Annotated in this window: 51 protein-coding genes and 1 tRNA gene (2 of these 52 only partly in view); 17 read left to right on the plus strand and 35 right to left on the minus strand. The window is 53.1% G+C overall.

Annotated elements, in window-relative coordinates; genetic code table 11:
* The 3 genes from KOE80_RS04810 to KOE80_RS04820 form a co-directional block, all read right to left on the minus strand.
* On the minus strand, window positions 1-497 hold the beginning of the coding sequence (locus tag KOE80_RS04810; RefSeq protein WP_226348522.1) for an aldehyde dehydrogenase family protein. 931 nt of this gene lie to the left of the window's left edge; 497 of the gene's 1,428 nt are visible here — the first part of the coding sequence; it begins with the start codon at window positions 495-497; the stop codon falls past the left edge of the window.
* Window positions 494-1,360 (minus strand): VOC family protein, encoded by an 867-nt coding sequence (locus KOE80_RS04815; RefSeq protein ID WP_226348523.1) that lies wholly within the window; start codon window positions 1,358-1,360, stop codon window positions 494-496. Before KOE80_RS04815 ends, KOE80_RS04810 begins: the two co-directional genes overlap by 4 nt.
* A gap of 127 nt (window positions 1,361-1,487) precedes the next feature.
* Entirely contained in the window at window positions 1,488-2,510 is a 1,023-nt protein-coding gene (locus KOE80_RS04820; RefSeq protein WP_226348524.1) for a Bug family tripartite tricarboxylate transporter substrate binding protein, read from the minus strand.
* A gap of 79 nt (window positions 2,511-2,589) precedes the next feature.
* Here KOE80_RS04820 and KOE80_RS04825 point away from each other — a divergent pair, with 79 nt between their 5' ends.
* Window positions 2,590-3,471 (plus strand): IclR family transcriptional regulator C-terminal domain-containing protein, encoded by an 882-nt coding sequence (locus KOE80_RS04825; protein ID WP_226348525.1) that lies wholly within the window; start codon window positions 2,590-2,592, stop codon window positions 3,469-3,471.
* A gap of 318 nt (window positions 3,472-3,789) precedes the next feature.
* Here KOE80_RS04825 and KOE80_RS04830 read toward each other — a convergent pair whose 3' ends face one another.
* Entirely contained in the window at window positions 3,790-4,074 is a 285-nt protein-coding gene (locus tag KOE80_RS04830) for a transcriptional regulator (RefSeq protein ID WP_226348526.1), read from the minus strand.
* A 481-nt stretch (window positions 4,075-4,555) separates the two neighbouring features.
* Between KOE80_RS04830 and KOE80_RS04835 the strand changes: the two genes are divergently transcribed.
* The gene (locus KOE80_RS04835; RefSeq protein ID WP_226348527.1) at window positions 4,556-5,824 is read left to right on the plus strand and encodes an Arm DNA-binding domain-containing protein; all 1,269 of its coding nucleotides are present in this window, start codon (window positions 4,556-4,558) and stop codon (window positions 5,822-5,824) included.
* A gap of 43 nt (window positions 5,825-5,867) precedes the next feature.
* Here the strand turns inward: KOE80_RS04835 and KOE80_RS04840 are convergent.
* From KOE80_RS04840 to tyrS, 6 genes are all read right to left on the minus strand, one after another.
* Window positions 5,868-5,958, minus strand: a tRNA-Ser gene (locus tag KOE80_RS04840).
* Window positions 5,959-6,098: 140 nt separating this feature from the next.
* A complete protein-coding gene (gene ribD, locus KOE80_RS04845; RefSeq protein WP_009460683.1) occupies window positions 6,099-7,247 on the minus strand; it encodes a bifunctional diaminohydroxyphosphoribosylaminopyrimidine deaminase/5-amino-6-(5-phosphoribosylamino)uracil reductase RibD in 1,149 nt (382 codons plus the stop codon).
* A gap of 4 nt (window positions 7,248-7,251) precedes the next feature.
* Window positions 7,252-7,713: a transcriptional regulator NrdR gene (nrdR, locus tag KOE80_RS04850; protein ID WP_003801815.1), complete on the minus strand. Its 462-nt coding sequence runs from the start codon at window positions 7,711-7,713 to the stop codon at window positions 7,252-7,254.
* 36 nt (window positions 7,714-7,749) lie between these two features.
* Window positions 7,750-9,000: a serine hydroxymethyltransferase gene (gene glyA, locus KOE80_RS04855; RefSeq protein WP_009460681.1), complete on the minus strand. Its 1,251-nt coding sequence runs from the start codon at window positions 8,998-9,000 to the stop codon at window positions 7,750-7,752.
* Between the two features lie 183 nt (window positions 9,001-9,183).
* Window positions 9,184-9,819, minus strand: a complete 636-nt coding sequence (locus KOE80_RS04860) for a YbhB/YbcL family Raf kinase inhibitor-like protein (protein ID WP_226348528.1) — start codon at window positions 9,817-9,819, stop codon at window positions 9,184-9,186.
* Window positions 9,820-9,838: 19 nt separating this feature from the next.
* On the minus strand, window positions 9,839-11,065 hold the full coding sequence (gene tyrS, locus KOE80_RS04865) for a tyrosine--tRNA ligase (protein ID WP_009460677.1): 1,227 nt from the start codon (window positions 11,063-11,065) through the stop codon (window positions 9,839-9,841).
* A 326-nt stretch (window positions 11,066-11,391) separates the two neighbouring features.
* Here tyrS and KOE80_RS04870 point away from each other — a divergent pair, with 326 nt between their 5' ends.
* Together KOE80_RS04870 and KOE80_RS04875 are read left to right on the plus strand one after the other, a co-directional pair.
* On the plus strand, window positions 11,392-12,675 hold the full coding sequence (locus KOE80_RS04870; RefSeq protein ID WP_413228919.1) for a peptidoglycan DD-metalloendopeptidase family protein: 1,284 nt from the start codon (window positions 11,392-11,394) through the stop codon (window positions 12,673-12,675).
* A 3-nt stretch (window positions 12,676-12,678) separates the two neighbouring features.
* The gene (locus tag KOE80_RS04875; protein WP_226348530.1) at window positions 12,679-13,776 is read left to right on the plus strand and encodes an anhydro-N-acetylmuramic acid kinase; all 1,098 of its coding nucleotides are present in this window, start codon (window positions 12,679-12,681) and stop codon (window positions 13,774-13,776) included.
* A 387-nt stretch (window positions 13,777-14,163) separates the two neighbouring features.
* Here the strand turns inward: KOE80_RS04875 and erpA are convergent, their stop codons facing one another.
* The 7 genes from erpA to pmbA form a co-directional block, all read right to left on the minus strand.
* The gene (gene erpA / locus KOE80_RS04880) at window positions 14,164-14,532 is read right to left on the minus strand and encodes an iron-sulfur cluster insertion protein ErpA (protein WP_003801826.1); all 369 of its coding nucleotides are present in this window, start codon (window positions 14,530-14,532) and stop codon (window positions 14,164-14,166) included.
* Window positions 14,533-14,612: 80 nt separating this feature from the next.
* The gene (locus KOE80_RS04885) at window positions 14,613-15,350 is read right to left on the minus strand and encodes a DUF6776 family protein (RefSeq protein ID WP_143241235.1); all 738 of its coding nucleotides are present in this window, start codon (window positions 15,348-15,350) and stop codon (window positions 14,613-14,615) included.
* 35 nt (window positions 15,351-15,385) lie between these two features.
* Window positions 15,386-16,450 carry an N-acetyl-gamma-glutamyl-phosphate reductase gene (gene argC / locus KOE80_RS04890; RefSeq protein WP_083054623.1) on the minus strand — a complete coding sequence of 355 codons (1,065 nt, stop codon included), beginning with the start codon at window positions 16,448-16,450 and terminating at the stop codon, window positions 15,386-15,388.
* 159 nt (window positions 16,451-16,609) lie between these two features.
* Entirely contained in the window at window positions 16,610-17,002 is a 393-nt protein-coding gene (gene rpsI / locus KOE80_RS04895; RefSeq protein ID WP_026484385.1) for a 30S ribosomal protein S9, read from the minus strand.
* 9 nt (window positions 17,003-17,011) lie between these two features.
* Window positions 17,012-17,440, minus strand: a complete 429-nt coding sequence (gene rplM / locus KOE80_RS04900) for a 50S ribosomal protein L13 (RefSeq protein WP_003801836.1) — start codon at window positions 17,438-17,440, stop codon at window positions 17,012-17,014.
* 330 nt (window positions 17,441-17,770) lie between these two features.
* Window positions 17,771-18,874: a TRAP transporter substrate-binding protein gene (locus KOE80_RS04905; RefSeq protein ID WP_026484386.1), complete on the minus strand. Its 1,104-nt coding sequence runs from the start codon at window positions 18,872-18,874 to the stop codon at window positions 17,771-17,773.
* A 280-nt stretch (window positions 18,875-19,154) separates the two neighbouring features.
* A complete protein-coding gene (gene pmbA, locus KOE80_RS04910; protein ID WP_026484387.1) occupies window positions 19,155-20,522 on the minus strand; it encodes a metalloprotease PmbA in 1,368 nt (455 codons plus the stop codon).
* Between the two features lie 67 nt (window positions 20,523-20,589).
* Between pmbA and yjgA the strand changes: the two genes are divergently transcribed.
* Complete coding sequence (yjgA, locus tag KOE80_RS04915) at window positions 20,590-21,144, plus strand: ribosome biogenesis factor YjgA (RefSeq protein WP_009460660.1); 555 nt, start codon at window positions 20,590-20,592, stop codon at window positions 21,142-21,144.
* Complete coding sequence (locus KOE80_RS04920) at window positions 21,141-21,809, plus strand: alpha/beta hydrolase (RefSeq protein WP_035270496.1); 669 nt, start codon at window positions 21,141-21,143, stop codon at window positions 21,807-21,809. The genes yjgA and KOE80_RS04920 overlap by 4 nt, the downstream gene beginning before the upstream one ends.
* A gap of 104 nt (window positions 21,810-21,913) precedes the next feature.
* Here the strand turns inward: KOE80_RS04920 and KOE80_RS04925 are convergent, their stop codons facing one another.
* The gene (locus tag KOE80_RS04925) at window positions 21,914-24,385 is read right to left on the minus strand and encodes a GNAT family N-acetyltransferase (RefSeq protein ID WP_226348531.1); all 2,472 of its coding nucleotides are present in this window, start codon (window positions 24,383-24,385) and stop codon (window positions 21,914-21,916) included.
* A gap of 392 nt (window positions 24,386-24,777) precedes the next feature.
* On the opposite strand from KOE80_RS04925, the gene KOE80_RS04930 reads away from it, so the two are divergent.
* The 5 genes from KOE80_RS04930 to gltX all read left to right on the plus strand — a co-directional run bounded on the left by KOE80_RS04930 (window position 24,778) and on the right by gltX (window position 31,194).
* Complete coding sequence (locus tag KOE80_RS04930) at window positions 24,778-24,996, plus strand: hypothetical protein (protein ID WP_009460652.1); 219 nt, start codon at window positions 24,778-24,780, stop codon at window positions 24,994-24,996.
* 134 nt (window positions 24,997-25,130) lie between these two features.
* Window positions 25,131-27,833 carry a magnesium-translocating P-type ATPase gene (gene mgtA / locus KOE80_RS04935; RefSeq protein WP_226348532.1) on the plus strand — a complete coding sequence of 901 codons (2,703 nt, stop codon included), beginning with the start codon at window positions 25,131-25,133 and terminating at the stop codon, window positions 27,831-27,833.
* A gap of 130 nt (window positions 27,834-27,963) precedes the next feature.
* Window positions 27,964-29,043 (plus strand): sensor histidine kinase, encoded by a 1,080-nt coding sequence (locus tag KOE80_RS04940; protein ID WP_035270490.1) that lies wholly within the window; start codon window positions 27,964-27,966, stop codon window positions 29,041-29,043.
* Window positions 29,040-29,681, plus strand: a complete 642-nt coding sequence (locus KOE80_RS04945) for a response regulator transcription factor (protein WP_009460643.1) — start codon at window positions 29,040-29,042, stop codon at window positions 29,679-29,681. Before KOE80_RS04940 ends, KOE80_RS04945 begins: the two co-directional genes overlap by 4 nt.
* Window positions 29,682-29,784: 103 nt before the next feature.
* Entirely contained in the window at window positions 29,785-31,194 is a 1,410-nt protein-coding gene (gene gltX / locus KOE80_RS04950) for a glutamate--tRNA ligase (RefSeq protein ID WP_226348533.1), read from the plus strand.
* Window positions 31,195-31,391: 197 nt separating this feature from the next.
* On the opposite strand, the gene KOE80_RS04955 is transcribed toward gltX, so the two are convergent.
* The 3 genes from KOE80_RS04955 to KOE80_RS04965 form a co-directional block, all read right to left on the minus strand.
* Window positions 31,392-31,940, minus strand: coding sequence for a YaeQ family protein (locus KOE80_RS04955; protein WP_009460639.1), 549 nt, complete (start codon window positions 31,938-31,940; stop codon window positions 31,392-31,394).
* Between the two features lie 76 nt (window positions 31,941-32,016).
* Window positions 32,017-32,526 (minus strand): hypothetical protein, encoded by a 510-nt coding sequence (locus KOE80_RS04960; RefSeq protein WP_226348534.1) that lies wholly within the window; start codon window positions 32,524-32,526, stop codon window positions 32,017-32,019.
* Window positions 32,527-32,625: 99 nt separating this feature from the next.
* Window positions 32,626-33,084: an Lrp/AsnC family transcriptional regulator gene (locus tag KOE80_RS04965; RefSeq protein ID WP_009460635.1), complete on the minus strand. Its 459-nt coding sequence runs from the start codon at window positions 33,082-33,084 to the stop codon at window positions 32,626-32,628.
* A gap of 112 nt (window positions 33,085-33,196) precedes the next feature.
* Here KOE80_RS04965 and KOE80_RS04970 point away from each other — a divergent pair, with 112 nt between their 5' ends.
* From KOE80_RS04970 to KOE80_RS04980, 3 genes are all read left to right on the plus strand, one after another.
* A complete protein-coding gene (locus KOE80_RS04970) occupies window positions 33,197-36,655 on the plus strand; it encodes an indolepyruvate ferredoxin oxidoreductase family protein (protein WP_226348535.1) in 3,459 nt (1,152 codons plus the stop codon).
* Window positions 36,656-37,114: 459 nt separating this feature from the next.
* Window positions 37,115-38,107 carry a histone H1-like repetitive region-containing protein gene (locus KOE80_RS04975; RefSeq protein WP_413228920.1) on the plus strand — a complete coding sequence of 331 codons (993 nt, stop codon included), beginning with the start codon at window positions 37,115-37,117 and terminating at the stop codon, window positions 38,105-38,107.
* A 109-nt stretch (window positions 38,108-38,216) separates the two neighbouring features.
* Window positions 38,217-38,780: a YggT family protein gene (locus KOE80_RS04980; protein WP_226348536.1), complete on the plus strand. Its 564-nt coding sequence runs from the start codon at window positions 38,217-38,219 to the stop codon at window positions 38,778-38,780.
* A gap of 740 nt (window positions 38,781-39,520) precedes the next feature.
* On the opposite strand, the gene KOE80_RS04985 is transcribed toward KOE80_RS04980, so the two are convergent.
* From KOE80_RS04985 to KOE80_RS05030, 10 genes are all read right to left on the minus strand, one after another.
* Window positions 39,521-40,669, minus strand: coding sequence for an acyl-CoA dehydrogenase family protein (locus KOE80_RS04985; protein ID WP_226348537.1), 1,149 nt, complete (start codon window positions 40,667-40,669; stop codon window positions 39,521-39,523).
* Window positions 40,670-40,713: 44 nt separating this feature from the next.
* On the minus strand, window positions 40,714-42,345 hold the full coding sequence (locus KOE80_RS04990) for an AMP-binding protein (RefSeq protein WP_226348538.1): 1,632 nt from the start codon (window positions 42,343-42,345) through the stop codon (window positions 40,714-40,716).
* Window positions 42,346-42,411: 66 nt separating this feature from the next.
* Window positions 42,412-43,722 carry a TRAP transporter large permease gene (locus KOE80_RS04995; protein ID WP_226348539.1) on the minus strand — a complete coding sequence of 437 codons (1,311 nt, stop codon included), beginning with the start codon at window positions 43,720-43,722 and terminating at the stop codon, window positions 42,412-42,414.
* A 38-nt stretch (window positions 43,723-43,760) separates the two neighbouring features.
* Window positions 43,761-44,267 (minus strand): TRAP transporter small permease, encoded by a 507-nt coding sequence (locus tag KOE80_RS05000; RefSeq protein ID WP_226348540.1) that lies wholly within the window; start codon window positions 44,265-44,267, stop codon window positions 43,761-43,763.
* A 45-nt stretch (window positions 44,268-44,312) separates the two neighbouring features.
* Window positions 44,313-45,416: a TRAP transporter substrate-binding protein DctP gene (dctP, locus tag KOE80_RS05005; protein ID WP_226348541.1), complete on the minus strand. Its 1,104-nt coding sequence runs from the start codon at window positions 45,414-45,416 to the stop codon at window positions 44,313-44,315.
* A 100-nt stretch (window positions 45,417-45,516) separates the two neighbouring features.
* On the minus strand, window positions 45,517-46,143 hold the full coding sequence (locus KOE80_RS05010; protein ID WP_226348542.1) for a carboxymuconolactone decarboxylase family protein: 627 nt from the start codon (window positions 46,141-46,143) through the stop codon (window positions 45,517-45,519).
* Between the two features lie 115 nt (window positions 46,144-46,258).
* The gene (gene mmsB / locus KOE80_RS05015) at window positions 46,259-47,167 is read right to left on the minus strand and encodes a 3-hydroxyisobutyrate dehydrogenase (protein ID WP_226348543.1); all 909 of its coding nucleotides are present in this window, start codon (window positions 47,165-47,167) and stop codon (window positions 46,259-46,261) included.
* A gap of 47 nt (window positions 47,168-47,214) precedes the next feature.
* Window positions 47,215-48,354 (minus strand): enoyl-CoA hydratase/isomerase family protein, encoded by a 1,140-nt coding sequence (locus KOE80_RS05020; RefSeq protein WP_226348544.1) that lies wholly within the window; start codon window positions 48,352-48,354, stop codon window positions 47,215-47,217.
* Window positions 48,355-48,375: 21 nt separating this feature from the next.
* Window positions 48,376-49,164: an enoyl-CoA hydratase gene (locus KOE80_RS05025; RefSeq protein ID WP_226348545.1), complete on the minus strand. Its 789-nt coding sequence runs from the start codon at window positions 49,162-49,164 to the stop codon at window positions 48,376-48,378.
* A gap of 257 nt (window positions 49,165-49,421) precedes the next feature.
* A complete protein-coding gene (locus KOE80_RS05030; RefSeq protein ID WP_226348546.1) occupies window positions 49,422-50,942 on the minus strand; it encodes a CoA-acylating methylmalonate-semialdehyde dehydrogenase in 1,521 nt (506 codons plus the stop codon).
* A gap of 153 nt (window positions 50,943-51,095) precedes the next feature.
* Here KOE80_RS05030 and KOE80_RS05035 point away from each other — a divergent pair, with 153 nt between their 5' ends.
* The 3 genes from KOE80_RS05035 (at window position 51,096) to ada (ending at window position 53,953) form a co-directional block, all read left to right on the plus strand.
* On the plus strand, window positions 51,096-51,986 hold the full coding sequence (locus KOE80_RS05035; RefSeq protein ID WP_226348547.1) for a LysR family transcriptional regulator: 891 nt from the start codon (window positions 51,096-51,098) through the stop codon (window positions 51,984-51,986).
* Between the two features lie 245 nt (window positions 51,987-52,231).
* Window positions 52,232-52,906 (plus strand): DNA-3-methyladenine glycosylase family protein, encoded by a 675-nt coding sequence (locus KOE80_RS05040; RefSeq protein WP_226348548.1) that lies wholly within the window; start codon window positions 52,232-52,234, stop codon window positions 52,904-52,906.
* A 9-nt stretch (window positions 52,907-52,915) separates the two neighbouring features.
* The gene (gene ada / locus KOE80_RS05045) at window positions 52,916-53,953 is read left to right on the plus strand and encodes a bifunctional DNA-binding transcriptional regulator/O6-methylguanine-DNA methyltransferase Ada (protein ID WP_319002370.1); all 1,038 of its coding nucleotides are present in this window, start codon (window positions 52,916-52,918) and stop codon (window positions 53,951-53,953) included.
* A gap of 77 nt (window positions 53,954-54,030) precedes the next feature.
* On the opposite strand, the gene KOE80_RS05050 is transcribed toward ada, so the two are convergent.
* The 4 genes in view from KOE80_RS05050 to prmA are tightly spaced (at most 57 nt apart) and all read right to left on the minus strand, a layout consistent with a single transcriptional unit that may run on beyond the window.
* Window positions 54,031-54,522 carry a glycine zipper 2TM domain-containing protein gene (locus KOE80_RS05050; RefSeq protein WP_226348549.1) on the minus strand — a complete coding sequence of 164 codons (492 nt, stop codon included), beginning with the start codon at window positions 54,520-54,522 and terminating at the stop codon, window positions 54,031-54,033.
* Between the two features lie 57 nt (window positions 54,523-54,579).
* The gene (locus KOE80_RS05055) at window positions 54,580-55,521 is read right to left on the minus strand and encodes a carbohydrate kinase family protein (RefSeq protein ID WP_226348550.1); all 942 of its coding nucleotides are present in this window, start codon (window positions 55,519-55,521) and stop codon (window positions 54,580-54,582) included.
* An 8-nt stretch (window positions 55,522-55,529) separates the two neighbouring features.
* Window positions 55,530-56,777, minus strand: coding sequence for a zinc-ribbon and DUF3426 domain-containing protein (locus tag KOE80_RS05060; protein ID WP_226348551.1), 1,248 nt, complete (start codon window positions 56,775-56,777; stop codon window positions 55,530-55,532).
* A 24-nt stretch (window positions 56,778-56,801) separates the two neighbouring features.
* On the minus strand, window positions 56,802-57,671 hold the 3' portion of the coding sequence (gene prmA, locus KOE80_RS05065) for a 50S ribosomal protein L11 methyltransferase (protein WP_009460614.1). 51 nt of this gene lie beyond the right edge of the window; the window shows 870 of its 921 coding nt (coding positions 52-921); the start codon falls outside the window, past its right edge — the gene reads right to left on this strand; its stop codon occupies window positions 56,802-56,804.

The following is a 57,671-nucleotide window of genomic DNA, read 5'->3' on the forward strand; positions in this document are numbered from 1 at the left end:
TTGCCGGTGAGCAAGGCGGGCACCAACTTGAGCACGATCTGGTGCAGCGGGAAATTCCAGGGTGTGATGCATGCCACTACGCCGAATGGATCCCGCACAACAAGAGAGTTCCCGATGCGCTTTTCCCATTCAAAGCTGCGCACGGTATCCACAAAATTCTCGATGTTGTGCAGTGGAGCCTCTACCTGCACCATCCGGGAAATCCTCAAGGGCGTTCCCACCTCAGCAGCGATCGCCCGCACCAGGGACTCTTTGCGCTCCTGCAACGCCGCCGCCCATTTCAGCACCAGTTGCACCCGGCCCTCCAGCGCCAGTGCGCTCCAGCGTGGAAATGCAGCCTGGGCGGCTTGCACCGCGGCCTGGGCATCCTGTGGATGGCCTGTCGTCACCTGCGCAGCCAGCTCGCCCGTGTTGGGGTTCTGAACTACGATCAATTCGTCGCCCTGGCTCGCGCACCAGTCACCGTTAATATATTGCCGGTCGTATACATACGTCATCTTTGCAACTCCTCCAGGGCCTCGACCCAATCGGGGCGACCTGACCACTGCCAAGCCAGGGAATGTCGCGATACTCCCATCAGCACTCCATTGAGCGCACTGGGATGTATCCATAAGCCGTCACGCTCTTGGGGTGTCTGCGTCCGACGCGTCCATTTCTTCCCGTGCGCCTCAAGCCGAGCAATCACGTCGGCCAGATCGTCCGTCTGTACATAGCACATGTAGAGCGCATCACCTCGTTTCGCGGAAAAACGGCCCATTGCAAACGCGGGGTCGTGGGCCTCGGACAATTCGATGCGATCGAGACGATCCCGCTGGAACATCATCAAGGTCCCGGTGTAACCGAAACGCTCGAACGTTATTCCCACCATCCGATCCTCCTGCAGGCCCAACCCTGCAGTGTATCGTTCGGCCACCTTCTGCCAGGGTGAACGCAACACCATGGTCAATTCATAGAGAAACTCCACCGGGCCGGACGCACGGCTCCGCTCCTGTGCCTCACTGACCACCAGCGGCAATCCATGGAGATCGTCCGTCTCCAGGTAGAGGCGATCATCCGCTCTGACCACGCTGACACCGCCATCGCGCAGCTGCTGCTCATAGCGAAGCAGGTCTTTTACACAGACGCCGCCATAGAACAATCCTTCGCCCCAGGCGTCCAGATAAGCCTTCACCGGCCCGTCGCCCTTAGGCTCGCACAACTCCACTTGGGTGCTGCCCAAATCCATGCGCCGGACTCGCGCACTCAGGAAAGAGCTGACGAAATCTTCTGCCTGCGTTGCTCCCAAAAGGTTCGCATAATTAGCCTCGGCATCATCCAAAGAGCGAACAGCCACGAGAATCCGATCAACAGAATGCAGCATGGTTAAAAACTCCGAAAAGCGTCCACAGCCCTTTTGAAAGCCGTGGCGAAAAACATGGTTCAATATTCTTGCGTTAACTACGGCAGCTTCGCGCCCAATCGCACCTGGCAAACAATCAGCCTTGCCATCATTCGATCTTGATGCCCAACTCCTTGATCAATGCGCCCCAGCGTTGATCTTCGGAGGCGACAAACTCACCATATTCCTCTGGAGTGGTTGGCGTGATATCAATGTTTTGAATTCGGAAGAAGTCAACGAACTCAGACTTGGCCTGCACCTTTCGAATGGCGGCATTCATCTGATTAACAATTTCTTCCGGTGTTCCCTTGGGCATATGCACGCCGAACCAGGACACGATCACGAAATCAGGCATGCCGCTTTCAACAAAAGTCGGGACATCCGGCAATGCGACGGAACGTTGCTCTTTGGTGACCGCCAGAGGTATCACCTTACCGGCCTTGATATGTGGCAAGGCTGTATTAATGCTGTCGAACATGTAGTCCAAGTTGCCGGCCAGCAGATCTATCATGGCGGGCGCACTGCCCTTATAAGGCACATGCGTCACCTCGATGTCCGCCTGCTCAGCGAAGAGCGCTCCGGATAAGTGTGAGGAAGAGCCCGTGCCAAAAGAGCCGTAGTTCAATTCACCCGGTTTTTTCTTGGCGACCTCGATCAGTTCAGCCAAGCTGGAGTAGGTCGATGCCATCGTTGCATTAACAACGAGCACATTAGCTCCATCAGCGACTTTCGCCACCGGCACCAAATCGTTCGGCTCGTAAGGCATTCTGGCTAGCAGGAACTGATTGACGCTGACTTGCCCGATAGCGCCAAACATCACGGTGTAACCGTCAGGACGCGACTTGGCCACATGATTTGCGGCAATTGAGCCATTGGCACCCGCGCGATTATCCACAATCACTGTTTGTTTAAGCTCAGTCTGCAATTCCTGCGCCAGCTTGCGCGCAATCACATCATTGATACCGCCCGGGGGATAACCAAGAACCAGTGTGATGGGGCGGCTTGGCCAGTCGACTGTCGGCCCTGCGCTCACGCTAATCGGATTTCCCAGAGCCCCTAGAGTTATCGCAGCCAAGAAAGCGTGAAGCAGCTGTCGACGATTCTTCTTTTGACTTTGACGCTTAAATAACATGTCTGTCTCCATTTTGTTTTAATCAGCGATATCATTTTGGAACAGACAACCAGGGCATGGCAGCCCGGTCACAGCGAATTTGTGCGAATATCGCACACTGATCTCCTTCCAAGGAGACGTACTCATCAATCAATATAAGTACGAGAAGGAGCCAGCAAAAATGGGGGAAGGCGGAAGACTTGACAAGCTGGACGAGATCACGAGCAAGCACCGGGGCGACCCCGATTTCATGCTTTCCCTGGCTCGGGGTCTGCAGGTGCTACTCGCTTTTTCGGACAAGAGCCTGCCCAGCTCCACGGCTGACATCGCTCGCCGCACAGGGTTGGATCGAGCTGTGGCGCGTCGTTGCATTCATACACTCGAATGTCTCGGCATGCTCAGCCGGGAAGGCAAGCGCTTTATCCTGGGCGTGAATGTACTCAATCTGGGGCATGCTTATTTCTCTTCGATCGATGTAGTGCAGCGCGCCCAGCCCTTACTCGATACTCTGGGGGATGCCGTCCACACCAACTGTGCACTGGCAATGCTCAACCGCGGCGACGTGGTATATCTGGTGCGCTCACAAAGCAGACGCCTGACGAAACAGTCGCTGGGCATGGGCAGCCGCCTGCCGGCACATTGCACCTCACTGGGGCGTGTGCTGCTTGCACAACTCGATCAGGCCGCACTCGACGCATACTTTCACGTCACGCACAGACCCCTAATCACGCCTTACACCGTCACTGACGAAGCCTTACTGCGTTCGCTGCTCAAGCAGGTCGAGGCAAGTGGCTTTGCGATCGTGAACCAAGAAGTCGGCATGGACCTGATCGGCATAGCCGTGCCTGTCAAAATCAAGAATTTCGAGCCGCAGCTAGCGCTCAGCGTGACCGTCAGCACACGATCCACAGCACCTGAGGACATGAAAAACCGCTACCTGGCAAAGATGCTCGACACTGCCTCCAAGCTCGGTGCGTTCTAAAAGAGCGCTGCGTGGCAGGTAGACAGGCCGTACGGGCAGCGGCGGCATAATCGGGGCACCGAACCTCCATCGCGACAAAGATGACCACAGGAGGTGGTTCGGTGTACACATAAATACCAGGTGGTCATCGAACAAAGAGTTTTGCCTTAGCCTCCTGGCTACCACTCTCCTTGGTTTCAGCGCCAAACCCATTCAGCGCGGAAGTAAACAAAAAAAACCGGCCAAAAGGCCGGGCTGGTTGCGCTTTTAACATATCCAATATACATAGGACACGATCGTTTCGCATTGTTTAGATTCCGAGTCAAAATTAGAACTGCGCTATGGTTGCGCGGCCTGGTCCCGTAGGTCCGGCCAGATTTGATACCAATCATCAGGCCGAAGCTGCTTGCGCGTAACCTGTTTACAGGTCAGCTCTTCTATTTCAACGCATCGGATAATCGGTACAGGACGTTTTCCAGACGCCCAGTCGCTGACGGTTACGCCTGAGACGCCTAATTTTTCCGCTAAAAGCGCTCCATTTCCTACTATTTTAATAGCACGCCGCACGTGATAGGGCGTATCGAAATTGAGGTTCGCAGAAGATGTGAGATGATCAAGATTCATAGGATAAATATAACGGGCTAGTAGCAGTTGACATTGTTAAGTCAGTGACTAATAATACAACCAATTGCTGAAAAATAGCACGCTCCTTAACAAACAGAAATCGATAAATACTGCGCCCTGCCTCTTGGCATGCGATTGCGCGGCTGCCCGTAAGACACGAGGGCAGGAGATAAACTCGTGAAAAACCAGTGCACCCTAGGTCTGTGAGTAGGCGTCAAGAGGGGCCAGCACTGGCGACCCAGAAGTCTTGGGCGCCGGATCTGTCGTGAGACAATCCCTTGTGAGGATGGCGGGTAATCCTCTGTCAATCAATGACTAATTTTATTTAGTCGAAATTATACTCAGTCCCCCTTAATTAGGGGGCATATCTTATATAAAGCGAGAGGGGCAGTGTTTCTCTGTAGCCTCTCACTTCGGGCGGTTCTCGCCCGTTTTGGGTAGTTCCTGCCCCTATGTTCGGGCTCTACCCAAAGCTCAAATAATGATGATCAGCGCCTTGGGGCCTATCTTAGGTTTACGGTCTTTGCATATGAGTAGGGATGGTAGCGGCGTCAAGCCCATATCAAAAAGCAGTATTCAAATCACTTTTCAATACCAAGGCGTTAGGTGCCGCGAGAATATTCAACTTAAACCCACTCCTGCGAATATCAAACGAGTGGAAAAGCAACGTGCCGCGATTATTTATGCTATCGAGCAGGGCACATTCGAATATGAAAATTACTTCCCTGAAAGCCCCAGAGCAAAGTTGTTTCTCACTACCAGCGGTCAAACTGAGCGCGTCGAAGACTATCTAACTGATTGGCTTCGATCACAGAAAGCTATTTTGAAAGCATCCAGTTATGAAGGCTATCGGAAGGTTATCGACAACCTGGTTATACCTAGGTTTGGTCGATTGCTTTTGCCTCAGTGGAAACGTAAAGATGTCAAGGACTGGCTGGAAGCCATGTCTTGCGGCAACAAGCGATTGGCCAACATACAAAGTGTGATTCGCAAAGCTCTTTCTGACGCCGTAGACGATGAATTGTTAGACACTAACTTCATGATCGACTACTGCTATCAGCGAAAAACGCAAATAAAGGAAGAAGATGATATTGACCCCTTCACCATAGAAGAGCAGCGGTCCATCTTGGCCAAATGCACTCCAGAGATGGCCAACCAAATCAAATTTTCTTTCTGGACAGGAGTGCGCCCTAGCGAGTTGATCGCTTTGAACTGGGGCGATATTGATTTTGTTCGTGGATACATAAAAATCCGTCGAGCGATGACTCAAGCATCAAAAGGTCAGGCGGAAACCACCAAGACCGCTTCCGGCTTGCGTGAAATCAAGATCCTCGCACCCACATTAGAAGCGCTGCAGGCGCAGAAGTCCCACTCGTTACTGAAGGGTGATCCGGTATTCTTGAACCCAGGTACTGGCCAGCGATGGACAGGAGACCAGCAAATTAGAGACGCCTGGATACGGATACTGAAAGCCGCAGGCGTTCGCTACCGCTGGCCCTATCAAACACGACACACCTACGCATCAATGATGGTCAGTGCTGGAGAACATCCAATGTGGGTGGCGAAGCAGATGGGACACCGTGACTGGACCATGATTGCGAAGATTTACGCAAAGTGGATGCCGGAGGCTGATGAGCACGCCGGAGAGAAAGCGGAGGCCATTTTCGGCTCAAGTAACGCTCCTGGCGGCAGAGCCAACGAATCTTGCCGTGGCCTATGCAAAAAGGCCAAAAAAGGAGTGTCTTTATAATGACACAAACAAAGATCTAAATCTTTGATTCATAACGAATTCTTGGCGGACAGAGGGGGATTCGAACCCCCGATACGCTATAAACGTATACACGCTTTCCAGGCGTGCGCCTTCAACCACTCGGCCACCTGTCCTAACTGTTCTTTTGGCCAAGCAATTTGAAGCTGCTAACGCCAAGTCCATAATAATAGCAGCACTTATCCTTGTAACGCAAGTGCTCAAATTCTTTCTTCGGCTAATTAGTAGCAACTAAACAGTAAAGCGTACAAACAGCTTATTCCGAGTCCGGCGGATAAGCTCCACCCACCGCTCGCAGCAAGGCTTCCCAATGATCGCGCTGGCGCGCCAGGACGCGCAGGTCGGCACCCAGCAAGCGCACATCGGTAAATTCAAACGGCTCTACATCGTCCAGCCCGGCCAGTTCGGTAATATCGGCCACGCCTCGTCCCTGCCCCAGGATCTTGGGGGCCAGGTACATCAGTAATTGATCCACTACACCCGCATCAATCAAGGCACCGGAAAGGCGAGCACCGGCTTCTGCATGGACTTCATTGATCTGTTGATCTGTCATCCAGTCCAGAACGGCACGGACATCCACCTGACCTTCGTGCAAGGGCATGGGAATAACCTGTGCATTTCGATCTGCCAGCTCCGCCTCCAGCTCGGGATCACGACGGTGACTGAATACCCAGCACGGCGTGCCGTCCAGCAAGGCAGCTTTCGGGTCCATGCGTAAATGCGTGTCCAGCACAGCCTTGATCGGGGGACGCGGCGTAGAAACCGCACGCACATTCATTAAGGGATTATCGGCATGCACGGTTCCGATGCCTGTCAGCACGACGCAACTGCGGGCGCGCCAGTGGTGACCGTCGTCACGAGCCTGCGGCCCGGTAATCCATTGAGAGCGACCGTCCGGCAAGGCACTGCGGCCATCCAGCGAAGCGGCCATCTTCATCCACAACCAGGGACGCCCACGTGTCATGCGGGCAAAGAAACCGGCGTTGATCGCCAGCGCCTGCTCTACGCACAAGGGACCATCTACGGTAATACCCGCCTGACGCAAGCGTGAAACGCCGTTACCAGCCACCAAGGGGTTGGGGTCGTACATGGAAAAGACAACACGCCCAGCGCCTGCTTTGATCAGCGCATCGGCACAAGGAGGGGTTCGCCCGTGGTGACTGCAAGGCTCCAGGGTGACGTAGAAGGTCGCGCCGGCCACACTGACGCCGCGCTCTTTGGCTTGGCGCAAGGCCATCACTTCGGCGTGAGGGCCACCCGCTTGCTGTGTTGAACCCGAAGCCAATAATTGGCCATCGCGCACGATCAGGCAGGCGACTCGCGGGTTGGGGGCACTGATATAAAGGGATTTCTCGGCCAGCTCCAGGGCTTGCCGCATCCAGATGACGTCTTCTTGCTCGACCATAGCCTTAGCCGCGGTCGGGATCGTTCATTTCGTCGATCGCCTCTACGAACTCGCGGATGTCTTTAAAGCTCTTGTAGACCGAGGCAAAGCGCACATAGGCCACCTGGTCCAACTGCTTGAGCTCGGCCATGACCAGCTCGCCTATGGTCTCGGAGGAGACTTCGCGCTCGCCAGTCAGTTGAAGTTTTTCTTCGATACGCTGCACAGCGGCATCGACCTGAGCCATGGGGATGGAACGCTTGCGCAGTGCAACGCCCATGCTCGCCCGCAAACGTGCGGGATCAAAATCCATACGAGTGCCATTGCGCTTGGCCACAACCGGCAGGCTCAGCTCGGCACGCTCGTAAGTCGTGAAGCGCCGTTCACAGGCCGAGCATTTACGACGTCGCCGTATGGCGTCGCCTTCTTCGGTGATTCGAGAGTCGATCACCTGGGTATCGGCATGGTGGCAGAACGGACACTTCATTCAAGATCGCGGGCCTCACGGCCCGCTCCGGCTGGATTACTTGGAGGAGTAAACGGGCAACTTGGCAGTCAGCTCGTGTACACGGCGACGAACGTCCGCCAAAACGGCTTCGTCGTGAGGGTTGTCCAGTACATCAGCAATCAGGTGCGCCGTCAATTCCGCTTCGGCTTCTTTAAAGCCGCGAGTGGTCATGGCAGGAGTACCCAAACGCACGCCGCTGGTGACAAATGGCTTCTCGGGGTCGTTAGGAATGGCGTTCTTGTTGACCGTGATGTGAGCCTTGCCCAGTGCTTCTTCAGCCACTTTACCGGTGATGCCCTTGGGACGCAGGTCTACCAGCATGACGTGGCTTTCGGTGCGACCGGACACGATACGCAGACCGCGCTCAACCAGAGTGCGGGCCAGAACGTCAGCGTTCTTCACAACTTGAGCAGCGTAGGTCTTGAACTCGGGAGCCAGAGCTTCCTTGAACGCAACAGCCTTACCAGCGATCACGTGGATCAGTGGACCACCTTGAATGCCGGGGAAAATAGCCGAGTTGATGGCTTTTTCGTGTTCGGCCTTCATCATGATGACGCCACCACGAGGACCACGCAGGGACTTGTGAGTCGTAGAAGTCACAAAGTCAGCGTGAGGCACGGGGTTGGGGTAAGCACCACCAGCAACCAGACCGGCGTAGTGGGCAATGTCGATCATCAGCAAGGCGCCGTTTTCATGAGCAATACGAGCCATGCGTTCGAAGTCGATGCGCAGGGCGTAAGCCGAAGCACCACCCACGATCAGCTTGGGCTTGTGCTCTTTGGCCAGGCGCTCCAGCTCGTCGTAGTCCAGCTCTTCGTTCTCGTCCAGACCGTAGGATACGAAGTTGTACAGCTTGCCCGATGCGTTCACGGGGGAACCGTGGGTCAAGTGACCACCTTCTGCCAGGCTCATGCCCAGAACGGTATCACCGGGCTTGAGGACAGCCATGTACACGCCCTGGTTGGCTTGCGAACCGGAGTTGGGCTGCACGTTGGCGGCTTCTGCACCGAACAGCTCTTTCAGACGGTCAATAGCCAGTTGCTCGACCACGTCCACGAACTCGCAACCGCCGTAGTAGCGCTTGCCAGGATAACCTTCCGCGTATTTGTTGGTCAGTTGTGTGCCCTGGGCCTGCATCACGGCGGGGCTGGTGTAGTTTTCCGAGGCGATCAGCTCGATGTGCTGCTCCTGGCGCACATCTTCGCTTTGAATCGCAGCCCAAAGATCGGGGTCAACTTTGTCAAGAGTCGCAGAACGGTCAAACATGAGGGTTCCTAAGGATAAAGTGGTAGCAAACTAAGAAAGCAACATTTTAGCGCGGAAGCGCGTCAAACCACCGAGACAAACGTCTCTGGTGGCAGAAACCCCAAAAAACATGGAAATAAGTAAGGCGGCGGCAGGCGGACTCAAGAGAATATGAAAAAAACTCAAACAGTCCGCCCTGGGGAATCAGGATTGCTGGATCAAACGGGGATTCAGGGTATACATACCGGTCAGGGATGCACGACCCAGAATATGACCTTCCATGGCGCGCAACACGTCCAGGCCATTGAAGCGACCTTCCAAAGGCAGCTCGGCAATATCCAGGGCATAAACCGTAAAGACATAACGGTGCGGCAAAGCATCGTTCCACGGAGGGCACGGGCCGTCGTAGCCGAAGTAATCACCGTTCATGTCGCGGTCGCTGGCAAACCAGTTGGTAAAGTCGTTCACGCCCTGGCGCGTATCGTCCAGAGCCAGTGGACCGGCTTTACCGCGTGGCGTGATGCCCTTGGAATAAGAGCCTTCTGCCAGGCTACGCAGTTCGGGCGAGATGTTGATCAAGACCCAATGAAAGAAATCCACCCGTGGCAAATCCGCCGGTACCTCGCGCCCATCCTGGTTCACATCGTCCGGTTTACTGGGGACATCGGGGTCGTGGCAAATAACCACAAAGGATTGGGTCTGCTCGGGAACATCGGACCATTCCAGATGCGGATTGGCGTTACCGGCCAAGGCGACTCTCGATTGCGCGTCGTAACGGCAAAACGCCAGACGCTCGGGAATCACGCTCTGATCTTGAAAAGAATCACTACGCAGTTTCATTGCAGACCTCCACAATCAATCAGCCGGTCAAAGTGACTCGCGCAAACTTGCGCTTGCCCACTTGCAGCACATAGCTGCCCGGCTCCAGTTGCAAACCTTTATCGTCCACACGTTCGCCATTGATGCGCACGCCGCCCTGCTCCACATTGCGCTGGGCTTCGCTGCCGGAAGCAACCAGACCTGCTTCGCGCAAGACACGCAGCAAAGCCAGTTCACCCGCCACGGTTACCTCGGGCATGTCCTCGGGCATTTCGCCACGACGGAAACGGGCATCGAAAGTTTCCAGCGCCTGCTCGGCGGCCTGGGCGCTGTGGAAACGTGTGACGATCTCCTGTGCCAGCTCCACTTTGACTTCACGTGGGTTACGGCCTTCTTCAATCTGCTTTTGCAGACCGGCGATGTCTTCCAGACTACGGAACGACAACAGCTCGAAGTAACGCCACATCAAGGTATCGGAGATGGACATCAACTTGCCGAACATGGAGTCCGGCGTTTCACTGATACCAATGTAATTGCCTTTGGATTTGGACATTTTTTCTACGCCGTCCAAACCCACCAGCAATGGCATGGTCAAAATACATTGCTGTTCCTGACCATATTCTTTTTGCAATTCACGACCCACCAGCAAATTGAATTTCTGGTCGGTACCGCCCAATTCCACGTCCGCTTTCAATTGAACCGAATCGTAGCCCTGCAGCAAAGGATACAAAAACTCGTGCACCGAAATAGGCTGATTCGCCTTGAAGCGCTTGGTGAAATCATCACGCTCCATCATGCGGGCCACGGTGTAACGCGAAGCCAGTTGAATCATGCCGCGCGAACCGAGCTTGTCGCACCACTCCGAGTTGTAGCGAACTTCGGTACGGGCCGGGTCCAGAACCAGCGCAGCCTGATCGTAGTAGGTCTTGGCGTTGGCAATGACCTGCTCGGGCGTCAGGGGCGGACGAGTCGTGTTGCGGCCGCTGGGATCACCAATGGTGGAGGTGAAGTCGCCAATCAAAAAGATGACGGTATGCCCCAAATCCTGCAGCTGGCGCATCTTGTTGAGCACCACTGTGTGCCCCAGGTGAATGTCGGGAGCCGTGGGGTCCAGACCCAGCTTGATCCGCAGCGGCTGTCCTGTTGCATGGCTGCGCGCCAGTTTGCGGGCAAACTCGGATTCGACGAGCAATTCGTCGCAGCCGCGTTTGACGATGGCTAAATCAGCCAGGACTTCTGGAGAAAGGGGCTCTGAGGGGGATGACATAACAAATCTGGTGACAAACTAATGAGTAAAAATGCTCGAAAAATTAAGCCTAATGCGCTAGGATAGCCTGCTATTGCGAGACGTGCTTAATAATTGAGCAAGGTTTCGTAAACCGAATTATTTTATCATTCCCGCGCAGGTCAGATCGCCAGGGCTGGAATGTTCTGTCCGCCCAGTACAACTGACCTCCGCCTGCCAGCCAGGTGGACGGTAAACCGTACGTCCAACAAGGTTCTGGTTTTATGTTCAGCAAAGGGAAACGCTCCTCCTCCCACCTCAACATCCACCAGCCTCGGTCCGCCCGAGCCCTTTTTATCCGTGCCGGTTTGATCACGCTTGCCCTTGGCTCTTTTGTAGCCGCCGGTGCACTTGCCGTGGTGATGCCCAGCAGTCCGGAACCCCAGATTTACCAAGCCCGCACCGCCTTGACCCTGCCCTCGGACCTGACCGTGCTGCAGGCCCAGGACCAGCAAGCCTACATTACTGAAACCCGCATCCGCCGCGGCGACACCTTGTCCGCCCTGCTCCAGCGCATGGAAGTCAGTGAAGAAGGCTTGTTGCAATTTCTGACGCACGACAAGAAAGCGCGCTCCATCTACAAGCTTTACCCTGGCCGTACCATCCAAGCCGCATTGGATGCCAATGGCAATTTGCAATGGCTGCGCTACCGTCATACCCCCTACTCCGATCAGTCCGGCCAAGGTCTGTCCAGCTGGCTGGAAGTACGCCCGGACGGTAACAATGGCTTTATCGCCCAGGAACAAACCGACCTGACCCAGACCCGAGTGCGCGTGGCCCAAGCCACCATCAACAGCTCGCTGTTTGGCGCCAGCGATCAGGCCGGCATCCCCGACAACATCACGCTGCAAATGGCGGATGTGATGGGCAGCAAGATCGACTTTCTGAAAGATCTGCGCAAAGGCGACAGTTTCCGCGTGGTCTACGAGTCCTACGGTCATGAAGGCCAGGACGTGGGTTCGGGCCGCTTGCTGGCAGTGGAATTCATCAATCAGGGCAAAACCCATGAGGCCGCCTGGTTCCAGCCTGAAAATGGCTCCGGTGGTTATTACGATTTCAGCGGCCAAAGCCTGAAAGGCGCTTTCCTGCGCACCGCACTGAAGTTCACCCGTATCAGTTCCACCTTTGGCGGTCGCCGCCATCCGGTACATGGTGGCTGGCGTGACCACAAGGGTGTGGACTATGCTGCCCCATCCGGCACCCCCATCCACGCTACCGCGGATGGCACGGTCGAGTTTATTGGCCGCCAAAATGGTTACGGCAATACGATCATCCTGAAGCATCATGGCCAGTTCACCACCTTGTACGCTCACCAGAGCCGCTTTGCCGCTGGACTGCGCAAAGGCGACCGCGTAGAACAAGGTCAGTTGATTGGCTATGTGGGCTCGACGGGCTGGGCAACAGGCCCACATCTGCATTACGAATTCCGTATCGCCCAGAAAGCCGTTGATCCCCTGTCGGTAGACCTGCCAGTAGCACGCGTTCTGGATGCCCCGCAGCGCAAGCAGTTCCAGCAAACCCTGGCTTCCTACCAGAACAGCTTTGCCTTGCTGCACACAGATGCTGAGCCCGTAAAGCTGGCCAGCCGCTAAACCATGAAAGCCCCCCTGTTTATCGGACTGATGTCTGGTACCAGCATGGACGGTGTGGATGCCGTGCTGGCATCCTTCGGCCCACAGGGGGCACAGATACACCAAACCCATAGCCTGCCCATGCCAGCCGCTCTGCGAGACGAGCTGCTGGCTTTGCAGCATCCGGGGCACAATGAACTGGCCCGCGCCAGTATCGCCGCCCAGCAACTGACCGAACTCTACGCCCAGGCTTGCCTGCCCTGGACTCAAGGCCCCGAAAAAGAGCTGATCCGTGCGATTGGCGTACACGGTCAGACTATCCGCCATGCACCTGACCAGGGCTATACCCTGCAATTGAATGCCCCTGCTCTTCTGGCCGAGCGCTGTGGAGTGGACGTGATTGCGGATTTCCGCAGCCGGGATATAGCGGCGGGCGGCCAAGGTGCACCTTTGGTGCCCATCGTCCATGAAGCCCTGTTCCGTCACGAACATGGCCGCGTCATTCTGAACCTGGGTGGAATTGCGAATATCTCCCTGCTGCTGCCTGGACGCGATGTTTTTGGCTTTGATACTGGCCCGGCAAACATGCTGCTGGATGCCTGGGTGAACAAACATGAAGGCCAGCCCTACGACAAGGACGGACAATGGGCTGATAGCGCCGCTTCTGATCCTGCCTTGCTTGCCAGCCTGTTGAGCGAAACCTGGTTTGCTCTGCCTGCTCCTAAATCTACAGGTCGTGATCTGTTCAATTTGGGGTGGCTGCAGGAGCATCTGGATCGTGTTGATCCGAAAGGCGAGCTTCAGCCTGCTACGGTGCAATCCACTCTGATGGATTTGACCGCACACAGCGTTGCACAGGCCATCCAGCCTTACGCAGATCAGATTCAAGAGCTGATTGTGTGTGGTGGTGGCGCTGCCAATCCTGCCATGCTGAAACGCCTGGGCGATCTGGTGACTATGCCTATCCGCTCCAGCGCCGAGCTGGGCATGGATCCGCAATCCATTGAAGCCCTGGCCTTTGCCTGGCTGGCTTACGCGCATATCGAACGTATTCCTGCGGGACTGCCCGCTGTGACAGGCGCACGGCGCGCTACGGTGCTGGGCGCTTGTTATCCGGCCTGAGAACTGCTTTTAACGTTTAGCTTCGCAAAACTTTAAAATACAGCGGCGGACTCATAATCCGTTAGCCAAGCACCTGCCAAAAAGCAGAACATGACAAGGCAGCGCCCCTCCTGTTCAAAACAAATAGAAGCAAGCCGTTCTTTTCTTTGGGCCGTGCCATTAACAGCATTGAGCTGCTTCGCCGCCCTACCTAGGCTACGAACGAGCACCCAAAGTTGAACCGCGAAGCGCCCTACAACGGATTAGCCCTGAAACCTGACGCTGCACGGCCTTCAACAAAACCCCGTAAACAAAACACCCCAGACTCTGGACTCAGAGTCTGGGGTGTACTTTGTAGCAACCTACCAAGGCCTGGAACGCTAAGCAATCAACGCCAGCCCTGCTTCCTTACATCGTGAAGGAAGAACCGCAGCCGCAGGTAGTCGTGGCATTCGGGTTACGAATCACGAACTGAGCGCCGTCCAGGTCGTCCTTGTAATCAATTTCAGCGCCCACCAGGTACTGGAAGCTCATGGCGTCAACCAGCAGTTGCACGCCATCCTTATCAATAATGGTGTCGTCGTCGTTAACCAGTTCGTCAAAGGTGAAGCCGTACTGGAAGCCGGAACAGCCGCCACCTTGCACGAAGACGCGCAGCTTCAGTTCGGGGCTGCCTTCTTCAATCAGGAGCTCACGGACCTTCTCAACCGCTGAATCAGTAAAGATCAGTGGGGAAGGAGGGGCTTGCAGATCAACGGATTCGGTAAGAGTGCTCATGTGGTTCTCCTGCCGGCCCCCGCCGGCATGAATAATTATCATGTGATCGCCTTGCACATGACCACCCGCGGGTAAGGTGATTAGTCTGGCTGGGCGATTTTTTCCTGGCGAGAGGCGCGGATAACGCTTCCTTCCAGGACGTTCAGCGTCAAGGCGGTGGGTTCAAAGCCTGGCGGCAAAGCCAGCCAACCCATGGCGCGCTGAAACTGGTTGAAGTTTAAAACCAAGGGATCGATCTGTTCTACAGACGACTCTGCCAGTACCGAGTCCGGCCCGGAACTGGGTGATAGATCGATTTTAACGTTTTTTCCGTCTTGCCGCCCAGTCAGCTGAAACTGGAGGCGCCCGGAAAAAGCCTTTCCTTCTGGGGCGTTACGTTGCAGCAGTACCTTGTACTCCAGCAAATCACCCCTTTTCGCAACGTCCAAGGCTCGGACAGTAACAGAACCACTGGGACCGGGTGGGAGCAACTGTTCATAAAAGGCCAACTGTTCGCGCGTCTGCGCCAGTTCGGCCTGGGTAGACGACAAGGACTTTTCCAAACCCTTGCGCGTGCTCTCTTCCAGAACCAGTTGCCCGCGCAGCCCTTCAAATTCACTTTGAATTTGCTGCAGGGATTGCTGGCTACGCGCCAGATTTTGCATGGCCAGCTGTATTTGTTCGGACTGATCGGCCGGTTGAGTCAGGCTGCGGTAAAGCCACAGGCCTCCACCGCCCAACAACACTCCCAGCAATACGGCCAGCCCAATCGTAGTCGCCCCGCCCCGCGAACGGGAAGGAGCGACAGTAGAAGAATTGGTTTGCGGTGATTCAGCCATAAACATTTGACCTGTTCACCAAGACCAAGTTCCCTTTAAGGCAAAATTGCAACGTGATTCAAGCCGGTTTGTTCTGGCAGACCGAACAAGATATTCATGTTCTGCACAGCCTGACCCGAAGCACCCTTAACCAGATTGTCCTGCACCACCAGAATGATCAGCTGATCGCCATTGCCAGGACGCTGCACGGAAATACGCAGCTGGTTGGAAGCGCGTACCGAGCGGGTTTCTGGCAAGGTACCGGCAGGCAGCACATCTACAAAGGTTTCCTGGGCGTAGCGCTGCTCGTACAAGGCCTGGAAGTCTGTATCCATGGCTTCGGGCGTGATACGTGCGTAGATCGTGGAGAACATGCCTCGAATCATGGGCACCAAATGGGGCACAAAGGTCAGACCCACCGGGCCACCAGCCAATCGCTGCAGCTGTTCCACAATTTCCGGATGGTGACGGTGACCCGACACGCCATATGCCTTGAAGTTGTCGCTGGCTTCAGCAAACAAATTGGGAACCGAAGCCCCTTTACCAGCACCGGACACACCGGATTTGCAGTCTGCAATCAGATGCTGGGTATCAACCAGCGCCTTGCCGCCTTCCAGCAAGGGAGCCAGGCCTAGCAAGACGGTGGTGGGGTAGCAACCCGGGTTACCAATAACCTTGGCTTGAGCAATCTTGTCGCGCAGCAGCTCTGGCAGGCCATAAGCCGACTGGCTCAGGATGTCCGGGCAACTGTGCTCCATCTTGTACCACTTCTGGAATACGTCCGTATCTTGCAGGCGGAAGTCTGCGGCCAGGTCAATAACGCGCACGCCCGCTTCCAGCAGACGTTCGACCTGGCTCATGGCCACGCCATGTGGAGTGGCAAAAAAGACCACGTCACACTGTTCCAGATTGGCATTTTCCGGCGTGGAGAACTTCAGGTCCACATGACCACGCAGGTTCGGATACATATCCGATACCGGCACACCGTCCTCTTTACGCGAGGTAATGGCAACCAGTTCTACCTGGGGGTGCTGACTTAACAGACGCAGCAACTCGACCCCGGTGTAACCTGTACCGCCAACAATCCCTACCTTGATCCGGGTATCGCTATGTGTAGCCATGAACTTTCCTGAAAGAGAGACGAGCAAAAATTCTATCTTAACGTAGTCCTGCCTGTTCTCAAGCACCAGACCGGGCAAAGCAGGACAAATGTAGCCAGCAAACAAAAACCCCGGACACGTCCGGGGTTTTTGAGCACCATAAACAGGTCGCGAGGCGAATTAACGCTTGCTGAACTGTTTGCGGCGACGTGCTTTGTGCAGACCGACTTTCTTACGCTCAACAGCACGAGCGTCACGAGTCACCAGGCCAGCTTGTTTCAGAGCTGTCTTCAGTGTTTCGTCGTAGTCGATCAGAGCGCGGGTGATGCCGTGACGGGCAGCACCGGCCTGGCCGCTTTCGCCGCCGCCATGCACGTTGATCTTGATGTCGAACGATTCAACATGGTTGGTCAGCACCAGAGGCTGACGCACAATCATGCGACCCGTTTCGCGAGCAAAGTATTCGTCAACAGGCTTGCCGTTGACTACGATTTGGCCCGAACCTTTTTTGATGAAGACACGAGCGACGGAGGTCTTGCGACGGCCCGTACCGTAATTCCAGTTACCGATCATGACCTATCCTTAGATGTCCAGAGTTTTAGGCTGTTGAGCACTATGAGGATGCTCGGCACCAGCGTAAACCTTCAGTTTCTTGGCCATGGCGTAGCCCAGAGGGCCTTTTGGCAACATACCCTTGACGGCCTTTTCGATGGCACGGCCTGGGAAGCGCTCTTGCATGGTTTGGAAGTTGGTTTCGTAAATACCGCCTGGGTAGTTCGAGTGACGATAGTACTTCTTATCCTGTGCCTTGTTACCGGTCACGGCAATGTCAGCAGCGTTGATGATAATGATGTAATCGCCGGTATCAACGTGAGGGGTATATTCGGGTTTGTGCTTACCACGCAAACGGCGTGCGACTTCGCTGGCCACACGACCAAGGACTTTGCCTTTAGCGTCAATCACAAACCAGTCACGTTTGACTTCAAGCGGCTTGGCCACGAAGGTCTTCATGATGGTTCCTAAATATTAAAATTCTGGGTCAAAGCAACATGCCTGGCCCATACAATCCACCCGCTTTTTCAAGCCGGGCAGTTCTACCTGACCCTGCCAAGGCGTTATATTCCGCCCGTGCATTTCTGCCAAATAGCTCGCCATAATAACATAAATAGTGGATAACACTAGGGTTTTGCACAAAAACACAGGTTTTTTGCCACAAACAGGAGCTCTCTCATAGAGGGGAAGCCCATAAAAAACCCCTGCTTTCCAAGTGGAAAACAGGGGTTAACAAGACTGGCCTGTGGAACCGGAGCAGACTGCCCTGCCCGGTCCCAACTACAGAGATCAGCCTTTTTTCTGGTTTGCCAGAGCAATGCCCAGGTAGTTGTCGTAAGAGCCTTCGGCCACACGGAACCAAGGCACAATCGCGTCACGGAAGCCCATGTAGTCGTCGTGAATCTTCTTGAACATGGGATCCTTGTCGCAGAATTCCTTGTACAGAATGTTGGAGGTCTTGAAGGACTCGTCCATCACGTCGCGCGGGAAGGATTTCAGAACAGCTCCGCTGGCGATCAGGCGACGCAGTGCGCCTGGGCTTTGGGCATCGTACTGACAAATCATGCGCTCGCCCGCAGCACGCGAAGCAATTTCAATCAGGGACTGATATTGCTTGGGCAGTGCATTGAAAGCAGCGTCGTTCACGTACAGCGAAACCTGGGCCGAACCTTCCCACCAACCGGGGTAGTAGTAGTACTTTGCCACTTTCTGGAAGCCCAGCTTTTCGTCGTCCACTGGACCCACAAACTCCACGGCGTCCAGCGTGCCTTTTTCCAGCGATGGGTAAATATCGCCTGGTGGCACTTGCTGAGGCACCACGCCCATGCGGGCCAGCACTTCGCCAGCAAAACCGGCCGTACGCATCTTCAGACCTTTCAGGTCTTCCAGAGAGTTGATTTCCTTGCGGTACCACCCCCCCATCTGGGTGCCCGTGTTACCGAAAGCGAAGTTGACGATGTTGCGAGTGGCAAACAACTCACGCAGCAGCTTGGTACCGTTGCCTTCCTGCATCCAGGCGTTCATTTGACGGGCATTCAGGCCAAAAGGCACGGCCGTGTCAAAGCTGAACGAGGGGTCTTTACCGTAGTAGTAATAAGAAGCTGTCTGACCGCACTCCACCGTGCCATTGCTGACTGCATCCATCACACCAAAACCGGGGACAATTTCACCGGCTGGGTACAGACGGATGTTGAAGTTGCCGTCCGAGGCCTCTTCCACCATCTTGCAAAACGACTGGGCTGTCGAAAACAGAGCCGGGGTAGCGGGACCGTAAGTCGATGTCAGCTTCCAATTAACCTTGGGATTGCTTTGGGCAATAGCAGGAGCAGCAATAGCGGCGGTACTGGCTACGGCGCCAAGACCTGCCTTTTTCAGAAACGAGCGACGCTGCATGAATAACCTCCTTGTGGGTATTCGGTAACTGGGAAATATTTTTATGCTATGGATAGTACACTGGCGCGCCCCGAATGGGGGGCTGGGAAAGCCCGGATTATCCCGCAAATCCGGCCCTATATTGTCGGGTCTTTGATCTGAAACACCTGAAGGGTGCTCCATAGAGAACGGCCTGAGTCGGAAGCAATGCCGAACTCAGGCCGTAAACATCTGTTTATTGAGCGCCCTCTTGCCCGTGGCAAGGCATAAGAGGCTAAACCGGTTTTCCAGACAGCAGAAATCAGGAACCGGCCACCGACATCTGCTCGATCAGGATGGAACCCGTACGCTTGGAGCCAGCCGCAAAGGTATCAGCACCCACGGCCACAATCTGCGCGAACATCTCGGCCAGATTGCCCGCAATCGTTACTTCTTCCACGGCGTGCTGAATGCGGCCATTTTCCACCCAGTAGCCGAAGGCACCACGCGAGTAGTCGCCAGTCAGGTAATTGATACCCTGGCCGATCAGCTCGGTTACCAGCAGACCACGGTCCATTTTCTTCAACATGGCATCCAGGTCGTCCTCGGGACGAGTCAGGCGCGAGCTCAGCAGCAAATTGTGCGAACCACCGGCATTCCCCGTAGAAGGCATGCCCAGTTTGCGGCCTGCGTAGGAAGACAGAAAATAGCCTTTCAGCTCGCCGCCACGCACCACATCACGGTCGCAGGTACGCACCCCTTCCGAGTCAAACGGTGCACTGCCCATGGCGGCAGCCAGATGCGGACGCTCCAGCACGTCAATGTGCTTGGCCATGACGGACTTGCCCAAAGAATCCAGCAGGAAGCTGGTTTTGCGATACAGGGCCGAGCCACTGGTGGCCTGCACCAGAGAACCGATCAAGCCCACGGCCAGCGGGGCTTCAAACAACACCGGATAGCGGCCGGTCGGGATACGGCGGGCCGACAGGCGCGACAAAGTGCGCTCGGCCGCATAACGCCCAACCGACTCGGGGCTGGCCAGGCGGGAAGGGTCACGCGAGCTGCTGTACCAGTAGTCGCGGTGCATATTGTCGCCCTTGCCGGCAATGGGGCTGACGCTGAGCGAGTGACGGCTATAGGGGTAGCCCCCCAGAAAGCCGCGGCTGTTACCCATCACAAAATGCCCTTCCAGCGTATCGACCGACGCGCCTTCGGAATTGCTGATCAGAGGACTCAACTCCAGCGCAGCCTGCTCGGCACGAATCGCCAGTTTGGCGGCCTGATCCGCGTCCAGCAGCCAGGGATGATGCAGGTGCAGATCGGGATAGCTTTGCGCCAGCATGTCTTTTTCAGGCAGCCCGGCAAAAGGATCTTCAGCGGTGTAGCGGGCAATATGCCAGGCGGCTTCTACCGTTTCACGCAGCGCCTTGATCGAAAAGTCCGACGTGGAGGCCGAGCCACTGCGCTGGCCTGCAAACACGGTCACACCCAAGGAGCGGTCCTGCGTCTGCTCTACCGTTTCCAGTTCCATCTGGCGCACAGAGACGGCCAGACCTTTGTTTTCTGAAATATCGACGGCAGCATCACTGGCGCCCAGTTTTTTGGCATGCCGCAGCGCTTCATCCACCAATTCACAAAACTGGAACTGATTGGCACTGATCGACAATTGGGAAATAGTTGGATGACTCATTGCTACTCTTTGAGGGTTAGGCGGTTATCATAGCCAATTGGCGACAATCTTTGCTATTTCACTTCTTATGGCCCGTCCACGCACTGAAATCGATGAAAACGGTTACGACCGCCCCAGCAAATCGCAGGTAAAACGCGAAATGCACGCTCTGCTCGACCTGGGCAAACGCCTGATTGAGCTCTCGGACGACCGACTCAAACAACTTGATCTGGGCGAGCCCTTGATGGCTGCCATCAAGGATGCCAAGCGCATCAGCCCGACGGCCCGCGAAGGACGCCGCCGTCAAATCCACTACGTGGGCAAGCTGATGCGCAATGTGGAACCCGAACCGATCCTGAAACAACTGGACGTCTGGGAAAACGGCTCCAAGGAAGACACCCGTGCCATGCACAGGCTGGAAGCGCTACGCGACCTGTTGTTGCGTGATGACGACGCTCTGACCGAATTCATGAATGAATTTTCCGGCGCCGATATCCAGCAATTGCGCACCCTGATTCGTGCCGCACGCAAAGAAGCCGAGAAAAATTCCACATTGGTACAAGGCCAGGACCCACAGCGCAAGCACTACCGCGCCCTGTACCAGTACATCAAGACCTTGGTAGATCTTTCGGAGTCCGCATGAACCCTCTGCTTGAGTCGATTGAGATTGAAACCGGTGCCAACCCTCAGCACGCCGTTATCTGGCTGCATGGCTTAGGCGCTGACGGCCACGATTTCGCCCCTATCGTGCCAGAGCTGGGCCTGCAAAACGCCCCCGCCATCCGTTTCATTTTCCCGCACGCCCCCATCCAGCCCGTCACCATTAACGGCGGCATGGCCATGCGTTCCTGGTACGACATTTATGTGGCGGACCTGGTGCGCCACGAGGACGAAAGCGGCCTGCGCCAATCGCAGATCGAAGTGCAGAACCTGATTGCCCGCGAAAACGCTCGCGGCATTCCCACGGAAAATATTGTTCTGGCCGGTTTCTCGCAAGGCTGTGCCATGACGCTGCAAACCGGCTTGCGCTTGCCAGAGCGTCTGGCTGGCATGCTGTGCCTGTCCGGTTACCTGCCTTTGGCGGCAGCGGTGGAAAAAGAACGTCATCAAGCCAATCAGAACACGCCTATTTTCATGGCGCATGGCAGCATGGATCCGGTCGTGCCTCTGACACGTGCCGAAGCCAGCCGTCAGCAACTGGAAGCCATGGGCTATCAGGTGCAATGGAATGTCTACCCCATGCCCCACGCTGTTTGCCCGGAAGAAATCAGCGCGATTGGCCAGTTTCTGAAGCAGGTACTGAAATAGGCTTCGCGTCTGCCTGAGCCAATTGCTGGCGGTCAGGCCACATGCAGGAAAAACGCCACTGGTATCCAGTGGCGTTTTTTTTATGGGCTAATACAAGCTGAGCATCAGTCCGAGCGACGGGTCTCACCCAGATCCAGCCAGACACGACGCATGCTGGGATCTTCCGGGTCCGCATCGTTCTGAAAGCCCAGACGTTTCATCAAAGCTTGCATAGGCGCATTGGAAGCCAGCACATAGCCATCGATATAGGTCAGCCCCTGCTCGGCGGCGGCCTGAATCAGCGCCTCCATCAAGGTGACTCCCAGACCGCGCCGCTGCCAAGCATCCCCAATAACCAAGGCATATTCTGCCCCCCGGCCATCACCATTACGAAGATAGTGGGCAAAACCAATAATCTCGTCACGGGGATGGTTACGGTTATCTGGATTGGGCGAACGCACGGTAGCGATCAGCGCCAGCTCCCGGTCGTAGTCAATGCGGGTGTAGCGCGACAACATGCGTGGAGTCAGCTCTCGCAGCATGGACACAAAGCGCATGTAGCGACTTTCATCCGACAAGCCACGCATAAAGGTCTGCAAGGCCTCGGCGTCCTCGGGACGTATAGGGCGCAAGGTCCAGCGCTGCCCATCCTTGAACTGACGCCGCTCAATCATGTGACGCGGATAGGGATGAATCGCCATGTGGCGATAGCCAGCCGTTTCAGGCAGTACCAGCATGGACTGCCTGCTCAGGGAAATGGAAATGCTCTTGATGTACAGGCTATTCTCGCCCGCCATGATGGGGTCCAGCACCACACGGCGCACGCCGGGCAACTCGCTCATCAAATCCGAAAGACGCTCCAGCACCTGCAACAGCTGCGTCAATACCAAAGGCGTCAATTGCGAGGACAGGCTCTTGCGCCACAAGGGACTACGCTCCACCAACTGGCGCGCCAGATAGCGGTTCAGCGGTGGCAGTTCTACCGCCGGATAGGATGAGGAAAGCCAATCCGCGTGATCGGCCCCACCAAAGACGGCGTAAGGGCCCAACTTGTCATCGGTCTCAAAACGCAGCCCCATGGGCGGGACATCAGGATCAGGCTCACCCTGATCGTGCGTCACACGCAAGTCGACAACAGGCACGTGGAAGTAGCGCAGCAGATCGCGGCACTCCTGTTCGCTAGCCTCGCGGCGCTCGCTTTGAATCTGGCGTACCAGTTCTCGGGCAGGCTCTACCTCTGGCAAGGTGCCCAGCGGCAAAGGCGGCAAGGTCTGCTGCGACAAATGCTGGTTGTAGTGATAGCGGGCCAGCAGATCAAAGGCGTTGGCAGCCGTATCCGGGGTACGGAAAGCCGGCGTCCCCACACCATCGAGCAAATGACGCAGGGGCCGCATATCCGCATCCCCAATCAAGCACGTAATAATGGGTTTGCGAGCACTGGCCGACAGCATGGCCAGCTCACGCGATACCGCCGGCATATCGGCCAAGGGGTCCGGTGTCAGCAAGACCAGCACCCCGTCAATTTCCTTGTCATCCAGCAAGGTGGAAATAACCGAGTCGATACGCATGGGCGTCAGTGGTACATAAGTGACCACCGGGTTCTGAACCTGGTCGCCAGGAGCCAGCAGATTATCCAGCGCCCGCTGGGTAGAGGGCGATAGCTCCGGGCAGGTCACCGCGGCATCCGAACCCAGTACATCCAAAGCCATCTGCGCGGCCCCATTCCCATTGGAGAACAAGGCAATACGCCGCCCTTTGGGACGGCGGGTGTAAACCAGCACTTTCAGGGCCGAGAACAGTTGCACAAAATAACGAATGCGCACCGCCCCCACACGCCGCATCAAGGCATTGAAGACCGCCTCGTGGGCCTCGCCCTGCTGACGCTGACCGCCTACTTTCAGGACCACCACAGGTTTGACGGCCGCCACGGCGTGCAAGGCACTGGTGAAACGACGAGAAGCAGGTGTGTGCTCCAGATACAGCGCAATACTGTCCGTGCGCGGGTCCATGGCCAGATATTCAAGCACCTCGGGCACGTCGATAACGGCCTCGTCCCCGACCGACACAATGGCGGAAAAACCCAGGCTGACATCTTCGGCCCAGTCCATCAAGGCCGAGGTAATGGAGCGCGACTGAGACACCAAGGCCACACGGCCCGCCAGTGCCATTTGCGGCTCGTGACTTAAATTGATGCCCAGATGCGGCCGTTGTATCCCGAAGGCACGCGGCCCCAGCACCAGACAATTATTGATACGGGCCCAGGAGCGCGCATACACCATGTCTTCCATAGGATCGCGGGAGGCCAGATTGGAGGGCAGCAACAGAACCACACGTGGCTTATGCACCCGGATGGCATCCAGGGCCTGTGGCAAACGCACCGGCTCGATACACACCAGCGCCAGATCCAGGCGCTGTGTATCGGTCAATCCTTCCAGACGATCGGGCACCAGCACTTGCGTGGCTGTAATCCGTGCCTGCGTGATCCGCCCAGCCAATCGGGCTGGCATCTCGTTGATCAGGGGCAAAGGCAAGGTGGACACGACCAACACCGAACGGGGCTCAAACAATGCTGTCAGACGATGCCTTAGGGCTGCCATGATTGTTCCGCCATAAGAAAACCACACACCAAAATAATGAATTCTCCCATCTTAAGCACAGCCGTCTACAAATAAAAGAGACTTGGCTGGCTATCTCTGTCTTGCATCATGCAGCCGGTTTTTATCCTGTGGCGGGCCATTCATATACTTTCGTATAGCAACCATACGCCAATGCCTGGGCAAAACGGGCGCAAAGCCAGTCGCAAAGCGGCTTGCAGGTCGTAAAATAACACCCGTTCGGAAAGCAGGACCTTTCGTTCTCTCTGACAGGAAAAAACACACTATGTCCAGCGACGACAGTCGAAGAAAGATGCTGCACAGGCCCCTCAGACGCTACTGACCCACCGGGTTGTCTGCTGATGTGGCTTGCGCAGCACGATCAGGAGTCAACCATGCACCGCATTATTCATACTGGACCGATCCGGGCCCTGACCTCGTCGGGTTCGCATCTTGCCACACCTTGCCCTCGCGAGCGCGCTGTTCCTGGCCGCCGCCCCGCTATTGCCTGGCGTATCAACACGGCCAGTCGCAAACCAGAAATTCACTGGATTGCAGACAGTGACAAACCACCCTCAGCGCGAGTGTGGCGCTGCACCTTGCCCAGCCACTAAACGCTGGCCTGACGCTTACTAAATCCGCTTGTTCTTATCTTTAGTTTACCGACCCTCACACCGGTCGGCAGGACCTGCTGTGTCCATCTCTTGGGATGGACAGCACCGTCACGCCTGTACACCAGGAGCATTACATGAGCATTCAACAACATCGTCCGCCACTGCGTTCAGTGGACTACGACGCCAAGCTGCGCACGGCCACCGAAACCGGGCTTAGCCTGGAGACGACCCTGGCCTCTGTACAAGCCAATCTGAATGGCCTGACCGACGCCGAAGCCTTGAGCCGCCTGACCGAATACGGCCCTAACGAGGTCGCCCGGGACAAGCCCGCCCACGCCCTGATTCAATTGGCGCTGGCCTTTAAAAATCCCTTTATTGCGGTCCTGATGGTGCTGGCCGCCGTCAGCGCTGTCACCGACATCATCTTGCCCATGCGCTCGGGCGAAGACGTGGACTACACCGGCGTGCTGATTATTGTGGTCATGGTCACCTTGAGCGGTCTGCTGCGTTTCTGGCAGGAGTACCGTTCCGGCAAAGCTGCCCAGGCTCTGAAAGCCATGGTACGTACCACCGCCAGCGTACAACGACGCTCTACCGTGTCCAGCGCTACGGTCATGCGCGAAATCCCCATGAGCCAGATCGTGCCCGGCGATATTGTGCGCCTGTCGGCTGGGGACATGATTCCGGCAGACTTGCGCTTGATAGAGTCCCGCGACTTGTTCGTCAGCCAGGCCGCCCTGACAGGTGAAGCCCTGCCTGTTGAAAAGTACGATGTCTTTAGCGCCGTCAGCAGCAAGAGTGCCTCTGCTTCCAGTTCCCAGGCTGGTGTGCTGGAACAGAACAATATGTGCTTTATGGGCACCAACGTGGTCAGCGGTACGGCCACGGCAGTGGTTGTGGCCACCGGTGCCAAGACCTATTTCGGCTCGCTGGCCAAAGCCATTGTCGGCTCGCGCGCCGAAACTTCTTTTGACCGGGGCGTTAACAGCGTCAGCTGGCTGCTGATTCGCTTCATGCTGGTCATGGTGCCCATCGTGCTGCTGATCAACGGTTTCTCCAAAGGCGACTGGACCGAAGCCTTCCTGTTCGCACTGGCCGTTGCCGTCGGTTTGACCCCTGAAATGCTGCCCATGATTGTGTCCTCCAACCTGGCCAAGGGCGCGGTGGCCATGGCCAAGAACAAGGTGGTGGTCAAACGTCTGAACGCGATCCAGAACTTTGGTGCCATGGACGTGCTGTGTACCGACAAGACCGGCACCCTGACACAAGATCGCATCATTCTGGAACACCATCTGGGTCTGGATGATCGCAACAGCCCCCGCATTCTGGAACTGGCTCTGCTCAACAGCCTGCACCAAAGCGGCGTGAAGAACCTGATGGATCAGGCGGTACTGCGCTTTGCAGAAAAGACACCCTCTGCCCTGCAAGCCATCGGCTCCTACCGCAAGATCGACGAACTGCCTTTTGATTTTGTGCGTCGTCGCCTATCAGTTGTCGTGCAAAATCCGCAAGGCGAGCAGCTCATGGTCTGCAAGGGGGCGGTGGAGGAAATGCTCAGCATTGCCACCCACGTACAAGACGGTGACCAGCGCTTGCCACTGGATACCGAGCAACGTGCCCGTTTGCTGAAAATGGCTTACCGCTATAACTCGGACGGCTTCCGTGTCTTGCTGATTGCCACTCGCCGTATTCCTGTCGAACAGGCCAAGAACCGTTACGAAGCCCAGGATGAACGCGAGATGACGGTACAAGGCTTGCTGACCTTCCTGGACCCACCCAAGGAAAGTGCTGCCCAAGCCATTGCCGCCCTGACCGAACACGGTGTAGCCGTGAAAGTGCTGACCGGCGATAACGAAATCATTACCGCAAAAATCTGCCGTGAAGTGGGCCTGGAGCCCGGCAAGCCTTTGCTCGGACCTGAAATCGAGCTGATGCAAGACCCCGATCTGCGTTGCGCTGTCGAGCGCCACTCGGTTTTTGCCAAGCTCACGCCCCTGCAAAAATCACGTGTGCTCAAAGCGCTGCAAGCCAATGGTCACACCGTCGGTTTTCTGGGGGATGGCATCAACGACGCCCCCGCCCTGCGCGATGCCGACGTGGGGATTTCAGTGGATAGCGGCACGGATATTGCCAAGGAATCGGCAGACATCATCCTGCTGGAAAAGAACCTGCTGGTTCTGGAAGAAGGCGTGATCAAAGGCCGCGAGACCTTTGGCAACATCATCAAGTACCTGAACATGACAGCCAGCTCCAACTTTGGCAATGTGTTCTCGGTGCTGGTGGCCAGTGCGTTCATCCCCTTTCTGCCCATGTTGGCGATCCACTTGCTGATTCAGAACCTGCTCTACGATATCTCCCAGCTGGCTTTGCCCTGGGACCGCATGGACAAGGACTTTCTACGCAAACCGCGTAAATGGGATGCCAAGAATATTGGCCGCTTCATGATCTGGATTGGCCCGACCTCATCCATCTTCGACATCACCACCTTTGTCCTGATGTGGTACGTGTTTGGCGCCAATACGCCCGAACTGCAATCGCTGTTCCAGTCCGGCTGGTTTATTGAAGGCTTGCTCTCGCAGACTCTGGTAGTTCACATGCTGCGTACGCAAAAAATCCCCTTCATCCAAAGCACCGCAGCCCTGCCTGTGATGCTGATGACCTTCCTGATTGCCGCTATTGGTATTTATCTGCCCTTCTCGGGCGTCGGTGCACTGGTTGGCCTGCAGCCTTTGCCTTGGGAATACTTCCCATGGCTGGTCGGCACCTTGCTGGCTTACTGCCTGGTCGCACAGGGTATGAAAATGCTGTACATCCGCCGCTTTGGCCAGTGGTTCTAAGTCTGACAGGCCTGGACTCCCGGAGCTCCTTTCGGGAGCCCAGGCCTTAACGCACATTCTGAAAGAACCTCGGGTATATGATGGCCACACGACAGACACCATCCTGCAGCCTGGCCCATACACGAAAGATATGACACCACCCCTTCGCTTCCTATCGAGCAAAACCTACCGAGCCTTGGCCCTGACCGGTATCTGTATTTTGATGGCGCTGGTCTTCATTGCCGATACCGTCACCAACTACGCGATCGCCGCTGCGGTCTTTCACACCCCGCTGCTGCTGATAGCGATTCGTTTTTTGTCGGCACGGCAAGTTGTTGCCCTGACTACCATCAGCATGGTGCTGACCGTGGTCAGTTTTCTGCTGACCCGCTCGGGCGACTACGACGTGGGCCTGGTCAATACCGGCATCAGTATTATTGCCATCGCGATCACCTCGTATCTGGGGCTGAAGCTCAAGTCTGTACAGGCAGCGGCTCATGAGACACGCGAGCATTTGCTGCGACTGTCCCGTTTGACTACCCTGGGCCAGCTCAGCACCTCGATTGCCCATGAAGTCAGCCAGCCTTTGGCCGCCATCAACAGCAGCGCGGGCGCCTGTCAGCGCTGGCTGGAAGCCTCGCCCCCTAATGTCGAGAAGGCACAGGCTGCCGCGCAGCGTATTGTGTACGACGCCCAGCGCGCCAAGGATGTGCTGGATCGGGTACGCAGCATTACCCGTAACGAAGCCCCCACCAGCAGCGCGTTTGATTTGAATCTGGCTCTGACCGAACTGCTTAGCCTGTCCGGTGGCGAGATGCGACGTCAGCATATTGATCTGCGTCTGGCCTTGCAGTCCGATCTGCCCCAGGTCTTTGCCGACCGGGTTCAGATTCAGCAGGTGATGGCCAATTTGCTGCTCAATGCCATCGAAGCCCTGTCCCCTCCCTCGGACTATCATGCGGCTCATATCACCATAGAAACCAGCGTCTTGCCCGGCGACAAGCCGCAAGCCAACAAGGTGCTGTTTTCCATCAAGGACAATGGTCCCGGCTTGTCGGGCACGCAACTGTCTCAATTGTTTGATACCTTCTGGACCACCAAGGCAAGCGGCCTGGGTCTGGGTCTGACCATCAGCCGCACCATTATTGATGCCAATAACGGCCATATCTGGGCCACTGACCAAGCCGATGGTGGTGCTGCCTTTCATTTCACCTTACCTTTGGCGCCATGACAGAAAATCTGGATTCCTCTCTGAACACGCCCACCGTCTACATCATTGATGATGACCCGTCCGTTCGCGCTGCCCTGGACGATTTGCTGGCCAGCGTAGGCTTGAACGCGCTGAGCTTTGCCTCTACACGAGACTTTCTGGCGCATCCTTTATCTGATGCCCCTGCCTGTCTGGTGCTGGATGTGCGCATGCCCGAGCAAAGCGGCACGGATTTTCATTTGCAGATGGAGTCGCGCGGGCTGCATATGCCGGTCATCTTTATTACTGGTCACGGCGATATTCATATGGCGGTCAAGGCCATCAAGCATGGTGCCTGGGATTTTCTGACCAAGCCTTTTGTAGATCAGGCCCTGATTGATGCCGTGCAGTCGGCTCTGGCTGCTGATGCGCAGCGCAAGGAAGAAGCCAGAACCCGGCTGACTTTGCAGCAACGCTGGGACAGCCTGAACGCCGGCGAGCGCGATGTCTTTGAGCGGGTAGTGCAAGGCCTGCTGAACAAACAGATCGCGGCCGAGCTGGATGTGAAGGAAGTGACGGTCAAAGTTCGCCGCGCCCGCGTGATGCAAAAAATGCAAGCCGGGTCGCTGGCGGAACTGGTGCGCCAGTTCGATCAACTCAATACAGAAAGCGGCCATTAGGACAGTTCTACGCGGCGGTTCTTTCCTAGTTGGCGTGCTGGGTTAAAATACGCAGATTCGGTCCCGTATGCGGGCTTCCCAAGGTCAAGGCCACACACAAGTTATGAGCACGTCTACTTCCAACGTCATCCGCACCCGTTTTGCCCCCTCGCCCACTGGTTATCTGCACCTGGGCGGCGCGCGCACTGCACTGTTCTCCTGGGCCTTTGCCCGTCATCATCAAGGCACTTTTGTGCTGCGTATTGAGGATACGGATCTGGAGCGTTCCACCCCCGAGGCGGTGCAAGGCATTCTGGATGGTATGCAATGGTTGGGCCTGGATGCGGACGAAGGTCCGTTCTACCAGATGCAGCGCATGGATCGTTACCGCGAGGTCATCGCCCAGTTGCTGAAAGACGGCCATGCCTATTACTGCTACAGCAGCCCCGAGGAAGTGGAAGCCATGCGCGAAAAAGCGCGTGTTCAGGGTTTGAAGCCTCGTTATGACGGTACATGGCGTCCTGAGGCTGGCAAGCAATTGCCTGCCATCCCGGCTGACCGCAAGCCTGTGGTTCGTTTCAAGAGCCCGCAGTCCGGCGCAACCAGTTGGGACGATATGGTGAAGGGCCGCATCAGCTTTGATAACAGCGAGCTGGACGATCTGGTCATTGCCCGCCCGGATGGCACGCCTACATACAACTTCTGCGTGGTGGTGGACGATTGGGACATGGCAATCACTCATGTGATTCGCGGTGACGATCACGTGAACAACACGCCACGTCAAATTGTGATTTTGCAGGCTTTAGGCGCGACTTTGCCTGAGTACGGTCACGTACCCATGATTCTGGGTCCTGATGGCGAGAAGCTGTCCAAGCGTCATGGTGCGGTCAGCATCATGGATTACGACAAGGACGGTTATCTGCCTGAAGCCATGATCAATTACCTGGCCCGTTTGGGCTGGAGTCATGGTGATGACGAGCTGTTCACCCGCGAGCAGTTGGTAGAGTGGTTTGATACGCGCAGTCTGAGCAAGTCGGCTTCGCAGTGGGACCCCAAGAAGTTGAACTGGGTAAATGCCCATTACATCAAGGCCAGCGACAATGCGGATCTGGCCGAGCGTGTGGCTCCCCGTATTGAGGCCTTGGGTGGCAAGACGGATGGTCAGGATTTGCCCGGCATCATGGGTTTGTTGAAAGACCGTGCCGAGACCTTGAATCAGCTGGCTGAAGGTGCTTTGTTATTCTGCCGTCCTTTCGAGCCCGCCAGCGATGAGCTGATGGCCGAGGTATTGACGCCGGAAGCGCGTGTTTTGCTGCGTGATTTTGCCAGCAAGGCGATTAGCTTGCCGCAGTGGAATACGGAGAATCTGGCTGCTTTGATCAAGCAGGTTCTGGCGGCTCACGAGGTGAAAATGCCCAAGCTGGCTATTCCTTTGCGCGTGGCAGTGACAGGACAGAAGCAGACGCCTGCGGTGGATGCGGTGCTGGCTTTGGTTGGACGCGACAAGGTGTTGGGACGTTTGGCTGGGCTGTAAGCGTTATAGCTAAGGCTTACATAAAGGGCATCTCATTCGAGATGCCCTTCTTTTTGCTTGGTACCCTGACATCGGCTCGATGGCTCGTCTATCGACGTTAAACCTGCATACCACCTAAGGCCGACTCCAACGCCACTTGCCCGATGCTCTTTGGCTCCGGCGAGCCAGGTTACTTCGTTGCAAGCAGTTGGCTCATATCAAACAGCCGCATTCAGGTGGCTGATTTCAATTGTCGCTTCGCCCTTATCGCTACTGGCCCAGACCGTGCCGTCCTGAACATTCAGATTGATGGTCATGCCACGCTCGGCCAGGGCGGCTAAGGCGTCAGTCCCGGCGGTATCCAGCGCATAGACCTGTATATTGCGGGCGCGGCTGATCTTGTCCTTGATGCCACTCCACCAGACGGAGACATTGCGGCCATAGGCCAGCACCGTCACCTTGTCAGCACGGCCGCTGGCTTTGATCAGACGTCTATCGTCCGGCAGGCCCACTTCCAGCCAATGCAGCAAATTGCCGCCCAGATCATGTTCCCACAAGGCGGGCTCGTCCGAGTCGCTTAGCCCGCGCGAAAAGCTCAAGGCTTCGTCCGCTTGCGCATACAAACCGTAAGCCAACAAACGCACCATCAGACGCTCTTCGGTCTCGGAGGGGTGACGGGCCAGCGTCAGGGTATGACTGCCGTAATAGGCCCGGTCGTTATCGGCCACATTAAGTTCAGCTTTATAAATCGTCGCGCGCAGAGCCATGGAGCGTCCAGCAAAAGAAACAGACAAAAAACTGGCCGCCCCCAGGACGGCCAGGAATCATTCAAGCAAGCAGAGATCAGAATGGCAGGCGGTAGCCAGGCGACATCCTGGTCAAGCGATAGGTGGTACCACTTTGGTCACGCAGCACCAGATTGCGGGCTGTCAGGTTGACGATGTTGTAGTGGTTTTCATAAATCGGGTCGCCCGGTTCGGTTGTGACCCCATTGGATTCTTGCGTGCTGATTTGCAAGTCGTTGCCCTTGCGCACCCAGCAACCGCTTTCGTTCAAGCCTTGCGAAGGCTTGTTGGGGCGCTTGACCTGTTCGGTGTACGCCATGGAGCCGTCAGTTTGCAAGGTGAACAAGGTACGCAGCTCACCAACCACGCCTTTCTGGCGGTGCTTGCTTAGCCAGTTACCAGCCAGTTGGTCCCCCGCCGCAGCAGGCTGACATGCAGGATGGACAGGCTTGGCAGCCGCTTGTGCAGCAGGCTCGGGAGCCGGCGCCTTGACCGCGCAGGCGCTTAAAAACACAGTAGCCAGCACAGCAACCCAGGAAGTGCGTCGCAAGATATTCGCCTTCGTCATAAAACCCCGTCCTTCATGCGTACATACCGACCCACCACAGGCCGGCGAATCCTGATTATTCTACCCGAAGGCGCTTGTATTACCCCATAACAAGATGCTTCAAAGTGGCAAAGGCAGTCGGGTCACGTTTTTGATTTCACGCATGGCCACAATCGTACGGGTTTGACGCACGCCCGGCATATTGAACAGAAAGCGATGCAGGAAATCGTCGTAGGACTCCGCGCTGGGCACCATGATCTTGAGCAGAAAATCCGCATCGCCAGTCACGGCGTGGCATTCCAGAATCTCGGGCGCATCGCGCACGGCACGAATGAAGTTATCGACTATTTCACCCGAGTGACGGTCCAGACTGATCTGGGTAAACATGCAACTTTGCAGTCCCACCTGACGGCGATCCACGCGCGCATAATAGCCTTGGATAACCTTGTTTTTTTCCAGATTTTTGATGCGCCGCCACACGGGCGCAGTGGACAAACCCACCTGCTCGGAGACCTGCTGAGCCGAGGCTCGGCCATCCAGCTGCAAGGCATCCAATATTTTTAAGTCAGTTTTATCCATATTTGAATATTTACGAAATGAACATTTCAAAGAATAGGGAATACACGCAACTATAACGCAAAAAAAAGCGAGGGCAGACTCTCTATCATGATCTCTATCTGGAGGTTTCATCATGACGCAGTCCGTCGACACTCAATACAAGCTAAGCGACAACCTGACCGCACAATCAGGACGCATCTTTTTAACTGGCACACAGGCCCTGGTGCGCATGTTGCTGACCCAGGCTCGCCTGGATAAAGAACACGGTTTGAACACCGCCGGTTTTGTCTCCGGCTACCGTGGTTCGCCGCTGGGTGGCGTGGACATGATCATGTGGAAGGCCCAGAAGTATCTGGACCAGGCCAAGGTCCGTTTCCAACCCGCTATTAACGAAGACCTGGCCGCCTCCATGATTATGGGCACCCAGCAAGCTGGCGAGCGTGCCGACCGTACCGTCGATGGCGTGTTCTCCATGTGGTATGGCAAGGGCCCCGGTGTAGACCGCGCGGGCGATGCCTTGCACCACGGCCATGCTGCCGGTGCCTCCCAACACGGTGGCGTCCTGATGATTGTGGGTGATGATCACGTGGCCTCGTCCTCGTCCATTCCCCACGCCAGCGAACAATCCCTGATCGCCTGGGGCATCCCGGTGGTCAACCCCAGCTCGGTTGAAGAATACGAACGCTTTGGTATCTGGGCCTGGGCCTTGTCGCGTTACTCCGGCTCCTGGGTGGCCTTCAAAGCCATTACCGAAACCGTGGAAAGCGGCCGCTCTTTCGAGATTGCCCCTCTGGATGATCTGGCCCCGGCCTTGGCCGACAAGCAAGGCGGCAAGCATCCCTACGACCCCAGCAAGTTCCTGACACCATCCATGGAAGGCACTCTGGATGCCCGCTTGGAGAGCGTGCGCGATTTCGCTCATAAATACAGCCTGGACCGTATCCTGGAAGCGGCACCTGATGCGCGTATCGGTATTGTGTCCACCGGCAAAGCCACACTGGACACGCTGGATGCGCTGCAACAGCTCAGCAGCCTGAAGGACCTGCCCGCCATCCGCCATCTGAAGATCGGTTTGAGCTGGCCTGTTAACCCGCAATCGCTGAACGATTTTATTGAAGGCCTGGACCACGTTCTGGTCATTGAAGAAAAGGGCCCGATCATTGAAGACCAGTTAAAGAATCTGCTCTTTAACCGTGCCCAACGCCCCACGGTGTCGGGCAAGCGCGATATCGAGAATGAAGTGCTGATCCCTGCCGATGGCCAGCTCAGCCCTGCCCGTGTGGCCGTGGGTCTGCGTCGCTGGCTGGGTCATCACGCCAATGTGCAGCTGCCTGCCTGTACGGTGCAAAACCTGGCACCGATTGACACCAATGGTCTGACCCGCCGCCCCTACTTCTGTTCGGGCTGTCCGCACAATACCTCCACCAAAGTGCCCGAAGGCAGCCAGGCCATGGCCGGTGTGGGTTGTCACTACATGGCAACCTGGATGGACCGCAAAACCCGTGGTCTGACTCAAATGGGTGGCGAAGGCACGGACTGGGTGGGCCTGTCACCCTTTATCCAAACGGGCCACATGTTCCAGAACATGGGTGAAGGCACGTACTTTCACTCCGGCTATCTGGCAATTCGTCAGGCGATTGCCGCGGGTGCCAACATTACCTACAAGATTCTGTTTAACGATGCGGTTGCCATGACGGGCGGTCAGCCGGTTGACGGCCCGATCTCCGTACCCCGCATTTGCCAGCAAACCATTGGTGAAGGTGCGCGTCGTGTGGTCATCACCACCGATGAGCCCGAGCGCTATCGCGGTGTCAGCCTGCCTGCCGGTGTGGACGTTCATCACCGTCGCGAGCTGGATCGCTTGCAGCGTGAATTGCGCGAGATCCCTGGCGTCACCATTCTGATTCACGACCAGACCTGTGCGGCTGAAAAGCGTCGTCGTCGTAAAAAGAACGAGTACCCCGATCCTGCCCGTCGCCTCTTTATTAATAAGGCTGTCTGCGAGGGCTGTGGGGATTGCGGTGTGCAATCGAACTGCCTGTCTCTGGTGCCTGCTGAAACTCCTGAAGGCCGCAAACGCCAGATCGACCAGTCCAGCTGTAATAAGGACTACTCCTGCGTGGACGGTTTCTGCCCCAGCTTTGTGTCGGTGATGGGCGGTGCCCTGCGCCGTGGTGATCAGAATGGTCAGGCTGATATGAAGGCCCAGTTGCTGGCCAAGCTGGACACGCTGCCACAACCCGCCATTCAAGCGCGCGACTGCAATGTGATTGTGGCCGGTGTGGGTGGTACGGGAGTGATCACTATTGGTGCGGTGCTCTCCATGGCGGTACACCTGGAAGGCCGCTCCAGCTCCGTGCTGGACATGACGGGCCTGGCACAAAAAGGCGGCACCGTCATCAGCCACATCCGTCTATCTGCCAATAAAGAGAACACGGGTGCGGTGCGTGTCGATCCCGGCCAAGCCGACCTGGCGATCTTGTGCGATGTGGTGGCAGCCGCTCACCCCAATGCCGTGTCTTGCCTGCGTCCTGGTCATACTCACGCCATCATCAACAAATACCTGGCCCCCACGGCGGAATTCACCCGTAACCCGGATGCACCTCTGGACGCACAGCATTTGTTGAGCCAACTGAAAACTGCGGCTGGTGAAAACCTGGTACGTTCCTTCAATGCCCATCAGGCCGCTACTGTCTTGTTTGGAGATAGCCTGCTATCGAATATGTTGTTGATGGGCATGGCCTGGCAACAAGGCTCCCTACCCGTCAGCAGCGCAGCCATTGAACGGGCTATTGGCCTGAATGGCGTTGCCATTCAGGCCAATCTGGATGCCTTCCATTTGGGCCGTGCTCTGGCTCACGACGAAAAAGCCCTGAGCCGCCTCATGGCTCCCGCCGCACAAGTAGTGAGCTTGCAGCGCCGCGAAACGCTGGAACAGATCATGCAGCGCTGCACCCGCAGCCTGGAGCAATACCAGAACGCTGGCTATGCCCAGCAGTTTTCCAACACCATCCATGCCCTGCATGACGCCGAACAAAAACTGCGTCCCGATCAACGCCCTGTCTTGGCAGAAAAAGCGGCACGCAGTTTGTACAAGTTAATGGCTTACAAAGATGAATACGAAGTCGCTCGTCTGTTCAGCTCGCCTGCCTTCCGCCAGGATCTGGAACAACAATTCGAAGGGGACTTCTCCTTGCGCTTTCACTTTGCACCACCGTTGTTGGCACGCCGTGACCCCGTGACGGGTCGCCCTCGCAAAATTACCCTGGGCCCTCGAACCGCCACCTTGCTGCGCTGGATGGCCAAAGGAAAAAGTCTACGCAACACACCGCTGGACCCATTTGGCTACACGCATGAACGTCGTATGGAACGACGCTTCTGGCGCGAATACCAGAACCTGCTCAAACGCTTGAGCAAGCATCTGGATCAAACCAACTATGCCACCGCCTTGGAACTGGCCGACTTACCTCAACAACTGCGCGGTTTCGGTCCCGTGAAAATGGAATCCGCCAAAAAGTACGAAGCCCGCTTTATCGAGCTGTCGCAGCAATTGAAAAATACAGATCCAACCATTCAGGCAGTTCCTGCCTAAGCCTTGCAGCCAGAACAATTGACCTGCCCTTTCAGCCCTGCCTACGCAGGGCTTTTTTTGTCGCCGGGCCGTCCCAAGGCTCGGCACCCCCAGCAACAAACATCCCTCAAGAGTCAACAAGCCAGAAGCGCCGTCTGAACTTTTTGGGTGGGGTCAACAAACAGTAAAAACAGCAAATCAGTCACGAATTGCAGCCCGCTTTCAACTCTCTTTTCCATTCTTGACACAGGCTTTGCAAACCCTGAACAGGGCATGCAAGCCACTCAGCAATGCGTCAAAAATCAGGGACTTGGATGTGGCTATTAACTGATTGTGCGTGTTCAGAACGCAACTTATTGGAGACAGCCAGCACCGATTAACAAAACCATCAGCCCCAAGCCATGATTAATGCTTGACTGTATAGGGGCTTGCGTTAGACTTCTATGCGTATAAGGTATTGACTTTAAACGCCTGCGTCATTTGAAAAAGGCCATTGCAGTTTTCCAGGCCAGGTCAAATGGGTGTGGACAAACTAAAGACTTGTTCTCAAGGAGCATGATCATGGCAACAGCCAAGAAAGGCGCAGCAAAAACAGCCAACACGAAAACCGCCAACGCTAAAAAGGCAACGCCAAGCAAAGCGGTTGCAGCCCCCGTCAAAGCGACTGCCAGCAAGACCAGCGCCAGCCGTAAACCCGCTGCCGTCAAATCCCCTGCTAAAACTGCGGCTACCCAGACCAGCAAGGCAGTTGTAAAAGCCCCAGCCAAATCCACAACTGCGGCCACCGCCAAGAAAACGGTTGCGAAAAAAGTTGCGGTCAAGCGAGCCGCTCCAGCAAAAACAACGGCGGCAAAAACAACGGCCAGCAACGCTACTGCGACCAAAACCGTAGCCAAAAAAGCAGCCGCCAAAAAGACGGTGGCCAAGCAAGCCGTGGCTAAAAAAGCAGTGGCCAAAAAGGCTGTAGCCAAGCAGGCGGTTGCTAAAAAAGCCGTTGCGAAAAAGGTTGTTGCAAAAAAAGCAGTGGCCAAAAAAGCGGTCGCCAAGAAAGTAGCCGCTCCCAAAACGACCGGCACCAAAACCAGCACGGCCAAACCTGCCGCTACCGCTGCGAAAAAAACGAGCAGCACGTCGACAAGCAAAACAGTCGCCAAAAAAACCACCGCCCGCAAAGCGTCGGCTAAACCTGCCACTAAAACCACGACCAAGGCAGCCGTAAAAACAGCCGTTAAGACAGCCAGCCCTGCTGCCAAAACCCCAAAACCTGCCTCCCCCAAGAAGAAAGAAGTCAAAGCCGTGACCACAGAAACCACGTCCCAAAAATCGAGCCCGTCCCCTAAAGCAGCACCTAAAGCCGGTAATAAAACGGCCGCCCGCAAAGCGACCAAAACAGCGGCCACCACAAGCGAAGCACGCCGTGAAGACGTCAATCCAGCCGGTTCGTGGCCCTTCCCAAGCGGCAAGCGTCCTTAATTACACGCCGCTTGCTTTTCCTCAAGAGCCACCTGAGCAAGGTGGCTCTTTGGTTTTGTAGCACTTGCGTGCGACAATTCTCTCTGTTCTCAACTCATCCCAAGCAACCATGTTCAGTGAAGTCGCCCTCTTCCTAATTCATATTGTTCTATCGCTGCTGGGCACAATCCTGCTGCTGCGTGCCTGGGTGTATGCGCTACGAATTCATCCTTTCAACCCCTATTCGCAAGCCATGTTCAAAGTCACGGACTGGCTGGTCGTCCCCTTGCGGCGTGTGATCAAAGGTGGCCAGCGCTGGGACTGGACCTCCTTGGTCGGCGCTTGGTTAAGCGCATTGGTCTACCTGATTCTCAGTGCCATGGTACTGACCGAATCCGTCTCCGTGCTGTCCAATCTGCCCGTGCTCTTGCTGGCCGCTGTTTTTACGTTGCTGCGCTGGACCTTGAGCCTGGTCTTTTGGGTTGTATTGCTACAGGCACTGCTGTCCTGGATTCAACCACAATCGCCCAGCATGCCTTTGCTGCGTTCGATTACCGCTCCCTTATTGGACCCCATCCGTCGCGTCTTACCCGATTTGGGCGGGCTGGACGTCTCACCACTGATCTTACTGCTGCTGACCCAAGTGCTTAACATGATCATCACCCGCACAGCGTTCAGCCTGGTGCCCATTTAAGCAAGCAACACCCATCCTTGAAACAGCCTGAGCATCCACTCAGGCTTTTTTTATGGTGCGCCCGGCAGATGGCAAAGCTCTCGCCTGATGTACAGGCCGTACTAGTTACCATTACCCTGAGGCTGTGGGATGCATAAGCAGAAGCCCTGGAGATGAAAAGCTTTAGGCCGGGAAAGCAGCCGGAAGCTGTATGAATACACTCGGGGGCTAAGGTTCGCACAGAGCGATATCTGGGCAAACATAATTGAAGGATAAAACGCTAATAGAGTCGGTTGTAGAATGCGAAAACATGTACCATGCGTATCAAGTAACAAGACGGTTGCCACTGTTGATGGCATGACCACCAAGGATTGAGGGCGTGACTTAAACACTATTGCTTATGTATGCGAAGCGCTGCTGTAAGGCAGCTATTGCCACAGGCGATGCGTCGAGCAGCCGGACGGCGAGACACGCACAACGTAGTGCGGGCACACGTTTATGCCAAGTCTAATCTGCACTGAGGGGACCTGGACTTAGAGATGTTCTCTGCTTTTCGCTAATCCACAATTTTTAGTAGTGCCACGTACTTTTTATTAGCATGTGGAGCTGAATGACTTTCGGTACGTCGCCACGAAGTAGATGTAGTCCGACAATTCCGAGGATGCAAAAATCATAGAAGAAATATTTATCGTGAAACTGCGGCTGTCAATGGTCAGCCGCAGTTTTCTCTGCTGGAAATCACTAAAAATGAGGGGATTAGCTCAAGAGGATTTCAATGCACGCGCTATAACTAAGTTTTGAATTTCGCTAGTGCCATCCATAAACTCGCAAACCCGCGCAGCAGACATCTGACGGTGAATATCATATTCATCTTTCAGACCGTTGGCTCCAAATACTTGAAGACAGTCACTGAGACCTTTGAAAGCCGTTTGAGTAGCAAATTTTTTTGCATGTGCTGCAAATAAAGTGGAATCGATTCCGCTATCGAGCTGATGTGCTGCCTGAAAAGTAAGACTACGACTTGCTTCTAGCTGAGTGGCGATCTCTGCTAAGGCAAATTGAATTTTCTGAAAATTGTAAATACTTTGACCAAAAGCATGACGCTCTGTCGCATATTTGATAGCTGCTTTGAGCCCCCCAAGGAGGGCTCCGTTACACATCGCTGCTACTCCAATACGGGCAATGTTAAGCCCAGCCATAGCAGTAGAAAACGCAATGCCAGGGGGGAATGCAAGTTGCTGCTGGGACGCTTCAACCTTATCTAACTGAAGATTGGTAGTTCCCATTGCATGAGAAGCAAGCATGCGAATAGGAGCAGAGAAATTCATTCCTCGCTGAGATCGCTCAAGAGCAAAGCAAGCAATACCCTTGGCACCTTTAGTAGTATCAGTCTGACAAAATGTCAGTAGAAAATCAGCATTACTGCCGTTTGTAACCCATGCTTTATGTCCAGTTAAGCAAAAACCGCCATTTTTGCGCTCTGCATGGCTTTTGATTGAGCCCGCATCTGACCCCGCATCAGGCTCAGTCAAGACGAATGCACCAATTGACTCGCCTGATATGAGTGCTGAGACGTTGTTTGACCTAAGTTCAGTATCAATAATTTTTGCTGTTGCGGCAGCCACTACACAATGAACTGCCAATGCGCAGGTAAACCCCAGATCACGTGCAGCAAGTTCCTCGTAACATCGTAAGAGGGTTGAAAAGCTAAGCCCCTCCCCCCCCAATTCAGCAGGAATATTGATACCTGCAAATTGCCTAATCGCTTGACGTAGTGATTCGACTGGCTGTGTTTTAGCGCTCTCCCATTCCTGGGCGTTAGGTTTAATTATCTTTTCTGCAAATTCAGCAGCTTTTATTATTTTATCTCTTTCTATATCTTTTAATAAATTTTGTTTCTTATAGCTCATATCGTCTCCATTATTAAAAATAAATTCCTTATAATTAATTATTTTTAAACTAGATCTTTTATTTTTTTTCTAAGCATAAATTTTTGAATCTTTCCGGTTGATGTTTTTGGTAATTCAGTAAATATAATCTTTTTTGGTCTTTTATACCCAGCGAGATATTTTTTACAATGATCAATTAAATCTTTTTCTACTACCTGCGCATCTTCCTTTAGTTCAATGAATGCACAAGGAACCTCACCCCAGTGAGCTTCAGGCATTGCTACAACAGCAGCATACATAACATCAGGATGTCGATAAAGTGCTTCCTCAACCTCTACTGATGAAATATTCTCCCCTCCAGAAATTATGATGTCTTTAGCACGGTCAGTTATAGAAATATATCCATCTGGGTACCGAACAGCAATATCTCCAGTATGTAACCATCCGCCGTCAAATATTTCCTGTGTTGCAGTAGCATTTTTTAGGTATCCTGCCATTATTATGTTTCCTCGAAAAAAAATCTCTCCCGTTGTTTCCCCATCCCACGGTACTGGATTGAGTGTTTCAGGATCCATGACTTCGAGCCCTTCCTGCATATAACTTCGAACGCCTTGTCGACTTGTGAGCTTTGATCGTTCATACAAAGGTAATTCTTTCCACTCAGGCTTACTCAAGCAATAAGATGATGGACCATATGTTTCAGTGAGACCATAGACATGAGTAATTTCAACTCCCATCTCTTCCATTCCTGCTATCACAGCTGGAGGTGGAGGAGCACCAGCGATGAGTGCTTTAATAGGATGACTGAACTTAAGCGGCTGCTTCTTGTACTCAGTTACGAGCATTGCGTGTACAGTTGGCGCAGCACAAAAATGAGTAATCTGATGATGGTCGATTAATGAAATAATTTCATTTGGATTGATACGACGAATCAATACATTTGTTCCCATCGCCGCAGAAATAGTCCAAGGGAAGCACCAACCGGAAGCATGAAACATTGGCAAAGTCCAGAGATAAACTGGATCTGGTCCCATATTCCATGAAATTATATTACCAATTCCATTTAAGTATGCACCACGATGAGTGTAAACAACACCTTTAGGTTTTCCAGTAGTACCAGACGTATAGTTTAATGCAATTGGAGACCACTCATCTTGAGGAAAATTGAATGGTAAATTTGGATCACCCATCTTTAAAAAATCCTCGTATTCGAGTTGTGTTAGGGTGTGATCAACAGGATGAGTTGAGTCTTCGACAACGATAATTTTCGGAGGATCAGAAAGTAAAGATATGGCATTTATAGCTAATTGTGCATATTCAGGATCAATAAGCAATAATTTCGTTTCACTATGTTCAAGCATAAATGCAATCGTTGCTGCATCTAATCGAGTATTCAAAGCATTTAGTACCGCTCCCGATGCTGGAACTCCAAAATTAGCTTCATACATTGCTGGTACATTTGGAAGTAATGTTGCGACAACATCCCCACGCTTAATTCCATGTAATATCAATGAACTGGCAAAACGTTTGCATCTTTCATAGACAGTATTCCAAGTAAATTTACGAGAGCCGTAAATTATCCCTATATGATTTGGCCGCACCTCTGCTGTTCTTATTAGAAAGCTAAGCGGCGTAAGCTGAACGTAATTAGCACTCGAATGTTGTAGCCCATCTGAAAAAATTGTATTGGCAATCATTTTTGCTCCTCTAGACATTTTAATTAATGAGAATTCTAGACTCGTATTTATTGTATTTTTTTAATTTCAACTACTCATAAGTTGAGGCAGAAACAGTGTTATTTTTGGAAATAAAATTAAAATCCCAACTATAAAAATCTCGGCCACTATAAACCATATAAGACCGCGAAAAATATCACCAATCGCAACACTATCACCAAAAGCATCTTTGACTATAAAAACATTTAATCCAACAGGAGGAGTAATAAGACCTATTTCTATTAATTTGACCAATACTATACCGATCCAAATAAGATTCATATTTAACGCGTTGAATGCGGGAAGAAATATTGGAAGTGTAATTAGCATTATTCCGATCGGATCAAGAAATATCCCCAATAAAAGATAAGTAAAAACAAAAATCAGCATAAGCATTGTAGGAGTTAGAGATATTTCATTAATAAACTCTCCTACTTGATTTGGCAATCCACTGATAGCAATCAAATTTGCAAATAAAGCCGCCCCAATAGCAATAAAAAAAATTGCCGCTGTGCTTTTTAAAGAATCAGAGAGCGAAGACAGAATAACTCTAATACTAAAGTCACCTCTGAATATTATTACCAATAATGCAATAATGCATCCAAGTGCCGCTGCCTCTGTAGCAGTTGCAATCCCTGTATAGATTGAACCCATTATGGAAAAAATAAGCAGTGGTAGAGGCCAAATTTTCATTAAAACCTTCAGTTTCTGGCTGGGTGTGACTTCATCATGACAGGGCGGGGCAATATCAGGAGAAATTCGACAACGTAAGTAAATTACTAAACAATATACGACAGCTGTTAACAGACCTGGCAGAAAGCCGGCCATTAGCAGTTCTCCAATAGGCTGCTCAGCGTACCATCCGTAAATAATGAGCAATATTGAAGGTGGAATTAATGCACCAACAGTCCCAGCGGCGGCAATGACTGAACTAGCCAGTGAAGGAGCATAACCAGCAGCAAGCATTTCTGGGCCTGCTAAACGTGCCATTGCAGCTGTTGCTGCAAGGCTTGATCCTGATGCGGCAGAAAATGCCGCGGTTGCGACATTGGTAGAAATCGCGAGCCCACCCGTGGTCTTGCCCAACCAAATTTTTGCTGCTTTGAAAATTGAAGACGTTAGGCCTCCTCGATGGCTTAGTGCTCCCATAAGGAGAAACATAGGAATGGCGCTAAGTGACCAATGAGCAGAAAAATCATAAGGGATGCCTGCTAGGGTAGCGAAGGCAGCAAGTGGGCTACGAATAATTGCAATTCCTAGCAATGATAAAGTTATTAACGTGATTGCTACTGGCATCCGCAACGCAAGAAGAATAAACAACATACACAGTAATATAGCCAAAACTATAAGTGGATCCATTAATGTCTCGCTCCTGTAAATATAAAAATATTATTAATTTATTTTTTTTGTATTTGATTAAAATAAATAACTGTAGTTATAAACGAAGCTAAAAAAATACCTAAAATTGACGCCACATAAATCCACCGAACTGGCCATATAGGTAAAGTGGAAAGACCATATTCAACATACTCATGTTGAAGTGTTCTCCTAGTCGCTAAGTCAATCGCTGAAAGAAACCATATTGAAGTAAGAATAAATGTAAAACCAGACATAATTGCATCAAGTAAATTTTTTATTCTATTATTCAGATGAAAAGTAGCAACGTCGACTACGATGTGCCCTTTTGATAGCTGCAAGAATGCAAGAGGGCAAAAAGTTACTATTACCATGTACCAATTAGAAACAATCTCTAGTGTGCCTGGTACTGATGTCTTAAAGAGATTTCGCGCTAGAACATCAATGGAAACATGCCCTACCATTATTACTAATACAATACATCCAAAGTAAAATCCAATTTTGGAGTACCATTCTGTAGTTTTTTTTAGAAATCGAAGCAAGCTCATTTATAATTCACCCCTTTAAATATACATCTTTTAAATTAAAAATTTTCAGTATATTACTTTCGAGTAAATCTCCTGGTAAATTGTATTTTTAATTTTCTCATCTAATGTGCCTTCTTGAGCAATAATTAGCTCCCATTTCAATAAAAGCTCATTATATTTTTTTATAATATCTTCAGATGAATCAATTCGAGCACGAACTGCTCTGGTCATCGTATTTTTTATTACCTCTGAATTCGTTTCAGAAAATTTTTTCCTGAATGATATATCAGGTTTAATATAATTAACACCATGATCCCTTGCCTCTTCTTTAACTTTATTATTAATATCTAAAAAATATTTTGATAAATCCATTAGAAGCTGTGGCATAGATTTTACAATCAATTCTTTTTCATTATTTCCAAGAGAATCCCATTCCCCCCTATTCAGAACCAACAAATGCCCCCCTTGAAAAGCACCAAGAGGCATATCCAAAACAGTTTTTGATACATCCCATAGACTGAGGGTGCGCAACCAGTAAAGAGGCGCAATTGCACAGTCTATAATGCCTCTTTGAAGAGCCTCATAAGTGTCACTTGTTGGGATATTTACAGGGCTGGCATCTAGATTAAGTACCAATAAATTCCAGTTCCCTGTTGATTTAATACGTTTTCCTTTCAAATCTTCCGTGCTTTTTATATTTTCCCTGCATAAAAGATAGTAATCAGATGTTCGATGGATACCCATTGTTTTAACTTTTAATAGATCCAAGTCTCTTTGGCAACCATCACAGTGGAGTAGCTGCAATTCAGTGACAGCTAATGTTGCCGCAAGTATATTCGCCTGATTCATTCCCAAATCATTTATTAATGCACTATGTGGAAGTTGCGTCGGAACGTATGCATCAACAACATATCCAGCTGAAACAATTCCAAATTCGATACCATCCAAGACTGTTCTTTCTTTTACAATTGATCCTCCCAGCTGAAAATCTATCTCTAGTCTTTGATTGCTTTTATTTAATAAATTCTCTCGGAATGCATTTAAACCACCATTTATAACTGGATTTGATGGTGTCATATGTGTTCCATAAGAAAGTATCTGAGAGCTTGCTAGCCCCTTATAGGTGATTAAAGATATGGCCAATCCCAAAACCAACAGTCTTTTGATCACAACCGTCTCCTTTTATACATTTTATAAATTTTTTATCTACTATTATTTTATTAACAAATATAATTTTCTTGTGTTTTTTATTTTTATACTAATTTTTTACTTATATCAGATCCTCTAATGAGGCCTCTACACGCATGCCAATAGCCAAGTGGATCGCTGCGGCCATCTCAATCTTTGTCGCTCCTGCTTTAATTGCATCAGCGGTGTGTTTTTGCAAACAGTAAGCACACTGTGTAATTGTTGCGCATGCAATCGCAATCAGCTCATAATCTTTTGGATTTATTCTCATACCTTTACCATGCAGGCTTGACATATACTTTGCCATTAAATCAAAACTTTCTGCATCTGTATTTCTCATATTTGTCATATATTTCCGATCTTCTTTTATTTGCTCAATAATATTTTCAGATATAAATTCAGAATTTCCTTCAATAAATTTAAATACTAGGCGGCCATATGCAACTGCAGCACCAGCACGCAATGCAGCGGAAATTAGTTCTGCTTCTTTTACTTCCTGTTCATCAGCTATATTTAAAGCTTCTTTTCTTATTGACATAGCTAAATTTTTATTTGGTATCGCTACTGCAATCGCTAAACGCAATAAGGTTGATATTTTTATACCTAGCACATTTTCTGCGCTTTCAATAGTTTTATTTTTGTAATTTAGGTAGTTGCTATTGATATTTTCTGTAGATATCTTTACTTGATTTTTATTGTAATTTTCCATTTTTCTTCCTTTTTAAGTATTTTCTTTTAACTTTAATTAATTTTTAACTTTTTCAGCATATATTATTTAGTGATCTTAACTTTATAAAAACAGCTTAATTATTAATTATTAAGATCTATGCAGGAGATTCACTTGAAGCCAACATCAGTTGAACTACGCTGGAAAAGTCGAGGGAGCCACGTCCAGCTAAACTATTCATGGCGTAAAGATTGCGTGCAAGTTCTCCGAGAGATACGGTTGCTCGCACATCGATAGCAGCTTCAATTGCTAGTCCTAAGTCTTTGAGCATAAGGTCATTTCCAAATCCTCCTTGATACCCATTCGACGCCGGAGCATTGGGGATTACGTTAGGCCATGGATTGCAGATTTCGGTGGCCCAACTCCGACCAGTGCTCACGGCGATCATGTCCGATAAGATTTTAGGGTCCAGCCCGTGAGCTACTCCTAGGGCAATAGCCTCGGCGGTAGTAGCCATGATCACTCCTAGAGCCATGTTGTTGCACAGTTTTGCTACTTGACCTGCACCAGCCGGTCCCATATGAAAAATATTTTTCCCCATTGTTCTTAAGACTGGATCAGCTCGCTTTACTGTTTTCTTTTCGCCCCCGACGATAAAAGTCAGACCCGCCTTCTGTGCTCCTGATACCCCACCGGAGACCGGTGCATCAATCATAAGAAGATTCCGTGCATGCGCAGCATCTGCAATCTTTTGGGCTGATGTAGGTGAAATGGTGCTGCAGTCAATTAATAGCGTATTTGGTTTTAATTTATTGAGTAAGCCGTTTTCACCTAGATACAACGTCTCCACATGGTTGCTTGCGGGTAACATAGAAATGACTACGTCGGCATTTTCCGTAGCTGCGAGGGCCGATTCTGCTGTTCCCACTCCTTCGTCAACCATTTTGTTGAGTGCATCTGTACTGAGATCGTAAGCGGTGACAGCGTAACCAGCCCTGTGAATATTGATTGCCATTGGTCCCCCCATGTTGCCGAGGCCGATAAAAGCAATGTTTTGGTCTAACATGTTAATTTTTCCTTTAAGTGCTAATTAAGGTGGGAGTGAGTTGGGCTTCATGATTTGCCCAGATCGCTCAATGGATGCGGGCCTGTGCTGCGTGAGATAAAATGATTCGCTATATCTACTTCATTCACTTCCCCTATTGAGGTATGACTCCAGCGAGGGTTACGGTCCTTGTCAATTAACATCGCGCGCACGCCCTCCGCAAAATCTCTGTAGACGGTAGCCGCTACGGACACGTCATACTCAATGCGAAAGACCTCAGCTAGTGAGAAGTGCTTTGTTTTTTGCCATAACTCCCATGACAGCCTTGCAGAACTTGGGGCTCCGTATAAAAAATTCTTGCCGGCTGTAGCGAGCCAAGGATCCGATGACCCGGCAAGAGCAGCAAGCCGGCTGGCGATGGTTTCTAAATTGTTATATCCAATAAGGGAGTTGATACGGTCGTAGTGGGTCCGTAACGGTGATTCCGGCACGATGGATGATGCCCCCATACCTTGAAGCAAGCAGCCCAAACGCTCCCGATTGGTGGCATTTCCTAGCTGGTCCGGTGTTTCCCAACAAGTATCGATGATCTTCTGCAATAATCGCCTGCTTGAGCTGTCGTCAATGATGAAGTCGGCCAGCTTTACAAAGCATGCATCAGCAGCGTTCAGTGGCACACCTGTTAGAGCCAAGAACAGACCGACTTGGCCAGGCATGCGACGCAAGAACCAACTGCCACCAACATCCGGGTAGAGACCAATCGTGATTTCCGGCATTGCCATGCGGGTAGTTGGGGTGACGATTCGGTGTGAGGCTCCAGCCATTAAGCCAACGCCGCCTCCCATGACAATCCCTTGCCCAAGGCAAAGAATCGGCTTGGGATAAGTGTGTATACGGTAATCAAGGCGATATTCTCGTTCAAAGAACTCTTTAGCTTGCTGGGGGGCAACGCCTTCGGGCGTAACCTTCATAGCCTGATAAAGGGCTTGAATATCGCCTCCCGCACAAAAGGCTTTTTCGAGTGAGCTATCAATTAATACGCCAATGATTGAGGGGTCGCCCTCCCAGACCTCGAGTTTTGATGCGAGCAGGTCAATCATGTGTATTGAAAGTGCATTAAGACTTTGAGGCGTATTCAGTGTGGCATGCCCGAAACGTTGACCGCACACTGTTGAGAAGTCGCGTAGAAGAATACAATCGTCGTTCATGTTGTCGCCTATTTATACTGCTCAGGTGTTGAGCCAATGTGGAGCGCGTTTTTCGAGAAAAGCATTTACCCCTTCGCGCTGGTTCATTGAATCAAATAGTTTGACGAACTCTACTCGCTCATGCGGTAGTGCTTGGTTCGGCATTATGTTTCTAGCAGCTTGAATTAGCCGTTTGCATGCAGCTATGCTGGTAGGACTTTGATTATTAATTTTTTGTGCAAGCGCGAGAGCACTTGTAAGTGCTTTGCCAGAACTCGTCACTTCTTCAACTAGGCGAATGCGTAGCGCTGTCTCGGCATCAAGGTGCTCACCACATAGAATTAGACGTTTGGCCCACCCCTCTCCAACTAACCAAGAAAGCCATTGTGTTCCACCAGCACAAGGCAATAACCCAACAGAGGCTTCGGGTAGGGCGAGCACAGACTGCTCTTCGGTGATTCGCAGGTCGCAGGCTAAGGCACACTCCAGTCCGCCCCCCATTGCATATCCGTTGATCGCAGCGATTGATACACCCCGGAAATTCGATAAGGTTTCGAAGGCGAAGCCGAAGGAGCGTGCCATATTCGAGGCCACCTCTTTATCACCATTCTTGAAAAGGTGGAGGTCAGCACCAGCCGAGAAAAACTTTCCTCCTTGCCCGGTTAGGATCAGGCTATAGATCTCGTGATCCGCGTTTAGCTCATTAATCACCTCTACAAGCGCTTTTAGGCTCTTTTCTGTCCAGACATTAGCTGGCGGATTGTTTAGCGTTAGGATGGCGGTATGGTTATTTTTCTCGAGTATTAAGCCGTGATAGGTTTGAGTACTCATCGTTTACACTCCCTTTTTTGGTGAGTCCACGTTGTGAGCAATGAGGATATGACTGTGTTTTGAGTTTTGCAGTCATCGATACGCAGCGGTTGTGTAGGCCGATAGATGCGAGCACATTCAATGTTGCAGTTCTGATATTCAGTCCCATTGCTCTCTGTCCTTTACTTTGGCCGCAAAAATGTCATTTACGTTTACGGCCTGATAGAGCTGCCACATTTTCGAGAAGCTTGAAGTTCATCAAAATGTGGCAGACAGATTTACTTTAAGCTGATAGTGGTATTTACCGGAGCAGCAACATCCTCTGTAAACCAACGTGCGGTGATGGTTTTGGTCTGTGTGTAAAAGAGAATTACTTGCTGGCCGTAAGGGCCTAGGTCTCCGAGTTTCGAACCGCGTGAGCCTGTGAAAGAGAACAGAGGGACTGGAACAGGAATGGGAACATTGATTCCGACTTGACCTACGTCGATCTCTTCTTGAAATTTACGTGCAGCAGACCCTGACCCCGTAAATATCCCGGTACCGTTACCGTATGGATTAGCGTTGATCAGGGCAATAGCCTCGTCTAGATTTTGAACGCTCATCGTGCATAGTACAGGGCCAAAAATTTCCTCATCGTAGATTTGCATGCCTGGCTTAACATCAGAAAATAGCGTCGGTGCAATGAAATTTCCCTGTGGGTAACCTGGAACTTCTGGATTTCGACCGTCCAGAACGAGAGTTGCTCCTTCTTGTACGCCAGACTCAATCAATTCAAGGATACGTTTTTTAGCTGTCATGGAAATAACTGGGCCGACATCTGACTCTAGTTCATGGCCAGCATTCACTTTTAACTTACTCGCGCGCTCGGCTAGCTCAGGAATCCAGTTGGCGGCTTCACCAACGAATACGATCACAGAGGAAGCCATACAGCGTTGACCTGCAGCGCCGAATCCAGCACCGACGAGTGCGTTAAGTGTTTGTTCTTTAGGTGCATCAGGTAACACGACAACATGGTTTTTTGCGCCCATCATGCATTGAGCCCGTTTACCAGTGAGAGTTGCACGGTTATAGACATGAGTACCAACTACTGTGGAACCCACAAAGGACACAGCTTTAATATCAGGGTGATCACAAATACCATTTACAACATCTGCTGCACCATGGATGACGTTAAGCACACCCGATGGAATGCCAGCCTCAACTGCCAATTCAACCAAGCGCATCGTAGACATTGGATCTTGCTCCGAGGGTTTAAGCACGAATGTGTTGCCGCATGCAATTGCCATCGGGAACATCCATAACGGAATCATTGCAGGAAAGTTAAAGGGAGTAATACCAGCGCATACACCAATCGGTTGATGTACGGTGTAAGTGTCGACGCCGGTGGCGACGTTATTAGCTAGCCCACCCAGTTGCAATGTGCCAATACTCGCTGCGTATTCAACGACTTCTAATCCACGAAAAATATCGCCTTCCGCATCGGGCAGTGTCTTGCCTTGTTCAGTAGTTAAAATAGAAGCGATTTCCTTCATATTCTCGCGAATAAGCTGCTGGTACTTTAGAAAAATACGCGCGCGAGTGCCTATAGATGTCTTTTTCCAACTTTTAAAGGCGTTATTAGCTGCGGCAACAGCTGCATCTACCTCGGCTTCAGTAGCTAACGGCACACGGGCTACGACTTCTTGAGTTGCTGGATTAACTACATTCCGCCATTCGGTGGTGTTTGATTCCAGGAATTTGCCGTCAATTAGTAGTTTGACGGTAGGTACCTGCATAGCATTTGATTGTTGTTTGGTCATGGCTCATCTCCTGGAAAAATTTTAGGCATAAAGAAATAGTCAGAAAAATCTTGATTATGAACTCATAGTATCTGTGCAAATTTGATCTTTCAATGCGATACTATGCACTCATGGGTTGCATATTTGCACACCGCATCAACATTGGATGAGTGCATGGACTGGGATAATTTGCGTTACTTTTTGGAATTAGCGCGTACTGAGACGTTAGCGGCGGCTGCGCGTCGTATTGGTGTAGAACACACCACTGTTGCGAGGCGAGTGCTGGCTTTAGAAAAACAAATGGGAGCCTCTTTGTTTTCGCGTGAGCCGGGCGGGCATCGTCTGACTGAGGCCGGGCGTAGATTGTTACCAGCGGCCATTGAAATGGAATCAGCTATATTCCGTGTGGAAGGCGTACGTGCTGAGGACGGTCAGGGGCCTTCTGGTTTGGTACGAATAGGGTGTACAGAAGGTTTTGGAACGCGAATTTTAGCGCCTCATTTAGTGCGATTGAGGCAACGACACCCGTCTTTATCCATTGATTTACTAGCATTGCCCCGTATGCTTCAGCTTAGTCGGCGTGAAGCCGATATTATTATCTCCTTGGAGCGCCCGACCCGAAGCTCTGTGATCGTCGCAAAGCTGACAGATTATGCTTTGTATCTCTATGGGCAGCGCCAGTATTTGCTCGAGCATCCCCCAGTCACCAATGTGCAAGATTTGAGTCAACATCCTTTGATTAATTATGTGGACGATTTCTTATTTACCCGAGAGCTTCAGTTGCTTGAAGAGTTATATAAGCCTGAGCGTTTTGTATTTCGAAGCACTAGTCTGCTTGCACAGCACGCTGCTGTTTGTGCCGGGGCAGGCTTGGCGGTATTACCAGCTTTCATTGCTGATGGGGAATCAAAATTAGTGCGCGTGTTACCTGAGCAGGCAAATTTCACACGTACTTTCTGGATGAGTATGCCTGAAGAAGCCAGACACCAACCTCGCATACATGTAGTTTGGGATTTTCTTAAGGAAGTCAGTATGAAGGAGCAATCGAATTTGTTACCTTCTTGATTTATGAATTAATAGAGTGTAAGTGAGCGCTCGCGAGATCAATCCCTCCATGAGCATTGCTTGACCTATCCGCGATGAGGGAAGATCTTCATTGAAAGTGAGGGGGCTAGGGGATACCCCGTCACCATACTCGATACCAGGGACTCAAACCGCTTCGCCGGTCCGAATTCAAGAGCAAGAATCAGGATGTCTTGTCCAAACAGGAACTTTATACTGGCCTCATCATCAATCCGCAGGCCGCTTCCATGACAAGCCTTCACACACACGCAGCCGCCAGACCTTACCGCCAGGCAGAACAATTCCTGGCAGCACTGGACAAGGACTGGCACGCACTGGTCGAGCAGGTAGGGCCTTGCATACATCAGCCCCGACCTGAGCGTGACCCCTACGAAGCTTTGATCCGCTCAGTGGTCTATCAACAATTGCACACCCGTGCCGCTGAACGTATCTTGCAGCGCCTGATTGAGCTGTATCCCCACGGCCATTGTCCCAGCCCCGAAGAAGTGCTCGCAACCCCTTATGAGACGCTGCGCACCTGCGGCCTGTCCGGAGCCAAGGCCAACAGCATTCTGGGAGTGGCCCAGGCCCGTTTGGACGGTATCATTCCCGATCAGGCCAGCGCCTTGCAAATGCCCGATGAAGACCTGATCGAGCAACTGACCACGCTGCGCGGTATTGGCCGCTGGACGGTGGAAATGATGATGATGTACACGCTGGAACATGAAGATATCTTGCCCGCCGACGACTTTGGTGTGCGTGAAGGCTACCGTCGACTGAAGCGTTTGGACAAGGCGCCCAGTGCACGCGCCTTGCGGGAGATAGGCCAGGCATGGGCTCCCTATCGCAGTGTCGCATCCTGGTATTTGTGGCGCGTCCCCCGGCTGACAACAGCCCTCTATCAAAATGATGCCCAGCGCTGACAGGCCATCGTGGAACGAGACCGCCAGGCAGATGCTCACTTCGTCTACGCTGTACCCAGCACGGGAGTTTATGCCCGTCCCAGCGCTGCGTCACGACGCCCCAATAAAGAACATGTTCTCTATTTCGATACTCCCGAGCAAGCTGAACAGGCCGGTTTCAGAGCCAGTCGCCACAAGCACGCCGATCGCCAACAGCAATCTGCCCAGCGTCAAGCCTTGATCATACAAGCCTGCCGCCTGATCGAAACGCAAATGCCAGCACCAACGCTGGACGAACTGGCTCAATCCCTGGAAATGAGCGCTTACCACTTTCATCGTATTTTCAAAGCCCAGACTGGATTGACACCTCATGCATATGCCAAGGCACATCGTAGTCAACGCGTACGTCAGGAGCTGGATAAATCGGGGCAAAGCATTACCGATGCCATTTATGAAGCCGGCTACAGCACTCACAGCCAGTTCTACGACGAATCCCACACCATGCTGGGCATGCCGGCCTCGGCATTCCGCAAGCAAGGCCAAGGCAGCACCATTCATTTTGCCATTGCCCAATGCAGCCTCGGAGCATTGCTGGTTGCGCAAAGCGATCGCGGAATCTGCGCCATTTCCTTGGGCGATGATCCCAGGGTGCTGTTGGAGCAACTGCAACATCGCTTCAAGGCTGCCGACTTGATTGGTGCAGATCCCCAGTTCAACCAACGGGTTGCACAAGTGGTGGCGATGGTGGAAGAACCCGCCCTGGGCTTGAGCCTGCCCTTGGATATTCAAGGCACGGCCTTTCAGCAACGAGTCTGGACACTGCTACGTCATATTCCTGTTGGTCAGACTGTAAGCTACACCGAGCTGGCCGAACGTTTGGGTATACCCAATGGTGCACGAGCGGTGGCACGAGCATGTGCCAGCAACACGCTGGCGGTCGCCATTCCTTGTCATCGAGTCGTCCGTCAAAGCGGTGATCTGGCCGGCTACCGCTGGGGGCTGGAGCGCAAGAAAACCCTGCTGGAACGGGAACGCACCAACACGCTCAAGCGTAGCGAACAGGCATAAAAAAACCCGAAGTTTGGCTCTGAGTCCAAACTTCGGGGGCGAGTTCACTGACGGGCTTTCAGCTCAAGCCACGCTACCTACATCGGTACGACACGGGTAGGACCATTGCCGCTGAGCATACGCACACGCTGACCCACGGACAGGGGCACATCGGCTTCCTGGGCAACAACACGCGTTTCGCCGTTATCCAGCTGAACCGTGATTTCCAGACCCTCGGTCTTGCCCACGCGGTTTTCAACCGCATTACCCACAATACCGCCCAGCAAGGCGCCACCGATGCTGGCCAGGATACTGCCGCGGCCACCACCAATCGTGCTGGCTGCCACGCCACCCAAGGCCGCGCCACCCAAGGTGCCCACGCCCGAGTTATGGTCGTCCTGAATCGTCACGGAACGCACGGCTGCCACCGTGCCCAGACGTACAATTTGTTCACGCTGGGCCTGACCGTAGTTGTACACCGAGCTGGATGCCGATTTATTGGCACAACCGGCCATCAAGAACACGGGTGCTGCCAGGCTCGCCACCACCATCAAACGCACTTTGGGACGATCAAAAAAAGAAACGTACATACGGCTTACTCCGAAAAATGTACCTGGCCGAATCGTAAGAAACAGATGAACGCGATCCTAGACCTTGCGCTCAATACCGTAATGCTGTTTTAGCATGGCCGAGATATCTGACCGTTTAAATTCATGATTTTGCGGGCCATCAACCTGGATTTTAATACTGCCCATCAAGTTACCCAAGCCGCAGGCCTCTTCCCAGCCCCAGCCTTTTGTAAGACCATATAACAAGCCAGCGCGATGCGCATCGCCGCAACCCGTAGGATCCACCACTTTCGTTACAGGAACGGGCGCGATCTCCTTGATCTGGGCATCGTGATAAAGCGTGCTGCCATGCTCTCCACGCGTCACCACCACAGCCTGCAATCCCTGGGCAATCTCGGCCATGCTCTTGGAGGTTCGCTGTTCAATCACTTCCGCTTCATATTCATTAGCCGTAAGAACTTGACACAGTTCCAGCATCTCCAGCAGGTCCTCGCCAGCGAACAAAGGCATGGCCTGGCCCAGGTCGAAAATGAAGGGCGTGCCTTGCGCATGCAGGCGGCGGGCATGGGCAAACATGCCGTCTTTGGAGTCCGGAGCCACAATGCCCCAGGCCGCTTCCTGACCGGACAAATCAATCTGGGCCGAACTGACCATGGCGCCAGGGTGAAAAGAGGTGATCTGGCTGGCGGCCAGGTCTGTGGTGATGAAGCACTGAGGGGTGAACATCTCGGGCATCACACGCACCATGCTGGTATCAATGCCCAGGTTCTGCAGGCGCTGCACATAATCCACACCGTCGCTACCAACAGCACCCACAGGCACAGGCTGGCCACCCAGCATGTTCAGCGTGTAGGAGATATTGCCGGCGCAACCACCCCACTCTTTACGCAAGCTGGGCACAAAGAAAGAAACGCTCAGGGTCTTGATGCTATCGGGCAAGATGTGATCTTTGAAGTACCCCTCGAAAACCGCGATTGTATCAAACGCGATCGAACCACATACCAGCACTCGCTCGGTCATAAATTACCTTAAGGAAAAAAAGGGCTAATCTGGTAGCCATTAACTTGGAGCTGCCCGGTATTCAAAGGCAGACGCACCATAATTTCACTGCGCGCTGCAAACGCGGGCTCGCGTCGCTCGGGGGCCAGATACTGATCGGGCGTGATATTGCGCCGGGCGATCAAGGCTCCGGAAAAATCTTTCAAATCCAGGACCAGCGTAGGCCACTCCTGGGGCCGCTCAAACTCGTTGCGCAGCGTAAAGCCCAAGGTGGACTGTCCGGGCTGATTCGGCGCTTTATGCAAGGCCGAAGCCTGCACGCGAATCTGGTCCAGACGACGTTCGTAGGGAACCTTGCACGACAAGGTCTGACACGCGCTCTCGAACACGGGACGCAGCATGGGTATCTGGCTGACAATCTGTACGCGATACACGTACATCAGCTGCACGACGAACAGGACAACACCCAGAACGCACAAGCTGGTCCAGATCAGCGAACCCACACGCTGACCAAAGCTGGCTTCGCCCTCATAACGTGTTTCGCGTTGCAAGGCTGGGTTGGGATCAATGACCCAGTCCTGCTGAAAATCCTCGCCATCACTATCATGCGTACCATCAGCCTGACGCGAGGGGAAAGAGGCGCGCAAGGCACTGGCACGATCGCCCACACTGAACTCAGGCTCGGCAGCCGACCACGATGCCTGACCAATATGATGGTCCCCATCTGGCTCAGAAACAGAGCCGGTCGATACGAAAAACGAGGTGTCCTGATCATCCTGTGGCAAAGGCTCGTGTCTGGAGCGGGCGCGAATGACTGACGGCTCTACCGACTCAACCGCAGGCTCTGCCGGGCGGACAAAAGGCTCGGTAGTTACAGTAGCAGGCGCGGCCGGAGTGACAGGTGCTTGTGTCAGGATGGAGTCGGGGAATTTGCGTACCTGCAAGGACTCGTGGGCCGTGCCTTCATCACGCGGCGGGGCGTGACGGGAGTGCTCCACAAATCGCGGCCCCGGAATGGGCGCTTGCAGGTCCACCGACTGCACCTCTTCCTGCCGTGGCGAAACAGGTGGCTCGGGCGCCAGGCGCGGCTCGATCTGAACCGGCGTGGCGGGGGAATGATAGGAAGGCTCAGGGGCTTGCTCATCAATGACTTCTTCAAAGCCATCGAAGATATGCGCACATTGAATGCAGCGTATATAGCCCCGGCGGCGTTGCAGCGTTTCTACACTGGCTGCAAACGATGTCCCGCAACGGGGGCAGCGAGTCTTTAGCTCCATGAACTCACCTTAAGTTCTGCCGTCTTATAACGGGCGTTGACCAGCCAAACACACCCAGCCATCGCGCTCCTGCCAAACCGACATGGGCAAGTAGGAGGAATAGACCTCGATCATTTCCTCGGCCTGCCAATCGTAAATACCGGACAGGATCAAATGCCCGCCCGGTTTGACACGGTTGGCCAGCATGGGAGCCAGCATACGCAGGGGATTGGCCAGAATGTTGGCGACAACCAGATCCGTTTGCCCGGCGGGCATGGCATCGGGCAGCAAGCCTTCAACCTCGACCTGATTGACTTGCGCATTGTAGCGCGTGGCAATCACGGCCTGCTCGTCAATGTCCACACCCACGGTATGGCCAGCGCCCAGCTTGCGGGCCGCAATCGCCAAAATGCCGGAGCCACAACCGTAGTCCAGTACCGTCTGACCCGCTTGCACATGATGCGCCAGCCAATCCAGACACAAGTGCGTCGTGGGGTGGCTGCCGGTACCGAAGGCCAGGCCGGGGTCCAGTTCGATGCGAACCAGGCCGTCATCGCCTTCCTGGGCGACTGGCAGGTCCTCGTCGTCCTTGTGCCAGCTGGGCACAATCAGGATACGATCGCCCACCGGAATGGGGCCAAACTGCGACTGTGTCAAACGAACCCAATCCTCGTCGGGCACTTCGCGCACGCTCCACTGAGCCTTTGCAGGATCCAGCACACCGGCTTCAAAAAGCGGTTGCAGCAACTCTTCAGGCTCCAGCTCCTCGGGCAGCAAAGCGACGACCCGATTGCGGTCCCAGGCCAGCACATCCGGTTCGATACCGGGTTCGCCAAACAGGGGCTTTTCCTGGTCGGTATCACCATCGGCATCTTCCACCGACACCGACAAGGCGCCCGCCTCAAGCAAGGCATC

The sequence above is a fragment of the Alcaligenes sp. 13f genome (assembly GCF_020496585.1).
Classification (GTDB): domain Bacteria; phylum Pseudomonadota; class Gammaproteobacteria; order Burkholderiales; family Burkholderiaceae_B; genus Alcaligenes; species Alcaligenes phenolicus.

What these genes read in the sequence shown, in the direction of transcription:
- KOE80_RS04815 (WP_226348523.1), bottom strand. Translation starts at nt 1,360, where the DNA reads ATGCTGCATTCTGTTGATCGGATTCTCGTGGCTGTTCGCTCTTTGGAT.
- KOE80_RS04820 (WP_226348524.1), bottom strand. Translation starts at nt 2,510, where the DNA reads ATGTTATTTAAGCGTCAAAGTCAAAAGAAGAATCGTCGACAGCTGCTT.
- KOE80_RS04830 (WP_226348526.1), bottom strand. Translation starts at nt 4,074, where the DNA reads ATGAATCTTGATCATCTCACATCTTCTGCGAACCTCAATTTCGATACG.
- KOE80_RS04835 (WP_226348527.1), top strand. Translation starts at nt 4,556, where the DNA reads ATGATGATCAGCGCCTTGGGGCCTATCTTAGGTTTACGGTCTTTGCAT.
- ribD (WP_009460683.1), bottom strand. Translation starts at nt 7,247, where the DNA reads ATGGTCGAGCAAGAAGACGTCATCTGGATGCGGCAAGCCCTGGAGCTG.
- nrdR (WP_003801815.1), bottom strand. Translation starts at nt 7,713, where the DNA reads ATGAAGTGTCCGTTCTGCCACCATGCCGATACCCAGGTGATCGACTCT.
- glyA (WP_009460681.1), bottom strand. Translation starts at nt 9,000, where the DNA reads ATGTTTGACCGTTCTGCGACTCTTGACAAAGTTGACCCCGATCTTTGG.
- KOE80_RS04860 (WP_226348528.1), bottom strand. Translation starts at nt 9,819, where the DNA reads ATGAAACTGCGTAGTGATTCTTTTCAAGATCAGAGCGTGATTCCCGAG.
- tyrS (WP_009460677.1), bottom strand. Translation starts at nt 11,065, where the DNA reads ATGTCATCCCCCTCAGAGCCCCTTTCTCCAGAAGTCCTGGCTGATTTA.
- KOE80_RS04875 (WP_226348530.1), top strand. Translation starts at nt 12,679, where the DNA reads ATGAAAGCCCCCCTGTTTATCGGACTGATGTCTGGTACCAGCATGGAC.
- erpA (WP_003801826.1), bottom strand. Translation starts at nt 14,532, where the DNA reads ATGAGCACTCTTACCGAATCCGTTGATCTGCAAGCCCCTCCTTCCCCA.
- KOE80_RS04885 (WP_143241235.1), bottom strand. Translation starts at nt 15,350, where the DNA reads ATGGCTGAATCACCGCAAACCAATTCTTCTACTGTCGCTCCTTCCCGT.
- argC (WP_083054623.1), bottom strand. Translation starts at nt 16,450, where the DNA reads ATGGCTACACATAGCGATACCCGGATCAAGGTAGGGATTGTTGGCGGT.
- rpsI (WP_026484385.1), bottom strand. Translation starts at nt 17,002, where the DNA reads ATGATCGGTAACTGGAATTACGGTACGGGCCGTCGCAAGACCTCCGTC.
- rplM (WP_003801836.1), bottom strand. Translation starts at nt 17,440, where the DNA reads ATGAAGACCTTCGTGGCCAAGCCGCTTGAAGTCAAACGTGACTGGTTT.
- KOE80_RS04905 (WP_026484386.1), bottom strand. Translation starts at nt 18,874, where the DNA reads ATGCAGCGTCGCTCGTTTCTGAAAAAGGCAGGTCTTGGCGCCGTAGCC.
- pmbA (WP_026484387.1), bottom strand. Translation starts at nt 20,522, where the DNA reads ATGAGTCATCCAACTATTTCCCAATTGTCGATCAGTGCCAATCAGTTC.
- yjgA (WP_009460660.1), top strand. Translation starts at nt 20,590, where the DNA reads ATGGCCCGTCCACGCACTGAAATCGATGAAAACGGTTACGACCGCCCC.
- KOE80_RS04920 (WP_035270496.1), top strand. Translation starts at nt 21,141, where the DNA reads ATGAACCCTCTGCTTGAGTCGATTGAGATTGAAACCGGTGCCAACCCT.
- KOE80_RS04925 (WP_226348531.1), bottom strand. Translation starts at nt 24,385, where the DNA reads ATGGCAGCCCTAAGGCATCGTCTGACAGCATTGTTTGAGCCCCGTTCG.
- KOE80_RS04930 (WP_009460652.1), top strand. Translation starts at nt 24,778, where the DNA reads ATGCACCGCATTATTCATACTGGACCGATCCGGGCCCTGACCTCGTCG.
- mgtA (WP_226348532.1), top strand. Translation starts at nt 25,131, where the DNA reads ATGAGCATTCAACAACATCGTCCGCCACTGCGTTCAGTGGACTACGAC.
- KOE80_RS04940 (WP_035270490.1), top strand. Translation starts at nt 27,964, where the DNA reads ATGACACCACCCCTTCGCTTCCTATCGAGCAAAACCTACCGAGCCTTG.
- KOE80_RS04945 (WP_009460643.1), top strand. Translation starts at nt 29,040, where the DNA reads ATGACAGAAAATCTGGATTCCTCTCTGAACACGCCCACCGTCTACATC.
- gltX (WP_226348533.1), top strand. Translation starts at nt 29,785, where the DNA reads ATGAGCACGTCTACTTCCAACGTCATCCGCACCCGTTTTGCCCCCTCG.
- KOE80_RS04955 (WP_009460639.1), bottom strand. Translation starts at nt 31,940, where the DNA reads ATGGCTCTGCGCGCGACGATTTATAAAGCTGAACTTAATGTGGCCGAT.
- KOE80_RS04960 (WP_226348534.1), bottom strand. Translation starts at nt 32,526, where the DNA reads ATGACGAAGGCGAATATCTTGCGACGCACTTCCTGGGTTGCTGTGCTG.
- KOE80_RS04965 (WP_009460635.1), bottom strand. Translation starts at nt 33,084, where the DNA reads ATGGATAAAACTGACTTAAAAATATTGGATGCCTTGCAGCTGGATGGC.
- KOE80_RS04970 (WP_226348535.1), top strand. Translation starts at nt 33,197, where the DNA reads ATGACGCAGTCCGTCGACACTCAATACAAGCTAAGCGACAACCTGACC.
- KOE80_RS04980 (WP_226348536.1), top strand. Translation starts at nt 38,217, where the DNA reads ATGTTCAGTGAAGTCGCCCTCTTCCTAATTCATATTGTTCTATCGCTG.
- KOE80_RS04985 (WP_226348537.1), bottom strand. Translation starts at nt 40,669, where the DNA reads ATGAGCTATAAGAAACAAAATTTATTAAAAGATATAGAAAGAGATAAA.
- KOE80_RS04990 (WP_226348538.1), bottom strand. Translation starts at nt 42,345, where the DNA reads ATGATTGCCAATACAATTTTTTCAGATGGGCTACAACATTCGAGTGCT.
- KOE80_RS04995 (WP_226348539.1), bottom strand. Translation starts at nt 43,722, where the DNA reads ATGGATCCACTTATAGTTTTGGCTATATTACTGTGTATGTTGTTTATT.
- KOE80_RS05000 (WP_226348540.1), bottom strand. Translation starts at nt 44,267, where the DNA reads ATGAGCTTGCTTCGATTTCTAAAAAAAACTACAGAATGGTACTCCAAA.
- KOE80_RS05010 (WP_226348542.1), bottom strand. Translation starts at nt 46,143, where the DNA reads ATGGAAAATTACAATAAAAATCAAGTAAAGATATCTACAGAAAATATC.
- mmsB (WP_226348543.1), bottom strand. Translation starts at nt 47,167, where the DNA reads ATGTTAGACCAAAACATTGCTTTTATCGGCCTCGGCAACATGGGGGGA.
- KOE80_RS05020 (WP_226348544.1), bottom strand. Translation starts at nt 48,354, where the DNA reads ATGAACGACGATTGTATTCTTCTACGCGACTTCTCAACAGTGTGCGGT.
- KOE80_RS05025 (WP_226348545.1), bottom strand. Translation starts at nt 49,164, where the DNA reads ATGAGTACTCAAACCTATCACGGCTTAATACTCGAGAAAAATAACCAT.
- KOE80_RS05030 (WP_226348546.1), bottom strand. Translation starts at nt 50,942, where the DNA reads ATGACCAAACAACAATCAAATGCTATGCAGGTACCTACCGTCAAACTA.
- KOE80_RS05035 (WP_226348547.1), top strand. Translation starts at nt 51,096, where the DNA reads ATGGACTGGGATAATTTGCGTTACTTTTTGGAATTAGCGCGTACTGAG.
- KOE80_RS05040 (WP_226348548.1), top strand. Translation starts at nt 52,232, where the DNA reads ATGACAAGCCTTCACACACACGCAGCCGCCAGACCTTACCGCCAGGCA.
- KOE80_RS05050 (WP_226348549.1), bottom strand. Translation starts at nt 54,522, where the DNA reads ATGTACGTTTCTTTTTTTGATCGTCCCAAAGTGCGTTTGATGGTGGTG.
- KOE80_RS05055 (WP_226348550.1), bottom strand. Translation starts at nt 55,521, where the DNA reads ATGACCGAGCGAGTGCTGGTATGTGGTTCGATCGCGTTTGATACAATC.
- KOE80_RS05060 (WP_226348551.1), bottom strand. Translation starts at nt 56,777, where the DNA reads ATGGAGCTAAAGACTCGCTGCCCCCGTTGCGGGACATCGTTTGCAGCC.